Raw genomic sequence first — 57,671 nt, 5'->3', positions numbered from 1 at the left:
TGTATATGACGAGATATCGACAGGGTTGAGATTACTTACCCATGCGATCGCGCCCCAACCGTTAGTCGCCGTGACTTCGAGCACAGGATCATACGTTCCACCTGTGATGTTTTCGATGCCAGACTCATTCCAAGATTGCACATCGTCAAAGACGATATTGGTCTGTTGGCCAGTGTAGACAACATATCCAGTTTCTGGAGCTGTTGTATTGCCGCCATTGTTTACAAATGCAACATCTGCAATTTGCAGTGATCCATTTTGAGTAAGCACAACAGCGAACGTCGTCATATCTGTATAGGCAGGCAAAGGTACTGTCATCTGTACCCAACCATTGCCTAGGTCAGTACCCGTAGAGAGAGCATAATCACTCACACTCTCGCCTTCAGTCTGGCTTAGGATTGACAGACGAATTTGGTCCAGACTTGTCTGTACTTTGAACTCCGCATGTGTGTATGGAGTAATGTCTAATGGGTTGATGTTGCTCACCCATGCCAGTGCTCCCCAACCATTGGTAGCAGTGAGTTCAAGCGCAGGGTCGTAAGTACCACCCGTCATGCTTTGAATACCTGCATCGTTCCATGATTGAACATCATCAAACAGAATATTAGTTTGCTGACCGGTGTACATGATGTACGCGGTTTCAGGAGGGGTAGTATTACCGCCACCATTATTCACAAACGCAACATCAGCGATTTGCAGTGTACCGTTTTCTCCCAGTACAACGGCAAATGTTGTCATGTCTGTATAGTCTGGCAGAGGGACAGTCATCTGAACCCAGCCGCCAGATAAAGCGGTGCCTGTAGAGAGCGCATAATCATTTGCGCTCTCACCTTCACTTTCACTGATGATTGATACACGAACTTGTTCGGAATCAGTCAGTACTTTGAATACAGCATGAGTATAAGGAGTAAGATCAATAGGTGATGAGGTGTTTACCCACGCCAATGCTCCCCACCCGTCTGTAACAGTCAGGCTAAGCGCTGGATCATAAGTACCACCTGTAACGCTATCAATGGTTGCACCGTTCCACGCTTGCACATCTTCAAAGGTCACAGTAGCGTCTTGGCCGGTGTACAGGATGTAACCAGTTTCGGTAGAGCCGGAACCTCCGTCAGTACCGCCATCAGTGCCACCGTCTGTTCCACCATCGGTACCGCCGTCAGTGTTACCATCAGAGCCACTTTCAGAAACCAGTACGACATCAGCAAAGTTTACTGAGCCTGCACCATTGAAGATTAAGCCAATCCACGTCATGTCAGAGAATGCAGGGAAAGGCACTTCCATTTGGATCCAACCGTTACCGAGGTCTTCGCCGCTTGAGAAGTTATAGGTATTTTTAACTTCGCTTTGGGTAGCGCTCTGAATCGACACATCAACCGCTGTGAACGCGTCAGATTGCACTTTGAAACGCAGGAATGAGTAACCAGAAGCATCTACTGCATTTGCGTCGTCATTACCCCATGCTACAGCTGCAGCATCTACGCCCCAGCCATTACCACTTGCTAAAGTGAAAGCCTTAGAATAAGGAGCACCCGTCATTGCAGACAAAGTTGCGCCACTACCCCAGTTATCACCCCAGAATTCCATTGCAAAGGTATCGTCTTGATCGCTGTAAGCAATGTAGCCAGGGCCAGAAGTTGATGTTGCAGTACCACGTTCAATGAACTCAATATCAGCAATCAGTGCTGTACCTTCTCCTGCGAACAGAATGGCAAACCAGGTCATGTCAGTGAAATCCGGAAGTGCAACTTCCATTTCCACCCAACCGTTTGGCAGTGCTGTACCATCAGTCAATTGATGAGTCGTTTTCACTTCACTTTGTGTAGCACTTTGTACTGACACATCAACGCTGGTGAAATCCGTGGTCTTGACTTTGAAACGTGCATGAGTGTAGCTGCTGATATCAATCACGTTGGCATCTTGATTACCCCACGCAATAGCGATATTTGGCGCGCCCCAGTCAGAGCCACTGGTCAGTTCAAATGTCTTGGCATAGTCTTCGCCGGTAATTTGCTGATAAGTAGTGCCACTGCCCCAGGTATCACCCCAGAATTCCATCGCAAAGGTGTCTTCTTGACCACTGTATGCAATGTACGCTTGGTCAATAACCTCACCAGTTGCACCGCCGTCAGTACCACCGCCTGTGTTACCACCATTATCTTCCCCAGTTTTGCTGAAACGAACATTGCGCAGTTCCAGCACGCCGCCGTCGTCAGAAGTACCTTGGAAGAAAATTGGTGATGTCACATCAGTGAAGTCTGGAGATGAACCGCTTGCCAGCTCAGTAACAGGAATCGCGTAAGACTGCCAATCTGTTGTGACTGAGTAACCACCTGGGCCAAAGACAACGCTGTTGCTGGTTTGCGGACGTGTATTGTCTCCAAATACACCAGTCTGGAAACCAACGTTGATAGCAGTCGTCGTTGTGCCTTTGATGTCGAACATCAAGTAACCAGTTTCAAAACCAGTCAGATTTTGACCAGAGCTGCCGGATACTGCAGTACTTGCACCCCAACCCCAATCTTTTGCCACACCAGCCGTTGGAGGTGTTGTCAATTCAAGCACTTGGCTGTTTGAGTTATCTGCAAGCCAAGAGGTGTTTTCCCATGCAACAGCAGTCAGGTTTGAATTCAATGATCCGTTGTGAATCGTGTATTCATCGCCTTCAATTTCGCCACCCGCATTGAATGCGTAAGGGATAGGCAGGATGCCGTCAATAACAGTTTGTGCGTTGCCGCCATTAGATTTAACGATTGGGTTGCCACCACGGGTAATACCGTCGAAGACACCTTCATCAACCAAATCCCAGATAGCGTATTTCGCATTACCGTTAATATCGACCAGACCAAAGTGCTGCTCTGAGTGGCTCGGGTTGCTTGAATCACCTTTCCAAGGCTCATCAAATGCTTGGAAGAAGAACACAGACGCGCCATATTCAGCTGCCCAAGCAGTCATTGCATCATAGTACTCTTTCTGTTTGTACTCATCTGCAGCACCAGTACCACCAGCACCATATGCTTCGCTGGAAAGTGTTGACCAACCTGTTTCACCGATATGAACCTGTTTTGTGCCATCAACTGCCAAAACACTGTCCTGCGCGGCCTTGAACTGAGTCAACGCCATGGAGAATGAACGCTCCATTGCTTTATCAGCTTGCTCTTGTCGAGACAGCGACTGCTGGTCTGCTGGAACACGCCAGAACTCAGGATCAAATTGCGTATCATGGAACGGATAAACGTGAACAGACACATAGTCAACGGCTTGCATCAAGGCTTTGATGTCTGCCTCATGACCACGGTAGTAGTCATTATTGATTGCCCAAACCGCCCAGTTCTCAGAACTTGTAATCCAGATATTTTCGCTGATCGTTCCATCAGCTTTCATTTCTTGGAATTCATTAACACGGTTCAGGATAATGCGAGGTTCAACACGATAGCTGCTCGCCCATTCGACCATCGCCTCATTACCAACAGCAATCACTTTGATAATGTTTGGATAAGCCTGAGCAAACTCAACAGCTTTGTCCATTTCAGCCTGGTTTTCAGGGCTTTCTTGAGAGTGATCAATTGGTTGATCAGAGAATGCATTCAGCGCTGAAATCCAAACGCCAAGCATCACATTCATTTCGAAGCTTGGATCATCTTCTTGCAGCTGGCTGATTGCCATCAGCAGATTTTCTGTATCAGAGAAGCCTTGCGTGTTGTAGGTACGAAGCATACGTACACCCGTAGCGTGCATGATCTTCAAGTCTTCTTTCAGATCTTCAACGCTTGGAACGTTTGCCTCTGTACGGGTTGTCGTACGGAATGCACCGTAAGAGATAGCTGGAAGTTCAGCAGTACCAAGCACAGGCTTACCTGGTGCATCACCACTAGTCACGCTTGAAACTGGATAGTTGCCAGTTGGCGCTGGCTGAGCTGCCAGATCAACCCCACCATATGTACCACCATCGGTTCCGCCGTCTGTACCACCATCGGTGCCGCCGTCAGTACCACCATCGGTGCTGCCGTCTGTACCACCATCGGTGCCGCCGTCAGTGCCACCATCGGTGTTACCATCAGAGCCGCTCTGAGAAACCAGAACAACATCTGCAAAGTTTACCGAACCTGCTCCGTTGTAGATCATGCCAATCCACGTCATGTCAGAGAATGCAGGGAAAGGCACTTCCATTTGCGTCCAGCCATTACCTAAATCTTGGCCACTGGACATGCTATAGGTGTTTTTAACTTCAGTTTTTGAGTCGCTTTGGAAAGAAACATCCACTAAGGAGTAATCGCTTGACTGCACCTTGAAGCGTAGAAATGAAAACGCCGATGCATCAACGGCGTTTTCTGGCTCATTGCCCCAAGCAACAGCAGCGGCATCAACGCCCCAGCCACTTCCGCTTGTTAAAGTGAAAGCTTTAGAATAAGGAGAATTATTGAGTTCAGTTAAGGTTGCGCCGCTTCCCCAATTATCCCCCCAATATTCCATTGTGAATGAATCTTCTTGGCCGCTATATGCAATGTATCCTTGTGTATTCGCAGAACTTTTAGACCTAGTAATTAGTTCAATATCAGCTAATTTCGCCGTTCCACTATTACCTTCAAGAAGCAAAGCAAACCAAGTCATGTCTGAAAACGAAGGAAGAGGTACCTCCATCTCAACCCAGCCATTATCTAATGGCTGCCCGTCGGACAAAGGATAGGTCACTTCACTAGCGTCTTCCGTGGCACTTTGAACGGACACCTTGATGTTAGAATAGTCACTTGTTTGAACTTTAAAACGAGCAAAGTTGTATGACGAAATATCAATCGCATTTTCAGGCTCATTACCCCATGCGATAGCTATTGCGTCAGCTCCCCAGTCCGAACCGCTTGTTAGGGAAAATGTTTTTTCATACTGGTCTTCGGTAAGCAACTCGTAGGTTGTACCACTACCCCAATTATCTCCCCAATACTGCATTGCATAGGTATCATCTTGACCGCTATGAGCGATAAATGCCTGAGCAGTAACCTCGCCTTCACCGGGAGCAATAGTTTGACCTCCAGAGCCCCCATTATCTCCAGCACCTCCAGAGCCTGAACCCTCTAAATCAGAACCGATTGTTCCAGAGCTCGATTTGGTGTAGTAGATATTCCGAACTTCAATTACCCCACCGTCATCAACAGGATTGACACTGCTAAAGAAGAAAGGAGATGTAACGTCACCCAAATTAGGTGCAGGGGTTTTAGTACCAATAAGTTCACTCATTGGAACAGAAACACTTTGCCAATCGCTGCTAATTGACCTGCCACTTGGACCAAAAATCACACCGTTGTTGGTTTGAGGGCGTTCAGCATTGTCGAAAATACCAGTTTGAAAGCCGATATTTATATCGGTAGTCGTCGTACCTTTAATTTCAAAGTGCAGGAACCCTTCTTCATAACCTGTAAGGTTAGTTGAGCCTTGATCTGGGTAACTAACACCAGCGCCCCAACCCCACTCTTTACTCGTCCCACCTGTGGGGGGAGTAGTTAATTCCAAAGTTTGCTTGTCAGGATTGGCCGCAAGAAATGATGTTTCTTCCCAACCATTGGCCTCGGAGCTATATTGTAGAGCTCCATTATAATAAACCGTATATACAGCTCCCTCAGTCTCAGGAGCTGACGGCGGCACATAAGGTTTTACCGTCTCATCACCACAACCACTTATAATAAGTGAAGCGGCAACGAGCATTTTCGCTAAGTAGTTTTTCATCGTTTTAATCCATTACTGCTGTTACGTCAGCAAACGCTCACAACTTGATAAAGTCGCAGCTCGCTAATTTCCAACCACCAGAATGTTGATGGATATTACTCATAGCGTTCCGCCCAAAAGAAAGCGCTTTCTTATTTGAGCAAAGTAAAACCCGAGAACAGGACACCACCCCAATACTCAAGGAACACCATCGGTACTTGTAACAATATTGTTACCAAAAAAGCTTGTACAGACTTATTAGTGAGACAACCCCAATTTCACTTAAACTCTCATAAATACAATGAAATTCAGTGCAATTTTCCCAAATGTGAAACATCCGTATACTAAAAACCTCTGTAAAACCCTCTTTCATCAAAGCCAATTGGAACCACCTAGAAATGTTGTCAATTTGTGAAGTTTATGTGATCAATGACATAGTTTCGCCAAGCCACATTTGCGATTAACATCTCATTTACTTAATGTTCGGCAAGATATCGCTTTCTTTATTGTGTCTTAGAGATCTCCTCAAAAAGCCATAAATCATGAAAGCAATACTGTAACCAACCGATTTTAAAGATCTTATTCTTGCTACCACCACCCAGCTGAAGCCTGATCAAGTCGGTTTAAGACAACGAAGCAAGAAAGCGCTTTCTTGCTTGGACAGAGATTTGATGGAGCAAGGAATGAAGAAGTCCATTTTATCCACACTGGTTTTGGGAGCGCTGGGAGGGTTATCTTTGCTACCTTCTGCCGCCTCAGCAGTGGAAACAGAGTTTGAGTTTCATGGTTATTTTCGCGCTGGTTTTTTTGCTAGTGCTGAAAACGACTTTAAGAAAGCTCCTATCGCTGGCCAAAAAGAGTTACTCGGTAGGCTGGGGATAGAGTCTGATAACGATGGAAGCTTAGACTTTCTCACGAGATTTATCTTTGATGAAGAGCGTGTCCTAAATATTCACATTGGTATCGGTGATACAGAATTTGACGACCTTATAGGTTTCGTCGAAATGCAGGGTATTATGCCTAGAGGCGCAAACCTTTGGGCTGGTAAACGTAAACTAGGCAGCGAAAACTACATTTTTATGACTGACTTCTCTTACACCGACCTAGATGGTTTAGGTGCAGGTATCAGTAAACTAGAAGTTGGTAATGGCTTTTTAGACTTTGCTTACATTTCAAGCTCGAGAAGTTCTGCCTATAACAATAGCGATTACGATGACTTCGTCAATAACGCTCTGACTAATTCAAATCAAATTAGCGTAGGCGCTGATAAGCAACCTGAGTACGAATATCAAAACAAGCCATTCGTCGATTACTACAACTCTCTTTCTCAAAGCGATCAAGAAAGGTTAATTTCAAACCAAAACAACACCATGCACACTCTGCATGCAGCCTATAACCTTGGTCGAATGACTGTCCATGGTAACTACAAATTTATGCCTAATAATTGGGATTTATTGGGTAATGAATGGGCAGACACAGGCTATGATGTAACAGCCATTTACCATATGCCTCATTTCTTCGGAGCTAAAGGTAATGCCTTTTCTTACGCAATACTCCAAGCTGGGGAGGGTTTAGGATCTGGTAACTTGCTAGGCGGCACTATAACCGACTACTCAGCAACTAGACCTGGCTCAGCCGCTCAAGGTTTCAAAGCGAATCGCTGGAAACCGGAAGATACAAGAGGCTGGGGCCCTACCGCAGGCGACCCTTATTATCTCATTTCTCATAGAGCAGAAGACGCCACATCGGCTAGATTGCTGCTTTGGGGGGGGTACACTCTTCACAATGGGATCGCATTCCTTCCTTCTTTCCAAGCTCAATATAATGACGAAGGCACGCATCCAGCTGGTGTAGACAGCGACCAAGGATACAACTACTGGTATTCAGGGATGGTTCGAAACGTATTCCCAGTTAATGAAAACTTCTTTGTTCAATCTGATGTGGGCTATTACAAATACAACTGGAATGGTACTACTTGGGATCAATCAAAATTTACCGTAGCACCTACTTTCATTATGTCTGATGGGGAATCAAGTGCAGAGATTCGTTTCTCAGTCTCTTATTTGCCTGATTCATGGACAAACGAAGGCGCTACTCCTCCAGGTGAAACTTCACCAAGTGGTGCAAGTGACGTCATATTCGGCATTCAGGCGGATGCATACTGGTAAGAGTGAACCATAACTCTACAAATCATCATTCAGAATTTTTGGTGCCAAGCCACCATTAAGTAAGGACACGAATAATGCGTAACTTCCCTTTAAAGCTAACTGTAGTATCAGTAGCAGTGCTAGGAGCATTAGTCGGCTGTGAAAGTAAAATCTATCATCCAATCCAGCCAACATCTTTGGATACTAGCGCTCCAGAAATAAAAGCTAATGAGTCATGGACTCTCATCTGGAATGACGAATTTAACGGCGACAAAATTGACAAGTCCAAATGGAGTCATGAAGAAAACTGTTACGGTGGTGGTAACAACGAACGCCAATGCTACACAGACCGCAGTGTCAACTCCCATGTAAAGGACGGTAAGCTATATATAGTCGCTCAAGACTATCAGTTTACTGGCGCTGCTGACCCCGAAGGCAAGAGCCGCCGCAAAGCAACTCTTCCATACACTTCAGCACGCTTGCGTACGCTGAACAAAGGTGACTGGAAATACGGCCGCTTTGAAGTCCGTGCAAAACTGCCATTTGGTCAAGGTACCTGGCCTGCGATCTGGATGCTGCCAACTGACTATGTATTTGGTGGATGGGCAGCTTCTGGTGAAATTGACATCGTTGAAGCAGTTAACCTTAAAACCCCTACTGACCAATTAGGTGCTGAGCCTGGCACGGAAGAAGCACGTATTCACGGTACGCTTCACTATGGCCGCGAGTGGCCAGATAACGTGAGCACGGCTGCGGAATACCACCTTCCAAACCATGTTAACCCTGCAGACGGTTTCCACACCTACTCTCTGGAGTGGGAAAAGGACGAAATGCGTTGGTATATCGATGATATCCACTACGCAACGCAGCGCTCTGACGGCTGGTACAGCCAGTACAAAGAAGGCGGTCGTTGGGTAACAGGTGAATCGGATGCCCCATTTAACCAGCGTTTCCATATGATCCTGAACCTGGCTTTGGGTGGCTCTTGGGCATCGAACGCTAACGAGGGTGGCATCGATCCATCTATCTTCCCTCAAACCATGGAAGTCGATTACGTACGCGTCTACGAATGTTCGAAAGATGTTGAAACCGGCAAAGGTTGTGCGACCGTTCAGGACACCGCGCAGTTCATCGCAGGTACACCTGCACCTGAGATCATCATCCCAGGTCCGGATTACGCGACGGGCCCAGAGTTTGTGCTGTTCGGCGACAAGCCAGACAAACACCTGCGTTCGAAAGAGTACGATCCACAGTTCAAGATCTACACAGAAACCAAGCCTGTTGAAGGCCGTGGTGATGTACTGGCAATGAAGAAAACGGGTGAGATCGGTAACTTCTACTTCGAGTCTCCAGAAGTCAATATGGGCGAATGGATGCAAGGTGGCGAGCTGGTCTTTGATCTGCTGGTTGAAGAAAAAGCACCTGAAACCAAGATCATGGTGAAAGTCGATAGTGGCTGGCCAGCAGCAAGTGATATCGATGTTGAAGTACCGCCTATCGGTCAATGGACTGAGGTTCGCATCAACTTTGCTGAGCTAATTGGAAATGGCAACCGCTTTGCTTCCGGCGCGAAAGCGAATGTCGAAGGCCTACGCAATATCTTTGTTATGGAGCCAACAGGACCAATGGTTCTGCAACTCGATAACATTCGATACGAGAAGAAATAGTCCCTCTTCTTGAAACCCAAAAGGGAGGCGAAAGCCTCCCTTTTCTTTTGCATCAAGTCATTTAACTCGGACAACACTTGATCAAACTCAGCAAAACCGAGCCTTATCGCGCTTTTAGTGCTGGAAAAAGCCTGCGGGTGATTGATAAAATCCCTGCCACTTCAATAAACGCATATCAAAGAGAGTGACTCCCCATGGGACGCAGTTTCGAAGTTCGTAAAGCTTCAATGGCGAAAACACAAGGCGCCAAAGTTAAGCTGTACTCAAAGTACGGTAAAGAAATCTACGTTATCGCGAAAAACGGCGGTGGCGACCCAGATTCAAACCTGTCGCTTAAGCGCATGATCGAGAAAGCGAAAAAAGATCAGGTGCCAGGGCACGTTATCGAAAAAGCTATCGAAAAAGCAGCTGGCGGTGGCGGTGAAAACTATGAAGTTGCGCGCTACGAAGGTTTTGGCCCAGGCGGTTGCTCAGTGATCGTTGACTGTCTGACTGACAACAACAACCGTACCTACATGGAAGTGCGTCAGTGCTTCGTGAAAACCAACTCAAAAATTGGTGGCCCAGGTACCGTTGCTCACATGTTCGATCACCAAGCTGTTTTCCAGTTTGCCGGTGACGATGAAGAAGCTGTGCTTGAAGCACTGATGATGGCAGACGCAGATGTGACTGACATCGAATGTGAAGACGGCGTGATCACTGTGTTCGCCCCTCACACCGAGTTCTTTAAAGTGAAAAACGCACTGACTGAGTCAATGCCAGAAGTGACAATCGACGTTGAAGAAATCACCTTCGTTCCACAGACCATGACTGCTGTAAGCGGCGACGATGTTGCTACGTTTGAGAAGTTCATGGACATGCTGAACGACTGTGACGACGTACAGAACGTTTACCACAACGCAGAGGTCGAGGCCTAATTCCTCAACGTTTGCGTTCTAAATGCCCGGTTCGACCGGGCATTTTACTTTTTGACTACATTAAGGCTCCACCATGGAACATAAAGATTTTGAAGCGCTGGTAAAAGCCCTTTGCGAAAAAGCCAGCCTTCCTGAAGCGCTCGACATGCTAAAAGCAAGCGAAGATGAAGCGGTTGCAGAAGCCGCGAACGCGTTGACTGGACAATTCGCACTTGCAGAAGTGGAAGGTCAAAACCGCGTTTACCACGTATTCACTGAAGAGAACGATGACGGTGAAGAGCAGGAGTTTGTTGAGCACATCATGAATGTGGGTGACGATGTTATCCTGTTCGTCGCGTGGTTCTTCTATACCCAGTTCGACATCAAAAACCGTGATACTTATGCCGCAGCAGGTCGCACTTACAAGCAACCTAAACGCAGCTAAGTAAAAAGCCAGAGCGTTGCTCTGGCTTATCTCGTTTTATTGCTATTCCTGTCAGCAAGCATTGAGCTCTACTTTTTCCCATACCCATTCATACCACACCCACTCGGCGCTAATTTGCGATTCCCATACTTGGTTGTTAGAAAGATGAATAGCATTGCATTCCCACCTTCCCCAATCATTTCCATTTTTCATACAAGCTTTGACAAAAACACGTTCGGCACATTCGCTAGTCAAGCTAATAACTAACTTATCAGGCATCCAGTAGGAATCATCCGTCACGACGCATTTAGCGCTGACATCAGACATTTTGGTTGGTTTTGTGCAGATATTTTCTGATGCACCAGCGAGATTTATTACGGTAGATAAAGGGAGTAACAGCGACGCAAGCGTTCTTTGAAATTTGATTTTCATGATCTTTGTATATATTTATTTTTTCAATAAACACCTGTATACAAACCCACACAATCAAATACTATGCATTGCACTATTATCTTTTTTGTCTGTGAATTTAGGCAAACTTAACGCTCAATTAATAGTGGCCTTATCAGTTACACTTCCAGAATCTAAATTTCCAACAGCAAAGTTATCTAGCAAATGGTTGTTAGAAACTGTTTACGGTACTAGTTTATCTGAGGCTCTTGCTGAGTTGCACAGTGAATACTGCCATCTACGTTTAATGCCTCCACAGTGCGTTCTGGGAATAGCCTCTCCATCGTTGCTTTGGCTTTCGCATCCGCAGCTTTGTCACCAAACTCCTGCATGATCACTGCATGGTTACAAACATAAAAACCGACATAGCCAGCAGCGAACTCTTTGCTGTCAAACTCTTCACGAATCGTATCTGGCGTTTCTAGTGCATGAAGGCTCAGCCTGTTTCCTTGTGCATCGGTCGCTGCTGACAAAATCTCCCAATGCTCTCGGGTAAGCTCATATTCGTACGACTCTGGGTAGGTATCAATACCAACGACCACATTGCCTGGGCTGGTAAATCGAGCGTAAAAATCTGTATGGCCATCAGTGATGTCGCGACCTCGTATTCCAGGGATCCAAATGATTTTATCCAACCCTAAAAGCGGTATCAGAAGATCTTCAAATTGGACTTTAGAAATATCAGGGTTACGGTTTGCATTCAGAGTACAGCTTTCAGCAATAATAGCGGTACCCTGCCCGTCTACCTCTATGCAGCCACCTTCCATTACAATTCCCGCTTGAATACGTTGAGTATGGCTAAGGCGAGCAATCTGCTTTGCCACAGCAGCATCCAATCTATGTTGTTGCTTGTTTCCCCACCCATTGAAATTGAAGTCGACAGCAGCTTTGTCTCCTTGCTCGTTCAATACGAACAATGGTGCAGTATCTCTCGCCCACAAATCGTCGAGTTGACCTTCGATTAGATCAACGTTGTCTCCCATCAAGGCCCGAGCGATTTCTATATCCTCTTTTCGTACCAACATGGAAACGGGTTCGTATTTGGCAATCGTCAGCGCAATGTCCGCGAGGTTTTTTTGAACCGCAGGAAGCAATCTCTCTCCCCAGATTTGCGCTGATGCCCCAAATGCCATCCATGTGCGCTCATGAGGCGCCGCTTCATCAGGCATTATCCAAGCCTCACGATTCGGGCGCGTTATTTCTGTTGCATGAAGTCCAGGAACAAAAGGCAACGTAAGTGCCGCTGCACCAGCCTGTTGAATGAATCGTCGGCGAGAAATCATAGAAGGTACGCAATCAGTTTTATACCTTTCAAATACAGAGGGTTAATTAAATATTGCGTAAAGAAGCCTAACTTTCATCTTTGATGTTTAAATTGCTTCCGCTAACCACTCTGAAAACTGCTTAACTTTCGGCAACACAGTCACACTTAATACAAATGCACATGGCCAAGCAACCACAAAACTCTGTCCCCATACTTGGGGCCAATCAGCGGAAAACCCCATTTTGTAACCGGAAATCAATCCAGACATAGCAACAGCCATCACCAATGTGCTGAGTGCTGTTGTTATCCAAAAACGTTTTCTTTCCATATTTCACCTCAAACTTGCTGCGCTTTTGTCTTTGGACTTAAGATAAAAAAATCCATAAACGAGATATACAGGCACAATTTGAACCATGAATTCCATTTTTGGAAACATTGACGATCTCTATCTCTTTTGCCAAATCATCCGTGATGGCTCGCTGCTTTCGGCATGTAAGTCATTAGGGTTACCCGCTTCTACGGTGTCTCGCCGGATCAGCGCGATGGAAAAAAGGCTCAATGTTCGATTACTGGAAAAGCGAGGGCGAGAGCTCGTTGCGACAGAGTCAGGAGAGCGAGCTTATGAACAACTCATTAGCAGCATGGAGCAACTTGAATCCGGGATTGAGCAAATTCTACAAGATAGCAACGAGGTGTTTGGCAACCTCAAGCTGACCATGCCAAATAACTTCTATCATGGGTTTGTTGGGGATGTGATTAGTCGATTCCTTGAGGATTATCCCAAGGTAAAACTTGAGATTATTTTAAGCCAAGAACAGCAGATCCCGACAACAGATAGGGATCTCTTAATGACCTTCGATTTAACCGGTCTTGAAAGCTTCATTGCCAGGCCACTTTTTACAGCCAGGCATGGCTTCTTTGCCAGCGAGGGTTACCTGAGAAAGTATGGAGAGATCAAAACAGTCGATGCACTAAAGCAAGCAGACTGGATCGCAGTGGATAAAGTCTGGAACATAAACCTATACCGCGAACAGGTTCTTGAGCACACTATTGCCATCCGTCCTAAATTAGTGGTCAATGATATCACTGCGGTGATTACCGCCGTTGAACAAGGCATTGGCGTATCATCCCTTCCATTTCGCCATACCTCTGGCAATGAAAAACTCAAAGAGATTTTGCCGGAGTATACACGAACCGACAGAACAGCCTATTTGGTATACCGTGAACGGCAGCATCAGCCCCGCGCACTGACCTTACTGGTGGATGCGTTACTGTCAGCCACAAAAGCGATTAACTATGAGCAGACGCCAATCGAGGCACAGTAAATAGGAAGCTCGCTGGTGAATCAGGATTTAAGCAAGAAAAGCACCCATTAACGGCTAGACTCGGGGAAACAACGCGCTAAAGAAAGGACGCATTGAAATGAGCGATCAAAGAAAGCAATGGATTTACGATCTCCTCAAGAAAGGCATTGAGCATGGCGATCCTGAAGCCGTCAAAGTTGTCGATGAAACTCAGTACAAACAGCACAACCCTATGACAAAAGAAGGCGATGTCGGGCTAGCTGAGCTGTTTGCAAAACTGGCAAAGACTAACCCTCATGTTGAAATTCTGCGCATTTTCTCAGATGGCGATTATGTGTTTGCCCATACCGAGTATGACTTTTCCAGCGTAAAAATCTGTTTTGAAGTATTCCGGTTCGAAGGGGATAAGACCGTCGAGCATTGGGACAATTTAGAGCTCAAGCAGCCCAACAATGCTTCTGGCCGAAGCATGATTGATGGCGAAACAAAAGTCGCCGACTTGGAGAAAACAGAACCCAATCGCGAAACCGTGGTCAATCTTGTTAATCAAGTATTGATAGGTCAAAACCCCGATGTAATTCCTCTCTTTTTCAATATCACTGACTATACAGAACACAGCCCTGAGCTCAGCAATGACCTGGATTCGTTGAAACAAACCCTATGCAAAACACTGCCAGATGGCTCGCCATATGTTCATTACCAAACACTACACCGCACTTTTGCAGAAGGTAACTTTGTCCTGACCGCTTGCGAAGGTCTGCGTGCCGGTGTTCACACGGCCTTTTATGATCTGTTCAGATTAGAAAGCGGAAAAGTGGTCGAGCATTGGGATACCGTGGAAGAAATCCCCCCGCGCGAGATTTGGAACAACCGGAACGGGAAGTTCTGATTTAAACACTTGACGAGATTGAGATTCCAAATGATACTGTATATATAAACAGTATCATTTGGAGGTGCTCATGAATACGAAAGAGTTTGACCAGTTGCTTGAACGGGTTAACCAAAGCCGTAAAGCAGCCTTGAAAGATAATACGTTTATTGAACAGGCTGAACTCCATGCAAAAGAGTTGGCTCGCCTAGAAAGCATGAACATGCGCCCGGTAAAAAAGCGGGTGAAGAAAAAGAAAGTCAGTGCGCCAAAGCGTTTCTCAAACGTTTACGAGGGATTCGCAGAAAGCCGCGACGATATTTTCCATTATTGAGTCAGAGAGAATCCAGACTGAGCTTATCCCAACGCATCATGGCTTCTTTACCTGACTCATACCCTAGGTAATAAGCCTTCTTAAGAGGCGCCTTTTCCCTGCTAAGGCGCTTCAATTTGAAGTCTTCTGGCGGGCAAACCTGAATAATCTCCACGCCTTCCGGCGGATGCTCAATCAGTTCAAGTGTTTCGTTGTAGCGAATATGACGGGTCAGCATCGGCTCTATCAACGCAGGATGATCTTTGAGTAGCCGTTTAGTCAGCGCATCAAACTTGGAGGCGGATTTTCGATAGCATGCCGGACGGCTTCGGAGCACCATGATTCGGGTGGCACCGCGTCGAATAGCTTCAGCAACAGGAATCGCATCTGTCACGCCGCCATCTACATATCTCACGCCATTCAGTTCCACGCCGTGTCGATACATCACTGGCAGTGCGCTGCTGGCTTTCATGGTTTCGGCCAACATTTCAACATCCGGTGTATGGTACTCAGGTTCGCCATTATCCTGTCTTGTGACACCTAAAAAGAACGGCCTTGGGTCTGCTTTCAGAACGTCTTTGTCGATACCAAGTTCTTCCAACGTGACTTCCCACATCCAGTCGAGATCCATTAAGTCACCGCCCATGGCGAACTGGCCCGGTCTCAGGAATTCTTTGCGAAGGCTGTAATCGAGGTAGATTTTCAGGTTCCGTCCAGGCATGTCAGCCAAGTACGCTGCCAGATTGCTGGCCCCTGCAGATACACCCCAGAAGCTATCGAACGGCGAGAAGTTTTTCTCCATGAAGTAGTCAAGAATGCCGCACGAAAACACGCCGCGCATTGCACCACCTTCTACAATGAGTGCAGATTTCCCAACCTTCTCCATTTATTTTTCTCCTACAAACTCCGTCACCGAGCCTCGCTCCACCACGGCTGGCTCCAACTCTACGACCTGAGGTTCGCTACCACTGTTACTGATGCGTTGAATCAAAGCACCGACCGCGGCTTTTCCGAGACGATACTTAGGCTGATGCACGGTAGTGAGCGATGGTGTCATGTATTTCGCCAAGTGAATGTCATCGTATCCCATCACGGACAAATCTGCTGGAACGGAAATCCCCTGTTCGTTTGCAGCGTTGATAAGGCCCATCGCCATCATGTCGTTACCAGCGAAAATTGCGGAGGGCAACTTACCGCTGTTCTGGAATTTTGCAAGCGCCTGATAACCGCCTTCACATTCAAAGTCGCCTTCCACCACCCATTTGGGGTTGATGTTGAGGGCCGCCTCTTTCATTGCGCGTTTAAAGCCCTGATAGCGCATTTGCGCCTGATGTTTAAGCAACGGCCCGGTGATGCAACCAATTTCTCTATGCCCTTGCTGGATAAGGTGCTTGGTCGCCAGATAACCCCCACGCAGGGAGTTATCCTGAATCTTGTCGCAAGGCAGGGAAATCGGCCCCCAATCCATCACCACCACAGGTACGGATTGAAGCTTTTCAAGGATCTCTGAATACTCCCCTTCCAGCGTTGAACACATCAGGATGAAACCATCAACACGCTTTTGCATCAGGGTATCAATAGACGCTTTCATCCGTTGTGCATCACCTTCAGTGTTACAGAGGATAAGGTTGTAACCCGCGTGATAGCAGCTTCGCTCCACGCCCTTTACCACCTCACCAAAGAATGGGTTGGTTGATGTGGTCACAATCATGCCAAGGGTGTTAGTGCGGTTGGTTTTGAAACTGCGCGCCAAAGCAGACGGCGCAGTGTAATGGAGTTCTTTAGCAGCGTTATTCACGCGCTCTGCAATTTCATCACTGACAAAGCGCGTTTTGTTGATGACATGGCTAACGGTCGAGGTTGAAACACCGGCTAACTTCGCGATGTCTTTCATTGTCGCCATGTCTTCTCCTTAATCAGGCGTGTGCTTTTAGGAATTCGTCCACTTCATCACGTGTGGGAATCGATGTCTGGGCACCAAAGCGTGTCACAGAAATCGCCGCTGCTGCGTGAGCAAACTTAATCGCTGATTCTAAAGGCATTGATTCCATTAGACCAGTCACGAATGCACCATTGAAAGTGTCGCCTGCTGCAGTGGTGTCCGTTGCTTCTACACGGAATCCAGGCACGATTTGACCTTCGCCATTCTGGCTGACATACACACCTTTCGCGCCCAGCGTGATCATCACGGTTTCAATGCCTTTCCCATGCAGTATGTCTGCTGCCGCTTTTGCTGATGCATCATCTTCCACCTTCACGCCCGTCAGCACTTCTGCTTCTGTTTCGTTTGGCGTGATGATGTCGATGCAAGCCAACAAACTTTCAGGCAATTCGCGGGCAGGAGCAGGGTTCAGAATCACTTTGGTGTCATGGCGCTTGCCAATTTGAGCTGCCAACTCGATACCATCCAGCGGTGTTTCCAATTGCATCAGCAAGTATTCAGCATGACGAATACGTTCAAGCTCAGGTTCAATGGCTTCTGCCGTCAATTTGGCGTTGGCTTCCGCAGAGATACAAATGCTGTTTTCGCCGCTATCAGAGACTTGAATCAGGGCGATACCCGTTGGGCAATCTGCCTGCATTTTCACGCCACTGATATTGATGCCATCGCACTTGAAGCTTTCGCGAATATTCACGCCGAATGGGTCGTCGCCCACACAGGCAATAAAGCCGATGTCAGCTTTCAAACGCGCTGCAGCCACAGCCTGGTTTGCGCCTTTACCACCGGGGATCACCTGATAATTGCGACCATGCAGGGTTTCACCCGGACGGGGAAAAGAAGGCACCTGTAATACATGGTCTGCGTTAACGCTCCCTAAAACCACTAACTTATTCATCGCGCTATCCTCTGCCTCCTTCAGGGAGACCTTATTGTTGTACTAAAAAACTGAGTGATTTAGGCTCTTTATCAAGAACCTAAAGCAATCGGTTCTGCACTCTCCCTCAAAGCCGGAGGACTCACAGACCCTCCCATTTACAAGGGGAGGGTCTGGCTGAGGTTTTCCCTGTTAGACTTACTGAGTGACCACTTTTAGCGGAACAGGAATCGATTTTTGAACCGGCTCGCCTTTCAGCATTTTATCTGCTACTTCAACACCAATAGCACCAATTAATTCAGGCTGTTGAGCGATGGTTGCCGCCAGTTTGCCACGTTTTACCGCTGCAATGCCGTCATCGGTGCCATCAAAGCCAACAATCATCACGTCTTTGCCCGACGCTTGCACCGCACGTAATGCGCCCAATGCCATTTCATCATTCTGCGCGAATACCGCCTGAACATCCGGGTTAGCTGCCAGCATATTCTCCATAACGTTCAGACCTTTAGTGCGGTCAAAGTCAGCAGGCTGACTCGAAAGCAATTCCATTGATCCGCCATCCACCACTTTCATGAAGCCTTCGCCACGTTCACGCGCTGCTGATGTACCAGCAATACCTTCCAGCTGAATGACCTTAGCCTGCTCACCGACTTTCTCCATGATGAACTTGCCCGCCATTTCGCCGCCTGCCACATTGTCAGACGCAATATGGCTCACCACTTCGCCGCGCTGCGCACCACGGTCTAATGTCAGAACTGGGATTTCGCTGCGGTTCGCAATGCGGATAGCGTTAGAAACTGCTGCGGAATCCGTCGGGTTGATCAGAATCGCTTTAACGCCACGAATGGTCAGATCTTCCACATTCGAAAGCTCTTTGCTCGGGTCGTTTTGGGAATCCAGAACAATCAGCTCATAGCCCAGCTCTTTTGCTTTGTTCTCTGCACCTTCCTTCATGGTGACAAAGAAAGGGTTGTTCAGTGTAGACACAACAATCGCCATGGTGTCTTGCGCTTGTGCAGCCACGGAAACTGTTGAGGAAAGCAGAGCGGCTGAGATAAGCATGGATAGTTTTTTCATTGTCTTCATCCTTTTGTTTTTGATGCGCCAGTGAGGGGGACACCGGCGCGTTCTACACGTAATTCGTTGGTTTAATATTGGATTCGTAGGGTTACTTGTTTTTGTTGTCGACCATGACCGCGGCGAGAATCACTGTCGCTTTGGCAATCATTTGGTAGTAGGAGGAAACGTCCAGCAGGTTCAGGGCGTTATTGAGGAAGCCGATGATCAGCGCGCCAATGAGGGTACCCATGATGCGGCCTTTACCGCCCATCAGACTGGTGCCACCCAGTACCACTGCAGCAATGGCATCCAGTTCGTAGCCCATACCTGCGGTTGGTTGTGCTGAAGAAAGACGTGACGTTACGATGATGCCTGCAAGAGCTGCCAACAGGCCACAAATTGCGTAAGCACCGATCTTCACTTTGTCGACGTCGATACCGGACAGGCGGGTAGCAGATTCGTTACCACCAAGCGCATAGATGTAGCGACCAAAACGGGTGTGGTTCAGCAGGTACCAGACCGCTGCAAACACAATCACCATCAACCAGACTGGAACCGGAATACCCAGTGCGTAGCCAGTACCGAACCAGGCAAACGCATCAGCGGTATCAGTAAAACCGGTAGAAATTGGACGGCCTTCGGTGTAAACCATGGTCACACCGCGCAGCAGTGTCATAGTGACCAGCGTGGCAATAAACGCCTGCACTTTGCCTTTGGCGATAATGATGCCGGAAATCGCTCCCAGTACCGCACCAGCAAAGAGCGCGGTTGGCACTGCCACCAGCACAGGCACTTCCATCGCAATCAGTGTTGCGGCAAATGCACCACACAGCGCGAGAACTGAACCCACACTCAGGTCGATCCCTGCGGTCAGGATCACCAGTGTCATACCTACCGCAATAATCGCGTTAATCGACGTCTGGCGAAGAATGTTCAGAATGTTGTCGACGGTAAAGAAGTTCGGGTTTAAAAACGACACCACGACAATCAGAAAAAGAAGCGCAACAAGAGATTTCTGTTCTATCAACCACTCTTTGCTGAACAGCTTTTTACCTTCAGCTTTTGATTGGGTTACGGCGTTACTATTCATGCTGCATCCTTCTTAACGTATTTACCTACAGCGCAGGCCAGTAATGTTTCTTGATCGGCATCTTTGGCATCGAACTCCCCGGTGATACGGCCTTCGTGCATCACCATAATTCGGTCACTCATTCCAAGCACTTCCGGCATATCGGAAGAAACCAGAATGATGCTCATACCTTCTGCTTTGAATCGGTTGATTAGCTGATAGATCTCTTTCTTTGCACCCACATCGACGCCACGGGTTGGCTCGTCGAGAATAAGCACGCGCGGCTTGGTCATCAGGCCTTTGGCAATCGCGACTTTCTGCTGGTTACCACCAGATAAGTTGCCGATAAGCTGCTCGCGGGTTGGGGTTTTGATGTTGAAGAGTTGGATGAAATCGTCGACAGCCATGACTTCGTCGTTGTGGCGGATTTGCATACCTTTGCTCAGCTTGTCCAGAGAGCAAATCGACATGTTTTCCTTCACTGACAGTCCCAGAATCAGACCATCGCCTTTTCGATCTTCAGAGATGTAAGCAATACCGTTGATCAATCCATCACGTGGGCTGATTGGGTTAACGGTTTTGCCATTGAGTATGATGTCGCCGCCGTCGCGTGAAAGCGCGCCGTATATCACCTTCATCAGTTCAGTGCGACCTGCACCCATCAGGCCGGACACACCGAGAATCTCTCCGCGCTTCAGGGTGAAGCTGACGTCTTTTACACCCACACCGGAAACGTTTTTCACTTCCAAACAAGTGTCGCCATGGGTCACTGCAATACGCGGATATTGCTCTTCCAGCTTGCGGCCCACCATCATTTCAATCAGGCGGTCTTCATCGATATCTTTCACCTGACATTCGCCGATAAATTTGCCATCACGCAGCACAGTAATATCATCGCAAATAGTGAAGATTTCTTTCAGACGGTGAGAGATATAAACGATGCCGCAGCCTTCGTCCCGGAGCTCACGGATGACCTTGAACAGCGATTCTGTTTCGGTGTCAGTCAATGCATCTGTTGGTTCATCCATGATGATGACCTTAGATTCAAACGACAGTGCTTTGGCAATCTCCACCATTTGCTGTTCGCCCAAACTCAGCGCACCCAACAAGGTTTTTGAGCTGTGTTTCACGTTCAGTCGTGCCAGCAATTTATCGGCTTCGGCGTACATCTTCTCCCAAAGCACGCGGCCGAATGGGCCAGTGAATTCACGGCCGAGGTAAATGTTCTCAGCAATCGTCAGTTCAGGGATCAGGTTCAACTCCTGATGGATAATGCTGATACCTGCCTGCTGCGAATCACGTGGCCCTTTGAATGCTGCTTCTTTGCCTTCGTAATGAATCGAGCCACCATCCAACGCGTGAATGCCAGTCAGCACTTTCATCAGCGTCGATTTGCCTGCACCGTTCTCTCCCATCAGCGCCATCACACGGCCTGGATAAACGTTGAGGCTGGCTTTATCCAACGCTTTCACCCCGGGAAAAGCTTTCTCAATCTCGCTGAGTTGCAATATTGCCTGAGTCATAGGAATGTCCTCGTCTCACTCAAATTCAAAGCGTTTAGAAAACCACGCCAGCTTGGAAAATCACGTTCGCATAAGGTGTGCATTCACCAGTGCGAATCACCGCATGGCTGTCATTGGTGCGTTCTTTGAATTCCTCATGCGAAAGGTATTGGATGGAAATCGATTTACCGCTGCGTGTTTCTTCGTTACGGATTTCCTGAATCAGTGCTTCATGGCAATCAGGACTTACTGTCACGAACTCTTCTGCCAGGATGATCCCTTCGATCTGAGACTCCGTCAGCACAACACGCACCGTCTCCAGAAAGCCCGGAACACCGTGAGTCAATGCCAGATCAATGCGCGCGACATGTTGAGGAATGGGTAAACCGGCATCACAAATGGTGTATTCGTCGGTATGACCCAGCGTAGAGACTAGGTGTGCAATATCAGAGTTCAGTAAGATGCTTTTTTTCATTCTTAACCTTCTTACAGCAGTCATTAATCGATGAACCACCAACCTGACTTGGGAAATTTGGCTGGAAAACCGATCTCATCGAAACGTTTCGCTGACGGTAATCGAAACGTTTCGATTCGTCTTTATAAGAAATTTTCAGGCGTGATTTTGATCGCTTATCTTTAGATATTTGGGCAGGGAAATTTGAGCTGACTCACTGTCAGCAAGAAAGCGGAATAGCGTTTCTAAATCTCAAACAGAGCCATTATTAGACGCACATTGAAAGATGATTACTCTAATTGAGATCGATTACACCAGTACAAAAAAAAGCGAAAGATACCGATTTCAACAGAAAACGAATACATACCAAGGAAAAAATCAAACATTTTATTAACGCATCTCATTTATAGAACTCCGAAGCCGCTGGCTGCGCCTTACGATGAACCTTGAGGCAGTAAGGCTTTACCCATAAAAGGTCAATGCGCAGCACAACGTTTCACAGTGAGCAACAGGACGAAACCCATGCCCACTGAAGTCGGATACGATCACCCGCCGAAACCGCTACTCACTCGTCCCAGATAAGTAACGCAACACTACTGACCCTCATACTTTGCGGTGAATTCCAATAAGAACCCACCGCACCCTCAGTCTATATATGTAAACATCTGGAGGTAACATGAAGACTGATATTCCAGAGGGTGCCCGTGCGCCCATGTTCTGGGAGGCGATCATCTCGCTTCTTTCCCTTGTTGTCGGCATCAGCGTTTCCATCGTCATTTACGGGCTCGACCCACAGGTTCCCATGTTGTTGGGTGTCGTCGTGGCCAGTGTCGTTGCTCTTCGCTGTGGCTTTTCATGGAAAGATATTCAATCCGGCATGGTGAACGGTATCTACAACGCCCTGCCTGCAATGATCATATTGATGATTGTTGGCGCCCTGATCGGTGTTTGGATACTCGCTGGTGTCGTTCCAACACTGATTTACTATGGCCTGCAAATTCTGGCACCGGAAATCTTCCTGCCCGCATGTGTGATTATCTGTGCAGTCACCTCACTCGCGACCGGCACAAGCTGGGGTACCACAGGGACTATCGGTGTTGCGCTGATGGGCGTGGGTGGCGGTCTTGGCTTCCCACTTCCGCTAGTTGCAGGTGCGGTACTTTCCGGCGCGTACTTTGGCGACAAAATGTCTCCCCTGTCTGACACCACCAACCTGGCGCCAGCCATGGCGGGCACGGATCTGTTCACCCACATCAAACACATGTCGTACACCACAGGTGTGAGCATTTCGATCACTCTGGTTATCGAAGCGGTGTTGGGACTCAAATACAGCGCATCAGGCGGCGACATTGAACGTATCAATAGCATTCTGACGACACTAGACAGTACCTTCTTCATTAATCCCGTTTTATTCCTTCCCCTCTTTCTTGTGCTGTTCGTGTCTTATAAGAAGATGCCTGCCATTCCAGGAATTGCGCTGGGTGTAATTGCTGGTGCGATATGTGCTGCTGGTCTTCAAGGGGCTGATTACAACGCTATTGCCAGCGTAGCCTTTGGTGGATATACCTCTGAAACTGGTATCGGCGATGTGGACTCACTGCTGTCACGCGGTGGCCTGGATTCCATGATGTACACCATCAGTCTGATCATCGTTGCCATGATGTTTGGTGGTGTGATGGAGCGGACTAACCAACTTCGCGTGATTGCAGACAAGATCCTCGCTGCTGCAAAATCCACGGGTTCACTGGTGGTTTCTACTGTGCTCACCGGTATTGGCGCCAACCTGATTCTGTGTGACCAATACATGGCGATCGTGATGAGTGCGCGAAGTTATGCGGAAGCTTACAAAGAACGTGGGCTTGCACCGGAAAACCTCTCCCGCGCGGTGGAAGATTCGGCCACCGTCACGGCTAACCTTGTTCCTTGGAACTCTGGTGGTGCTTATCAGGCAGCCACATTGGGCGTTGCCACGCTGGCCTACTTGCCATTCAATTTCTTCTGCTGGATCTCCCCACTCGTGACCATTCTGTTTGGTGTGATGGGTTGGACCATGTGGAAAATTGACGATCAGCAAGAAGCGCCAGAAGCTTCAGTTGAACGAAACATATGATGTGGTTTCAATATACCTTTAAGGCTGCCATTGGCAGCCTTTTTATTATGATAAATACAAAAAATGTCTTTCCTTTCAACACCAATGCCTGCCTTCTTCATCAAAAATTTCGAACGAAGAATGAATTGTGATTTCTTTGTGAGAAATTTGAGAGATTTGTTCATTAACGTTTCCTAAAGCAACACACATCAGCGCTGAAGGTATTCAGCTAAGCAAGCTCTAGGGAGTGTTTATCCATGACAGTTCTTGTTAACTCGGTATTTTGTCCGCCTACACCTGGCGGCAATACCAATGAGCCAGGACAGTTCTTCAACCTATCACCACTTGCAAAGCTCAGTCAGCAAGAGCGTCTGCAGTTTGTCTCTTTTGGCCGAGGTCCTTCAGTTAAACCTTCGTTTCCCACTTTGAGCATGGCAATCGAACACCATGCGAGGGAAACGCCTTTTGCAATTGCCGCGATTGATGGCAGACAAACGATTTCCTATCGTGAGCTGGACGCCGAGGCCGAAAAGCTCGCCACCTTATTGCAACGATTGAAAGTGAAATCCGGCGACTCAGTCGGCATTTTTCTTTCACGCTCAATTCCCATGCTGGTAGGTATGCTGGCTTGTTTGAAGATTGGTGCCAATTATGTGCCCCAAGACGCCGGTGTCGCACCGAAATCCCAACTCTCCCATATCATTGATGTCGCCCGCATCCAGGTCGTATTTACCCTTTCCAAACATAAGCACGACCTGCCCGATTCAGACGGCACTATCCGCTTAGAGCTGGATACATTGCTCAAATCACCTGAATTTAAGTCTATGGAAGCGGGTGGAAAGCGGATTACCAAACCCAATGACGTCTGTTTTGTCTTGTTCACCTCTGGCACGACCGGAAGACCCAATGGCGTGCAGGTCACCCACAAAAATGTCGCCAACATCGTCATGACATCACCGGGGAACCTCGGCGTGAAACCGGGCATGCGGGTCGGGCAGATCCTGAGCATTGCTTTTGATATGTCAGCATGGGAAATCTATGTTGCATTGTGTCATGGCGCGACTCTACTTATCCGCGACAGTTCCATTCAGCAAGCCGCCAGCAACGCTGACGTGATTATTGCGACCCCTTCGATTCTGGGACAGATAGACCCGGAGGCATGCCCCGACGTAAGAACGGTCGCGGTAGCTGGCGAACCTTGCCCAGTGCCACTGGCAGAAACCTGGGGGGCGAAATGCGATTTCTACAACTCCTGCGGCCCAACCGAAACAACCATTATTAACACCGCAAAACTGTTCAAACCCGGTGACCGACTCACCATTGGAAAACCAACACCGAACAATACTGTGTATGTGCTTAACGATAACCTCGAGCCCTGCAGCATTGGTGAAGTGGGCGAGATGTGGGCGGGTGGTATTTGTGTCACCAAAGGTTATCTCGCAAATGTCGAACTGAGCCAGGCCCGTTATCGCCCTGACCCCTTCCTGGGTGATGGCCACGTCATGTTCCGCACCCGCGATTTAGGGCGCTGGAACCACGAGGGAGAGCTGGAACACTTTGGGCGCACCGACGATCAGGTCAAAGTCAGAGGTTTCCGTGTCGAGTTGGATTCGGTCTCCTCCCATCTGGAAAACCTGCCGGAATGCCGACTGGCCGTCACTCTACAAATCGACGACAGGCACTTAGCGTCTTTCGTGGTGCCATCGAGTGTGGATGAGCAAACTGCAATCGACCATGTGGCTGCTCATCTTCCCTATTACGCCATTCCTATCCGCGTAATTGCATGTGATGAATTGCCCCTCACAGACCGGGGCAAAATCGACAAACGCAAACTGCTCTCCCTTTTTGACACTGCCATGGAATCTGCCAAGGAAGGTAACGCATGATGGCTCCCTACTCAGAAACCGAATTACCGGCAAAGCAGGGGTTACTCCAACGCATGTGGAAAAATCCTGCACTGGAACATTATTTTCGTCTGGTGATTGTTATATCGCTGGTGAACTTTGGTTGGCTGGCTTATGGGATAACGGAAGGAAATTGGTTTGACCGAAACCATCTCGACCTTACCAGTCTGAGCAACATGGTGATCGGCAATTTCTTTGTTGCGGTGTTGGTTCGCCAGCAATATACGATCAACTTTTTGTTCTGGCTGGCCACCCGCGCTCCTGTGACCTGGCCGCTTTCTATTAGATGGCATCTGGGTAAGATCTATCACCACGGTGGTCTGCATTCTGGCTGTGCTATCAACGGTAGCCTTTGGTTTGCGCTATTTACCGGTGCCATCATCTACCAAAAAATGCACGCCCTCAGCCCAGTGTCAGATCTCAGCCTTTGGTCGACGCTCGGTATCATTGGCTTGTTAGTGGTGATGATTGCGATGGCAATGCCAAACATTCGCAAGAAATATCACAATGCCTTTGAAGCCTCTCACCGCTTTGCGGGGTGGTCCGTGCTTATCCTGTTCTGGGTGCAAACTTTGTCGATTGCCAGCGACCAGAATCCAGTTCAACCACTGTGGGACTTTGCCCAGCAAACCCCTTCAGTCTGGTTGCTCAGTATCATGACCTTCAGCATTCTCCTGCCCTGGCTTCGCCTTCGTAGGGTGCCCGTTGAGATCACCACGCCGTCTAACCATGTTGCGCTGTTGAAGTTCAATTATGGAGTCACGCCATTTGCTGGCTCTTCCATGGCAATAAGCCGTTCACCTCTGATGGAATGGCACCACTTTGCTAACGTCCCTTCACCAGATGAACCAGGCTATCGTCTGACCGTGTCACGCGCCGGAGATTGGACGGGGAAGCTCATTGACGACAAACCTTCCCACGTTTGGGTGAAAGGCATTCCGACTGCGGGTGTGGCGAATATTGAAGTGCTGTTCAAGCGCGTGGTGTACGTGGCAACAGGCAGTGGCATTGGGCCATGTCTCCCTCACCTGTTAGCCCAAAAGCTTCCGATGCAGTTGGTGTGGTCAACGCGTAATCCGAGAAAAACCTACGGCGACGCCCTCGTCGATGAAATTCTCGCTGCACAGCCAGACGCCCTGATATGGGATACCGATGAGCTTGGCAAACCGGACATGGTGCAACTCGCTTATGCCGCCTATCAGGCATTTGATGCGGAAGCAGTGATTTGTATCTCTAACCAGAAACTGACCAGACAAGTGGTGTATGGCATGGAAAGCCGCGGCATTCCTGCTTACGGCGCCATTTGGGATTCTTAATAAGAGGCTTTGACGATGAACATCAAAACAGAAGTCGATGGCAATGTAGTCATCATCCAACTGCACCGTCCAGAGAAACGCAACGCACTCTGTACGCCACTTCTCGAAGAACTGATGGAAACATTAACACGCTATGACGCAGACCCGAATGTCGGATGCTTCGTGGTGACGGGCTCTGAGCAAGTCTTCGCGGCGGGCGCTGACATCAGTGAAATGGCAGATATGAGCTATCAGGAAATGACAGCGACGGATTACTTCGGAGGCTGGGAGGCGTTTACCCGTATCCGCACGCCAATCATTGCTGCTGTGTCTGGGTATGCACTTGGAGGAGGCTGTGAACTCGCCATGATGTGCGACACCATATTCGCTGCAGAATCTGCGCTGTTTGGTCAGCCTGAACTGACCATCGGTGTCATTCCCGGCATGGGCGGTTCCCAGCGCCTCACCAAGCTGGTCGGAAAGTCCAAAGCTACAGACATGATCCTGACGGGCAGGATGATGGATGCCGTTGAAGCAGAGCGCGCAGGACTGGTTTCCCGTGTAGTGCCAGATGGACAATTAATGCAAGAAACGCTCGAAGCCGCTAAAACCATCGCACGATTTAGCAAGCCCGCGGTTCTACTGGCAAAAGAGTGCGTGCTAAACGCAGAAAAACTGTCTGTGGAAGATGGGGTTCGAATGGAACGCCGCGCGTTTCATGGGCTGTTTGCTACGGAAGATCAAAAAGAAGGCATGCAAGCTTTCATCGAAAAACGACAACCGCAATTCATTGGAAACTGACATCTCGTTTCTGTTTTTAGCGCCTGTCCTGGGCGCTTTTTTTATCGCGTGATTCTACTTCTGGCTAGTATCTAACTTTAGACAACTTCCTGTTTCACCGCTCGATACACTCTCCTATGCAACTTTTTGTTATTAGGGGCTGTTGAGTATCCTCAGCAGCCCTTTCTGATCTGTATTCGAGGCGTTTTCAATGAATGAAAGCAACCCGCCGCAGGAGGCGAAAAACACACCCGCTGCCGCTAACGAGCCAAAAGCCGCCAGTAGCGCCCGCCGTTTCACTTACTACCTGATCGCGGCTGCGCTGGTTATTTGGTTCTATACGCTGTGGGCAGATCGCATCACGCCCATGACAGATCATGGCCGCGTTAATGGGCAACTGATACGCATAAGCCCGCAAATCTCAGGACCAATCTCTGCCATTTCAATCCTCAATAATTCAGAGGTTAAGCGTGGCCAACTTCTGATGTCCATCGACAAACAACCCTTCGAATTGAGTGTCAACGCAGCAAGACTGGCGCTTCAACAATCCACACAATCCGTGAATGCCGATTCCGCCGCCATTGACGCTGCGAAAGCCAATGAAGTTGCCGCCCGCGTAAAAGTCAGCAATGCCAAACAACATGCAGAGAGAAACATGGCACTGGCAAGACGTGGCGTCGTCAGTCAGGCAACGCTGGATGACAGTTTAGCGTCTCTTGATGCCGCTAAAGCGAGTCTGGCTCAGGCCACGGCTGATCTAGCGAAAGCGCAACAGGAACTGGGCCCCAAAGGAGAAAGCAACCCACAAGTAAAAACCGCCTTGAACAATTTAGACCAAGCACTGCTCAACCTTTCCTACACAGATATCCGAGCGCCCGCTGCAGGGGTGATCACCAACATGAACCTGTCTGCGGGAGATTTCGCGGCGACAGGTAAACCGCTCCTGACGTTTATCAATAATCGTCATTTTTGGCTCACTGCCATGGTCACGGAGAACTCTTTGGCTTACGTGAAGAAAGGTACCGTGGTTAAGATTGTGTTTGATGCTTACCCCGGCGAGATTTTCCATGGAGAAGTCACTTCCGTTGGCTGGGGAAGCAGCGGTAATGGCAGCCTGCAAGTCGATGGCAACAGTGGTTTGTTTGATTCACCAACTGGCATACAGCATTCGCAGCGGTTTCCCGTCAATATCCGCTACTTTGATTTGCCGGCAGATATCCAGCTTCGCTACGGCGGTCGTGCGACAGTCAGCTTCTATCCTGGGCAGTCCACCATTGGTGAGTTGCTACTGGATACCTGGACCTGGCTTTGGAGCTACCTGAGCTATGTCTCTTAACTATGCCTCATCAAGCCATGTTTAGAAGCAGTGGTAACGGAATCATCCGTGTTGCGGTTTTTCCTGTGCTGCTTCTGTTCTGGCAACATGTTTTTGGCACAGACATTCCGCTTCTTGCACCCGCGATTTGTGCGGTATTCCTGACGACATCATCCAAGCCTCCGCCTCTTATCATGGTGTTTTTGATGGCAGTCATCTTGTTTGCCACCGCTTGGTTTCAGGGAGCCTTGAGTAACCTTCTGATCGACCAGCCCTTGGTCTATTACTGTGTACTGTTTGTAGTGTTTTACTGGTGCATGCAGCGCGCACGTGAAAACCCGCAGGATTTACTGGCAACGCTCTTGATCGTATCAACCGCGATGATTGCCGTGTTTTCCCGTCAGAAAGGTCTCGATGTCAGCCAGATCCCGCTGGCTTTAATGAAGAACATACTGATTGCGGGTTTTACTGCCTACCTCGGCTATTTTCTGGTGCCGGGCGGTGACCCTATTGCCCCCGATCCTGTTCCTGCTCCCCACCAGCCCATTCATACGGAAATCTGGCATATCGCTTTCAAAGCTGCCGTAGTACTCATTGTGCTGGTGAATGCGATCAGCTTTGATTTAGTTCAGAGCACCATTGTCACCATTACTGTTGCGCTAATCATCAAAGACCCCGATCCCTCCGCTGGCCACAATTATGGAGTTCGCAGGCTATTGGCAACGTATGCTGGCTTTCTCTATGCCCTTCCCGTGCTTTTAATGAATCTGCTTCAAACCAACTTTATCGGACACGTCAGTGTGACCATCATCTGTGCTTTGTTGATGGGAATCCATGCCGCCACCAAGCGCGCCAGCTTCAACACCATTCAGCTTTTATATTCTGGCTTCGTCGTCCTGATTTACTATGGTATTACCCAAAACGCCGGAAGTGCTTTTGTCGAAGACGGCAAAAGGTTGCTGTCCATCATGGCTGCCGTGCTACTGGGAACCTGCGTTTTAATTTTGCTTCAACCTACCCAAAGGCGGCTTGGGTAAAAGATTTGTCGACGTCTTCTCAATTTGATTTTTTTATTGATGACAGTTATAACTTTCTAAACGATAGTATTATCGTTAGCTTGAATTAGTGAGTTTCAGGTTGGTCAAAATGATGAATGTGAATAAATTAAATCGCTGGTGTACACAGGACTACAAAATCGCTTTTTTCTTCCCTGCATAAGCATTCCCCTTGCGCAGCCCCTGCGCGCACTTATCGAAAAGCCGTATAAATAATCCGATTCACTTAATTGTGTTTTCGTATTGTCACGCTTACTGTTTCGGTAATTAAAACCCAAATCAAAAATTCGAAATCAGATTAATTTTCTGATGGAATCCTAGTGCCTAAATAAAATGAATAATTGGCAAGTTTTCCGTCAGGTAAAAGTAAAAGGTAGAAAAAATGGAAAACTTCAAACACCTCCCAGAGCCATTCCGTATCCGTGTGATTGAACCAGTAAAACGCACCACCCGCGCGTATCGCGAAGAAGCTATTTTAAAAGCGGGCATGAACCCCTTCCTGTTGGACAGTGAAGACGTGTTTATCGACCTACTGACAGACAGTGGTACAGGCGCTATTACTCAGGAAATGCAGGCAGCCATGCTGCGCGGTGATGAAGCCTACAGCGGCAGTCGTAGCTACTATGCGCTGTCTAACGCGGTAAAAGACATCTTCGGCTATGACCTCACCATTCCAACCCACCAAGGGCGTGGTGCAGAGCAAATCTACATTCCTGTGTTGATCAAAAAGCGCGAGCTAGAGAAAGGTTTGGATCGCAGCAAAATGGTGGCACTGTCGAACTACTTCTTCGACACCACACAAGGCCATACCCAGGTAAACTGCTGCGTTGCCAAAAACGTCTATACCAAAGATGCGTTTGATACCTCTGTCACCGCTGACTTCAAAGGCAACTTTGATCTGCAAAAGCTGGAAGCAGCTATCCTCGACGCTGGCGCAGCCAACGTGCCATACATTGTGAGCACCATTACCTGTAACTCCGCGGGCGGTCAGCCGGTTTCTATCGCCAACCTGAAAGCGGTGTACGAGATTGCCAAACGCTACGACATTCCGGTGATCATGGACTCTGCGCGCTTTGCGGAAAACGCCTATTTCGTCCAGCAGCGCGAACCCGGATTCAAAGATTGGACGATTGCTGAAATCACCCGCGAAGCTTACAAATATGCGGATGGCCTGGCGATGTCAGCGAAGAAAGATGCCATGGTTCAAATGGGTGGACTGCTGTGCTTCAAAGGCGACGCTTTCATTGACGTTTATCAGGAATGCCGCACTCTTTGCGTGGTGCAGGAAGGCTTCCCAACTTATGGCGGTCTGGAAGGTGGCGCGATGGAGCGCTTGGCTGTGGGCCTTTATGACGGTATGCGTCAGGAATGGCTGGAATACCGCATCAAGCAGGTTCAATATCTGGTTGATGGCCTGGAAGCGATTGGCATTGTTTGCCAACAAGCTGGCGGTCATGCGGCGTTTGTAGATGCTGGCAAGTTGCTGCCACATATTCCTTCTGACCAATTCCCGGCACATGCGTTGGCGTGTGAGCTTTACAAAGTTGCCGGCATCCGGGCAGTGGAAATCGGTTCTCTGCTTCTGGGTCGCGACCCTGCCACTGGCAAACAACACCCTTGTCCGGCTGAGTTGCTCCGTCTGACCATCCCACGTGCGACTTATACCCAATCACACATGGACTTCATCATTGAAGCATTCGGTGAAGTGAAGAAAAATGCGCACAATGTGAAAGGACTCGACTTTACGTATGAGCCATCCGTCCTCCGTCACTTTACGGCAAGACTCAAAGAAGTGGAGCCAGCGGAAGTAAAAAAGCACAACGCTGCTGAGCTGGAAACCACAGTGTAGAAACTTATTAGAGCGCAATGAAAATTGCGCTCTTTTTTATATTAGAAAAATTATAAATCGCTAAATCCAATAACGTGAGAGAAATAAACAATGGAAAAGAGCCCATCGTTAGTCGGTGGCTCCTGCATTATCGCCAGTGTTTGTGTTGGCGCAGGAATGTTGGGGCTACCCAGTTCGGGAGCAGGCGCATGGACAGTTTGGTCAATCCTCGCTATTTCAGTGACTATGATCGTGATGACTATTTCAGGCTGGATGCTTCTTGAGTCATTTAAACACTACGATTTAAAAGTGTCTTTTAATTCCGTCACCAAAGATCTTCTAGGCAATAAGGTTAATTTCTTTAACAATCTAACAGTTTATTTTGTGGGTGGCATTTTACTTTATGCCTATATCACTTCTTCTGGGTTAATTCTGCAAGAATTAACGGGAATGAGCAGCCAACTCGCTTCCATTCTGTTCGTTGCTGTGTTTTCTCTGTTCGTCTGGCATTCCACCCGGGCAGTCGACCGAATTTCTGTCGTTCTTATTGCCTTTATGGTATTGAGCTTCGTCTTCGGCGTATCAGGCATGGCAATCAATGTGGATGTCACAGTGCTGCTCGATGTCGCCAACCCAGAGCGCCAATATGCCCCTTATGCGATGGCGATGCTGCCAGTCGCCCTGACCTCCTTTGGCTATCATCATTCGGTCTCGTCAATGCGCGCTTACTATGGCGAGGAGAGAAAGGCGAAATACGCTATTCTGGGTGGCACCATTATCGCGCTGGCGCTTTATTGTTTTTGGCTCATCAGTATCTTCGGCAACCTGCCACGCCATGAGTTTGGCCCGGTCATCGAGCAAGGCGGCAATGTCGACGTGCTTCTGAAACAGCTTGATGGAGTGATAGCATCAGAGAGCATTTCAAAGGCGATTAATGCCTTTTCAATGGCTGCGATCTTGTCTTCTTTTATCGGAGTGGGTTTAGGCGTTTTCGACTTCTTGGCCGACTTCTTCAAGTTCGATGACACCAAAGCTGGCCGAACCAAATGCTGGTTAGTGACTTTTCTGCCACCGCTGGTGATGTCACTGCTGTTCCCGTTTGGATTTATTGTGGCAATTGGTTATGCCGGCGCTGCCGCGACGGTTTGGGCCTGTATCATACCAGCCCTGCTGGCAATGAAATCCCGCACCTTGTCAGGCGGAAACCAAGGGTTTATGGCCCCCGGTGGCAATGCCATGATTGGCGCAGTGATCCTCTTTGGTGTCCTCACCGCACTGTTCCACTTCCTCGCCATGGCAGGCAAGTTACCTTCGTTCATCGGTTGAATCACCGATAACACAATAAGGCCGATTACTCGGCCTTATTGTTTCCTGACGTCGTCCCTTCATCCTCATCTTTAGAAACCGCACTGAATGAAGGTAATGTCACCGGGTGCCCGTTTCTTTCTTTGGCAGAGAGATGCATGTCTTCACCTTTCGTGCCTTCCTCCGCGTCAGAGGTTTCCGCTTTGACTGTAGGATAATCCGACTTTAGGGGTGGAGAATCATCTTCAAAGTCCATTGCCGTTGGCACCGCTCTGATCTGGGCACTCGGTTTCGCCATGACGGAGGACAATACAAAACAAACGCGGTAATGCGGTATTTCGGTGACTTGTGGTGGTGACACTTGGAGCTGACTTTGATGCAGGCTGAGAATGGCATCCACAATCTTGCTTCCCATACCCAAAGAGCCAGTGTCACTGGTTTCATCGATGGTGTTTTCAATGCAAAAGCTAACGTTCGCTCCTTTGCCCCTGGTGGCGTCCATCAGAATGGAAGCGCGTGCAGGGCTATGTCGAATGGCATTTTCCATTAAGTTATCGAACACCCGATTTATCAGCACTTCATCTGCGAACACATTTAAGGGTTCGGAAACCGTTATCACCAAATCGACCTGTTTATTTTTCAGTTGAAGTTCGAAACGGTGGCGAACATCCTCAAATAGCTCGCGCACATCAAGCTCTCGGTAAGAAAGCACAATCTTTGCGGATGGTGACCTCGCGGCTTCAAGCTGACTTTTTAAATGTCCCTGCAGGCGTTGGGCATTGTGGTAAGCCGTATCGATCATACCCCGACCTTCATCATGCTGAATTCGCCAGGTTTCGAGATACCCGAGAATATTGGCCAAAGGCGTTTTCAGGTCGTGGCTCAATTGCACCAAATGCTCGCGACGTTGTGCCTCTTGCACCCTTAGCTGAATAAATTGCTGTTGGATAACCGCCATCATTCTGCGGTATTGATTCGCCAGACCCTGAAGTTCCGGTGACCGTAAATACAGCGGGGGAGAAACTCGAAATTCGGTTTTCGCTGATTCTTCTATCTGCTTCACCATCAGCCTTCCCGGCGTGATGATTCCACGATAAACCATGCGATAAACCACTAAAGCGAAGAGCAAAATCGCGACCAACGCAGCTGCAACAACCGGTGCGTACTGAAGCAAATTTTCGGTGTCGGCAAAGGCGTTATAACCCTGACTGCCAATAAGAACATAGAGGTAACCCGCCACCTGTCCGTCAGCATCAATTTGCGCCGCAGAGAACACCTTCTCACCTTGTTGAGATAAGGGATCTTCTCCTAAAACAGGGAACGGCTCTCCGCGAAGAAACTGTTTAATCGGTTCAACATCGACCTGCAAACGGACGACATCTTCTATAGGAGGACCAGAGGTAGTGATATTGCCCTGAGGGTCAAGAAAGTAGATTTCAAAGTCAGGGCCCAGCAACATCAGAGTATGGAAGATAGAAGACAGCGCCTCCGGACTATAGTCATCACCAACCATCAAGGGGTTATCATCCCGCATGTGCATTGCAAGATCTTTATGCAGCAGTTGCCGCGAGCGCTGCTCATTTTGCTGCCACACAGACACACTTAGCAGGGTCAAAAGTGCTGCGCTGCACAAGAACCAAATCAAGGTGAATAACAGCAGACGGTTTTTAAACGCCAATATTTACCTCCCATCCCTCATCAGTTAAAGGCTCGCTCTTTGGAGTAAGGACGGATCGGAAGCTTCACGGAACTTGTAGCCGACTCCCCAAACCGTGTGAATGTATTTAGGTGCCGCCGGGTTACTTTCCAATTTGCTACGCAGCCTGTTGATAGCACAACACACGGTGTGACGATATCCGTCGTAATCGGTATTCCATACCCGACTAAGCAGTTCATCTTTACTAAAGACGCGATCAGGGCGCTTTGCCAGGCAGCATAGCAAGGAGAATTCTGTCGGTGTCAGGTCGATTTCTCTACCTTCTAACTTGACGCTATGGGTTTCAGGGCAGATTTCAAGATGCTGGAAAAGTAGAGCCGTAGAATGCTCGCTGCTCATCTCGCAACTCTCAGACTTCAATTCTTTTACTGGTCCAGCCTGCCACTGGCTATGAAGGGAAACGCGGCGCATCAGTGCCCTTACCCTTGCCTGAAACTCAATCACACTGAAAGGTTTGGCGAGATAATCATCAGCACCGGCTTCAAAGCCTTCCACCATGTCAGATTCAGAATCTAACGCGGTTAACATCAATACGGGAATACCGTTTTCTTGCTGGCGGAGAAATTCACAGAACGTTTTACCGTCTCCATCATCCAGACCTCTATCCAAAACAACAGCGGCGATGTTTTCGTTAGCTAACGCGCGATATCCTTCCTCTAGTGAAGAGCCTTTAATGACTTCAAAGCCCATCACTTTGAGGTGCAGGGCAATAAGGCCTGCGATATCAGCATCATCTTCCAGAACCAAAACTGATTGTTGCATAGGGAGCTCCCATTCTTTGGCAATCATCACCCCCTATGAACCGAGATTAGGTAGATAAATTTCACGATTTTCGTCAAAAATCGGCTAACGATCATACAAATCTTCGATTTGAACACTGATTCTTACATTTCATACACCAGCCTCTTCTTGGCCTGACATTTCGCCTCTCAAATCATCAAGTTATGTCACCTTAACTTTCGGCGTCTCGCCCGAAAATTACTTACAGCTCGAATAAATTGGCACCAAGCAAGTAACAGCACTAAAGAATTTTTGATACGAACTTGTTATGATTACTTTCATTGCGCGCATATTTTTCAGTTATTTAAACCAAGAAAGGGTCAATAACGTAGTGCAATATCACTCTGATAAATGATTAGAGCTATATTCATTTATCATGTCATTTAAAATGAGAGGGAACTTCCATGAAAAAACTTCTAGCCTCGTCCTGCCTGCTGCTTTCAGCTATGCCAATGAGCAGCTTTGCGGCAGAGTGCGGCAAAGTCACCATCGCAGATATGAACTGGAACTCCGCAAGCCTCATCGCCAATGTTGACCGCATTATCCTCGCAGAAGGTTATGACTGTGATGCGGAACTGGTTCCTGGCGACACCATGCCTACCGGTACATCAATGATTGAAAAAGGCGAACCGGATATCGCACCTGAATTTTGGAGTAACTCCCTGAAAGCCGCGTTGGACCGCGGTGTTGAGGAAGGCCGACTCCGCTTTGCGGGTGCCGTATTGTCTGACGGTGGTGAAGAAGGTTTTTGGATACCTAAGTATCTGGTAGAAAAAGATCCGAGTCTGGCCACCATTGAAGGTGTTATCGCAAACCGCGAACTGTTCAAACACCCTGAAGATCCATCAAAGTCAGCATTTTTCGGTTGTCCTGCAGGCTGGAACTGTCAGATTTCCTCAGGCCACCTGTTCAATGCCATGGGCTTGGGTGACAAGGGCTTCGAACTGATCGATCCAGGTTCAGGTGCAGGTCTGTCTGGCTCAATCGCGAAAGCGTACGAGCGTGGTGAAGGTTGGTTTGGTTACTACTGGGCGCCAACAGCGGTTCTTGGTAAGTACGAAATGGTGAAAGTTGACTTCGGTTCAGGCATTGATGAAGAGCACTTCAAAACCTGTACCACGAATGCAGACTGTCTGGATCCGAAAGTGACCATGTACCCGCCATCAGCAGTGGACACCGTGATCACCGAGAGCTTTGCACAGAATTCTCCTGAAGCAGTTAGCTACCTGTCTAACCGCTCATTCACGAATGCTCAGTTGAATAGCCTGCTTGCTTGGATGGAAGACAATCAGGCTGACGGTGAAATCGCTGCAATGCACTTCCTGGAAAACCACGAAGACATTTGGGGCGCATGGGTAACACCTGAAGTGGCGAAGAAAATCAAATCGTCACTGTAATCGCTATAAACGCTTTGCGGGCTGGCTTTTCAGCCCGCAATTTTTTGCGACAAGCAAATCTCAAAACGCGACGTATCTTTTGGCTCTCTACGTACGTCCGCATTTACCCACTGACGATGGGTATATAGTTTCTAATATTCTAAAGACGCAGAGGACGCTGTACTGTTATGGCAGACAATTCTTGGCTGACAGAATTTCCGGAGATGTCACGCTCCGATCTTCTGACGATTCGTAAAACACTTGATGGCGCCTATCGCGAGTTTTCGCGAAACTACGGTGAAACCATCGAATCTTTCTTCGACCCGCTGCTCCAATTTCTCATCTGGTTTGAAAAGCTGCTTCTCGGCACCCCTTGGTGGCTGATGATCGCCATTCTCGCGGGTGTTTCTTACATGGCCAGCCGTTCATGGAAACTCTCTGTAGCCGTTATTTTTTCTTTCCTCGCTATCGGATACTTCGGTATGTGGGAAAACACCATGCGCACCATGAGCATCATATTGGTGTGTACCATGCTCGCCATCTTCCTTGGCATTCCTATTGGCATCGCAATGGCACGCTCAAACCGCGTGCAGTCAATGGTCACACCGCTGCTCGACGTGATGCAGACCATGCCCGCTTTTGTATATCTGATACCTGTGGTCATGCTGCTGGGTATCGGTAAAATCCCAGGCGTGATTGCGGTAGTTATCTACGCTATCCCACCTGTTATCCGTTTGACTAACCTTGGTATCCGGCTCGTGGATAAAGAAGTGCTTGAGGCCGCCACAGCATACGGTGCAAGCCCAATGCAGCGCCTGTTCGGTGTTCAGTTACCGCTTGCGATGCCAACCATCATGGCAGGTATCAACCAGACCATCATGATGGCACTAGCAATGGTGGTTATCGCTTCGATGATCGGCGTTAAGGGCTTGGGCCAACCTGTACTGAAGTCAATCACTAACCAATACTTCACCTTGGGTCTCATCAACGGCCTCGCGATTGTCGCACTGGCAATCATCTTCGACCGCGTATCCCAAAGCTACGCAAAACGTTCACAGCAGCACCTGAGCGGAGGCCACAATGAGTAACACTGAAAACAGCACACCGCTGATCCAGATTAAAGGCCTCTACAAGATCTTTGGCAACAATCCTCAAAAGGTGTTGCCGGACGTAAAAGCCGGTAAATCCAAAGATGATATTCTGGCAGAAACCGGCCATACGGTGGGCCTTCAGGACATCAACCTTGATATCGCGCGCGGCGAAATCTTCGTGATTATGGGGCTTTCCGGCTCAGGTAAGTCCACCATGATCCGACACTTCAATCGTTTGATTGAACCAACTGAAGGCCAGATCATCGTTGAAGGCGAAGACGTCATGAAGCTTGATGAAAAAGGCCTTCAGAATTTCCGCCGCCATAAAATGTCGATGGTTTTCCAGCGCTTTGGTCTGATGCCGCACCGCACAGTGCTGCAAAACGTCGCTTACGGCCTGCAGGTGCAAGGCGTCGATAAATCCGAGCGCGAAAAGAAAGCCACTGATTGGCTGGATACTGTTGGTCTGGGTGGATACGAGCAACAGTACCCGTCACAGCTTTCCGGTGGTCAGCAACAACGTGTGGGTCTGGCCCGCGCACTTTGTACCGATGCTGAAATCCTGCTGATGGATGAAGCTTTCTCGGCACTGGATCCCCTGATTCGAAGTGAAATGCAGGACCAGTTGATTGGCCTACAGGAAAAGCTCCACAAGACCATCATCTTCATCACCCATGATTTGGATGAAGCACTTCGCTTGGGCGACCGCATTGCCATCCTGCGTGATGGTAAACTTGTTCAACAAGGACGTCCGGTTGATATCCTACTCAACCCTGCTGACGACTACGTGGAAGCATTCGTTAAAGACGTCAACCGTGCACGTGCATTGACGGTAGATACAGTGATGAAGCCGCAAAGCCTTCGCATCAGTTCAGAAACTATTGGTGAAGCGCTAGCAGAAATGCGTAAAGCGAAAGCAGAGCATGGTTATTACGTGAATGATGATGGTTATCAAGGCGCTTTGAGCATTGGTAAGCTGGAATCTGTCGATTCAGCCCGTCATGGTGATGCCATTGATGATGCAGTTCTCGAAGAGGTACCAGGCATCCAGAGTGATGCACTGATTGAAGCAGTGATTCCGGACACGCTGGAACATGAGCTTCCATTGCCAGTACTGGATCAGGATGGCGAAATTCAGGGCGAGCTATCGAGAGCGAGTTTGGTCGAAGTACTTTCCGATCAATCTGCAAGCAACGCGGAGGATCGCGACGCGGAAGCAAAAAAGCCTGAAGCGGCTTCCGCCTAACTCCTTATTTTTAAAGCTTGAAAAGCGCTTCGTTATGAAGCGCTTTTTTTATTCCAGCCCGTGTCTACTATTCAACATATCAACCACTGCCCCGCAGCAGACTTCGCTATACTAGAGGAATATTTATCATTCCTGAGACGGTATCGTGTTCGCAACCAATAGCAAAAGCTCATACGCACACAGCGCCTTCGGCCTAAAGCTAGCGACGATAAACCTGTTCAACTTTATCGAGCCGCCGGGTGCATTTTACGAATTCAGCAATATTTACAGCGAAGAGCAATGGCGTCAAAAACGTGCTTGGCTGAATCGTTATATCGGCAGTTACCAACCTGACATCATTGCGTTTCAGGAAGTATTCAGTGCGTCTGCGCTCAAAGCGCTGCTAGAGCCACTTGGCTATCGCTTCTTCTCAGTGGTTGACGAGCCAGAACCGCTTGAAGATTACATCTACAAAAGCCCCGTTGTGTGCCTGGCATCCCGTTACCCGATCCTGAGTGCCCTTCCCCTTCAAGCAGACCCAGAAGTATCTCAACGTATGGGCATCCAGCAGGATTTCGAATACAGCCGTTTGCCCCTGTTTGCAACCCTGGAGCTGCCATCTCTGGGTCAGACAGATATTTACGTCGTTCACCTGAAGTCTAAACGCCCAATCATGGAGGAAACGACAGATGAGGGTGAATCGAAAAAGCTCGCTCAATCCATGCAGGAGGAAATGACAGGCTCGTGGGCATCAGCCATACAGCGTGGTTCTGAAGCCTGTCACTTGATGAACAGCATTATCGAACGCCGCTCTCACACCAACAATCCCGCCATTGTCATGGGGGATTTCAACGATGACCTGCGTTCAGAAGTGCTGCGCGCTTTCCACGTTTCCGGTTTGCGTTCCATCACGGATGACATGGCCGACATGCCTCTCTCACACTACCAACTTCACGACAGCTGGGACTTGTACGTAAAAAGTACCGGAGAGACAGGCTTAGAGCGTCCTCCAACCCATTACTTCCACGCCAAAGGATCCGTACTGGACTACATTTTGCTTTCCAGTGAATTCAACAGTGGTGATCCCGCAAGCATCGCAGAAGTCGGTGACTTTCATTGCGAAGACACCCATCTGGTTAATCCCAAGTTCGATCAGGATACATACAGCACTGACCACGCTATTGTCAGCGTCACCATTTCACTCCGCCAATAACATCCACAAGTAATGAGGGTCGGCTGACCTCGTTGGCGAACGCAATACCCGCAATGGTTGCTCACTAATTACGTCGTCATTTCTCGCGAAAATCATCATCTTGGTTAAGCTTAAAGGGATGTCTCATTCTCGATACTTTGTTTTTAGGAGCCTGTGATGATCGGTTTATCCGCCAAGAAAGTGGTTTGCCTTTTTGCCTTCATTCTCTCTGCGTGTGTCTCGTTGCCAACGCTCGCCGAGAAGCACAGCAAGAAAGAAATCATACTGGTCAGTGAAGCTTGGGAAGATGCGACAGAGAAAGATGGAAGCGGCCTCTATTTCGAAATTATGCGCCGCGTTTTTGAACCGCTTGGTTATCGCATTAAAACCATCACCACCACCTACTCCCGAAGTGTCTATCTTGTCCAAACTAAAAAAATGGACGCCTTTTTGGGCTCTTACATTGATGAGCAAGAAAAGGTTTTGTACCCCTATTGGCACTTTGATGCCGAACAGGTCTCTGCGGTCTACAAAGCATCTGTGATACCCGCTTGGGAGGGAGAGACGACGTTAAAAGGCCGCACTGTAGGCTGGGTAAAAGGCTACGACTACAACGATTACATAGAGACTAAGTTCAATATTCATGAAGTGAAATCACGCAGACAAGGCCTTTCCATGGTTTATTCTGACCGACTCGATGTCTTGCTAGATGCACGAGCTGAACTCGAAGAAGAGTTCGCGTTGGGCTATTTGAAACGTGACGAGTTTGAAATGGCGAACATTATGGATCTCAAACTCTATCCTGGCTTTGCCGACACAGAGAAAGGTCAGGAATTACGCCGGATATATGATGAGCGTTTTGAGGAGTTACTGAACAAGGGCGAGATAAAAAGGCTCTACGATGAATATGAATGGGAGTACTTTCCGTTTTCCGTCAATCCATCGCCTTAGGGGCTGCTGACCCTAACTAGACATCAAAAAAACGCCGCCCATTGGGCGGCGTTTTAGTGTTCATTGGTGTCTATCGGTTATTGGTGATGTCTTGGTAATCACCATCAATCGTCTGGCCTTGGTGGCGTTGTTTAGGACCGAACGGCGTTTCACGTGTTTCGCTATATGCTTGCTCAAACTGAGCAGCTTGTTGCTCTTGCGCTTTGCGCAGTTTCTTCATGACGAATGGTTTTGCAATTAATGCGCTCACTGAGATCAGGAGGCCAAATACTGCTGCAAACACCAAAGTAAAGAAGCCAAGAATAAGGGTAACCACACCGGTCAGGATTTGTCTCATAGTAATTTCCCGTGGATTAAAATCGTGTTGGCTTCGTATCACTTCCCCATAACATGCGGCTTGGGCGGCAAAATATCAAGGGGCCTTTACATTTATTTACTGACTAGGCTGTTTATCTGGTCCACCAACAGCGGCACATTTTCCCACAAAATGAAGTGTCCTTCATCTGGCATCATTTTTAATTCAGCCTCTGGCAGCTTTGTCTTTGCAAATAGCGAATTGCCGGGATCTGCCAAATCATCTTCTGCCCCATGCACCAAAACAACCGGCATCTTAAGTGGCGACCAGTCTTTCGCTGCTAACTTTTCCAACTCTTTGTCCAACACCATCATTTCACGGTTCGACTTGAGCAAATCGTCCGGCAGTATCCAGTTCGCCACCAGGGTGTTTGTTAAGTGATTATACCATTTAGGGGATTCCAATTGCGGATCAAACGCCGATGCGATCAACAACAAGCCATTCACACTGTCTGGTGATAACAAGGCCAGTTGCAACGCTATAGGCCCGCCTAACGAATGGCCCACCACCCAGTTTTCTTTCCCGTCCTTTAGCAATCCCATCAGCGATTCAGCTTGTTTCTCAATGGAAGTTTCTACCGGACGACCAGACTCACCAAAACCGGGGCGATCAACCGAAACAAGTTCCAGATGCTGCAATGCAGGGTGTGACAAGTAGTCGTCATACGCTTCTTTACTTCCTGGTGAACCATGAATAAACACCACTCGACTTTCAGCGCCGAGACTACCCGACACTTTTATCGAAGCGTCAGCGATGTTTGACGCACCAACTTCAATTTTCTCTGCCGTTGCAACGTCTGGGGAAATCACAAACATTAGAATAAGAAAGACATTGAGTAACGGCTTTTTCACCATGGTAGAAATACTCCTTGTTACACGATAGCGGGATTCGACTATCACCCGGTATAGACCGCTTCTATCCGCTTTTTGCTCCAACCTCGACCTTCTTTGCGTCCAGTTTTCGGTATTAAAAACAAGACTTCACTGACCTTTTTGCCACCTCATGTGCAGATAGTTACTTATGAGACAGATTGAGAATGCCACGCGAAGGTAATCTGCTTGGGTACCTCATGTCAGTAAGAGGAAGTATGACATGCAAACTCACAAGAAAATCATGATGGCTCTCAAGGCCACATTGCTCATCGTCGCTGCAACAAGTTTAATCGGCTGCTCAACATCACGTCATGAACAGCTTGCTGATCTCGGCTTTAGCACGCCATACATGGAAGGCTATGACGACGGGTGCCACAGCAAAGTCACAGCGGCACGAACCAACAAAGACGGCTACCGCCAGGACCCAGAGCGTATGTTCAAAGAGCCACGTTATGCCAACGGCTGGAATGATGGTTATGAGCAGTGCTTCGTTGCCAATAAAGAGTTTTACTAAGCTTTGTTGACCTTTGCTCGCTGCTTTATAGGCATAAAAAAATCCTGCTATTAAGCAGGATTTTTGTTTTCTGTCTGACCCGTATTATTAATCGTGATCACGTGGGAGCAACACACGCTTCTGCACTTCTTCGCCCTTTGAAAGTTTGGCGGTAAAGACAACGCTGCGGCTATATGGCTCATCAGAAATAACAAAGACGAGGCCGTTTTCAGGCGTTACATACTCACCCGAAGCGCCTTTCAATGTCACCGTCGCCCCTTCAACAGGTTCGCCGTTTTGCAGCACTTTCACCCATGCACCTTGTCCCGCAGCGACCACTCTCATACTGACATCATCGTTCATCATCCCTGCGCTCGCAGCAGATGAAACAGCAAACAGACTTAACGCAATCATTGTTTTTTTCATGATGACCTCTCCGTCATTTCTTTTCACACGTCACTCAACCTAAAGATAGAACTGCATCCCACATTAAGCCAGATGACAGATTCGAAAAACTCCAACAAAAATTTCGATATTTAAGGCACATACGTCATACACGAAACTTCATCTCACCCCGAATTTTTCCTCATTCACCACCCGATAGTCGTGAATAGAATCGCAGCGAAAATGTGATGTGTAATATTTTTGCAACATTTTCCGTGAAGTTAGCCAGAGCTGTCCTATATTTAAGACATCTTGTATAGGCCATTTCACCCATATCGAGCTGGCGCGAGAAAAAAGACAGGAGAAATCATGCGATTGGCACTACCACAAACTATCAAAGCACAACTCTCGAGTGTCGTTTTACTCATACTCTTTTCTGTTGCCGTATTCGCCATTTCCTTCCAGCGATCATTCAGTGAGCTGGAGACATTGGATGGCGCATCCGTAGAAATTCTGAAAAGCCAAACCTCCGTATTAATGCTTCGACGCCATGAGAAAGACTTCATGGCCCGCAAAGAAGCCAAGTATAAAGACAGGTTTGAAAACGAATACGGCGCGTTGACCCAGAAGTTGCTCACTGCGAAAGCGAAACTCAACGCTCTCGATATGGAAGGCCATGAAGCCATTGATGCCATGCTGTACAAACTGGAGAAATACCACAGAGACTTTGAAGCCTTGGTTGACCAGCGTATGGAGATTGGTGCCTCTTTCGACTCTGGGTTGAAAGGGACGGCTCGTGAGGCCTCACATCGCGTGGAAAGGGAGATACAGAAAGTCGAGAATGACATGCTGTACAACAAGCTTCTGATGCTACGACGTCATGAAAAAGACTTTCTACTGCGCTCTGATACCCAGTATGTCGATAAATTCAACGCCCTGATGGATGAACTATCTCCTGCCATCGCGACGAGTGATATGCCCGCCAGTAACCGTCTTATTATGGAAACCGCACTGCGCGAATATCACAAAACCTTCAATGCATTGGCAGCTGGCATGGAAGACGTAGGCTTAACACCGCAGAGTGGTTTGCATGGAAGTTTGCGTGCCTCGGTTCAAGAAGCTGAGAGACAAATGAAAGCGCTCAGTGAAGACTTGGTTACAGCCATCGATATCCGTGAGAAAAGTGTTACCAAGCGACTGACGCTGATCGGCGGCGCGTTGGCGATTGTTGTCTGTCTGACACTTGGGCTGATTACCCGTTTGGTAACAAACAAAGTTTCCGTTGCGAATGCCTTGATGAAAAAGATCGCCGAAGGCGAAAGCTCGCTGCGGGTTCGAATGAACCTTAGTGGTAAAGATGAGTTGTCTGAAATGGCATCTTACTTCAATCAATTTATCGGTAATCTCCAGCACACGATGGAGAAGATTGCAGGTATCTCTTCAGAACTTTCAAGAAACGCAAGACGCAGCCTGACCATGGCGAGTGATACCGCCATCAATGCAGAAAAGCAACGTTCAGAATCGGATTCAGTGTCGACAGCCATGACAGAAATGACGGCTACCAGCCGAGAGATTGCGGAAAGCGTATCGACAGCGGCAAACGTAGCAAAAGAACTTCAGGATTCAGCACAAACAGGACGGGCGGTGAACAGCGAAACCTCTGCCAAAGCCAATCAGCTTTCAGAGAGTATGCGAAGTGCCAGTGACAACATGCAAAGGCTTAATGCCGACAGCGAAGAAATTGGCTCTGTGATTGATGTTATCCGCTCTATCACGGAACAAACCAATCTTCTGGCATTGAACGCTGCTATCGAAGCGGCACGCGCCGGCGATCAGGGTCGAGGCTTTGCTGTCGTCGCTGACCAAGTTCGTGAGCTGGCGATGAAAACCCATCAATCCACGGACGAAATCACCAAAATCATTGAGCAACTCCAGGGCGGCATTCGTCATAGCGTGGATTTGATGAATGAGAGCAGTGAAATGGCATCAATCAGCGTTGAACAAGCACGTGAGGGTGCATCAGTCATGGCTGCCATGGTTTCGCAAATCGAGGATATTGCTGGTCAGAACCTACAAATCGCCACGGCTTCCGAAGAACAAACTGTGGTCACGGAAAGCGTAGACAGAAACATCATCGCCATTGTTGAGCTGGCAGAACACACCGCCAATGCTGCGAAGAAATCAAACGTCTCAGCGTCGGCGATTGAACAACTCGCCAACGAGCTGGATAAGCTGGTCGGAACCTTTACTGGGCAATCCCAACCTCAACCGCGTCAGCAAACAGAAAACGGCGAACAAGTCGATTTGGAACTGGCGCGCACATAACATTGGGGACTGTTGACCTTAGCAGGGGCGCTTGGGCGCCCCTACTTCTTTGTATCAAGCCTCCCCTCTGCCATCAACAAACTACTGCTATATTAATGAAAACACTCAAACATCGGGTTCACTATGAAAAAGCCAGAATTGCCAGTCGATGAAATGTACCGCCTGCAGGTGCTGCATCACCTCAATATTCTTGATACCGGTAATGAAGAGCGCTTTGACAGACTTACCCGACTCGCCAAACAGATGTTCGGTACAAAAATCGCCGCCATCAGCTTTATTGACACCAATCGCCAATGGGTAAAATCGGGGATTGGCCTTGCAAGAGAATACCCTCGGGATATCACATTCTGTGCTCACACCATTCTGGATAACGATCCCATGGTGATTAACGATACCCATGCAGACTCGCGGTTTTCAGATAATCCACTGGTGCTTGGCGACCCAAAAATCCGCTTCTACGCAGGCTACCCTATTCGACATGTGAGTGGCTCATTACTTGGCACTTTGAGCATTGCTGATGACGAGCCAAGAGGATTTGACGACGACGATTTACGCTGTATGAAAGATATCGTCGATCTGGTTGAGAATGAATTGGCCGCGATGCAACTAACCACGCAGGACCAACTGACTGGCCTGCTCAATGAGCACGGTTTTGAAGTCCTATGCCAAAACAGCCTCAACATGTGCGAACGCCTGAATGCGCCAGCGTCACTCGTGTTTTTCGATTTACGTGGTTTGAAAACAATTAACCTGCTTCAGGGCAATGTAGAAGGTGACCGGGCGTTGGTATTTTTTGCCGAGTTGCTGAGATTTGGCTTTCGCGATTCAGACGTCTTGGCAAGGCTGGAAAGCGACAAGTTTGCAGTGCTGATGAGCAACACCCCTATCGCCAACACTCAGGACATCCTGCACAGGTTCAAAGAACGTGTAGATCGATATTCTGTAGAGAACGCTCTCCCCTACACGCTGGATTACTGCATCGGGGTGTCGTGGGCTGAGCCTGAAGGCGATTATGATTTCGGACAACTGTTGGATATAGCCCGCAATCTGGCGCTCAAGGCCAAAGGTTAGCTGTGCCTACAGCCGAAAACGCTCACATTTGGTTTCTCGACGTTGATCAGTGCATCACGGTCGAAAACAGGTTGATGATAACCACACCTGCAACGATGAGTGACATTCCCAATATTGCAGCCAAATCCAGTTGCTGCCCATAAAACATCCACGCCACCAGCGAAACCAAGAGAATGCCCGCTGCACTCCAGATAGCGTAGGCCACGCCCAGCGGCATTGTCTTTACAGTAATCGACAACATATAGAATGAAATCGTGTAGCAAAGCAGCACGGTAGTCGTTGTAATGGGTTGAGTGAAAGACTGGGTTTTCGGCATCATCGAGGTTGCAACAATCTCAAACAGAATGGCAACGGATAAAGTGACGAGCGGCGGTAATGTGGTGAGGAGTTTCAGCATAATGTCTCAAGCAGGTTGCGATAGTTTTGGCTTCCTGCCCCACAAATAACGGAGCCCCGACGATGCGGGGCCCGTTACACCCATACTGTGTTAGCAGCATGGGTAACGATAAGCTTGCGATTATACGCGGTTCGCAGCGTATTCGTTAAGCTCTTCTACAGAAACTGTAGTGATGAATTCGTCGTTCAAGAAGAAGTTCACCATCTCGCCTTCTTTCTCGCCACGCAGAACTTGCGTCGAGCCATCAGCGTATGCAACAGACATTTCCAGAGACTTGTCGTTGATTTGCTTAACGTCAGCAGCAGAAATCTTGATTGGTGCGGTGGTCAGATCTTTGTCCAGCTTCTGGTTGATCTTGATAACAGCGCTCATTGGCGTATCAGCAACCGCTGGTGATTTGCCAGAGATTGGGTTGGTGCCTGTCCAGAACTCGATTGAGTTGAAGATGAACAGGTCAGCTGCTGCCGCTACGCCGTAAACTGGGCTCATCAGTACGTACAGACCTGCACGAGCATAGCGGTTGTCTACTGCAGACAGGTTCAGTTTCATCACTGCACCTGACGTTGCCATTTGACCGATACAACCTGTCAGAGACACTGTCAGAACTGCTGCCGCAACAGCTTTGATTGCAAATTTTTTCATCGTTTTACACACTGCGAGTTTAAAAAGTCGGCGAAGTATACAGTGTATTTTTACGAAGAAAAGAGGCGAAAATGAACACCTCCACTTGTCTGGCAACAACTGATTTACAGACGTTTGTAAGGGCAATGTCAGCGCGGTTAATTCATCGTTAATGACTGAACGTATCCGTCTGTTTTCATTAACGGAGTGAATTTCACTTATTCACACGACAAATATTAACAAAAGGAAATCCCGACCTGTTCGTTTGCTTATATTTTAACCAGGAAATTTCCCTCACAGCCTTCAAGTCAAGTGCAAGCCCTCATGCTTTCTTATACAATCCTCCACCTTCGATCTCTGAGATGCCGTCATGAACCGTAAAAAGAAAATCATCCAAACGCTGAAAAAGAAAGATAAGAAACAAAAAGCCAAGCTGAACAAAAGTAATAAGCCGCGCTACATTTCCAAAGCAGAGCGTGAAAAGCTGGCGGCAGAGGAAGTGCAAGCCGAGTCAACCGAGAATCAAGAGCAAGCACAAACCTCTGAGTAAGTGATACCACGCGCGTTTTTCTTCCCCCATGCAATGGAATGCAACCTGATCCCTGCCCTCTCCTGTTCATGACATAGAATATTGCGATAGAGTGATCGCGCCAAAATGAAAAGGAGAAAGGCATGTCAGCACCAAGTTGGGACTTTTCGTTCGTCTACCAAAGCCTTCAAGACACTGCGATACAAAACGATCTCGCGCGCTGCAGCGATAACATTGCAGCACTGAAGAACCTCTCACCGGATACCATTGAAAACTGTCAGCGTGCGCTGACTTTGTTGGATGAAGCCTCTACCCTGCTTCAATCTGTCTCAAGCTATTCGGGATGTCTCTCAACCGTGGATGCCACTAATGCAGAAGCCAAGGCTGTCGTGGTGAAAACCGATGTGATGGATTCCAGCCTCAATCAAGCGTTCAGCCCATTTGAAGACAAGCTATCCTCCTGCGACGATGCGTTCTTTGAGGATGTATTGGCGGGCTCCGATGCCACAGGTAGCTATCAGCGCCATGCGTTTCGTCTTTCCCGACTGCGCGCGCAGCAAGCTTTCCGTCTTTCCGTTCCCGAAGAGCAATTGCTTTCAGCCATGCAGGTCGACGGGAAAAACGCTTGGGGTCGCCTCTACGACGACATCACAGGCACACTGAAAGTCAGCCTGAAATTCCCAGATGGCAGCGAAGAAGAGATGGGGTTGTCACAGGCAGCAAGCCTGCTTTACGGCGGAGATACATATCGACGCGAGCCAGCCTGGCATGCCATTCGCGAAGCGATGGGAAAACAGGAAGTGACCTTTGCGGCTATCCTGAATGCCCTCGCAGGCAATCGACTCACTGAGTACGAGAAACGCAGCCACACCAAGCCACTGCATTTCCTCGCCCCTGCGCTTGAAGAAGCCCGTATAGAGCAACCTACACTAGACGCCATGCTGGATGTCACCAAAGCCAGCCAGGACCTTTCCCGTCGCGCAGCAAAAGCGATGGCAAAAGTGTTCGGTACAGAGCAGCTCAAACCTTGGGATGAAATGGCAGCAATGCCATCATTCGGTGCATCCAAGCCAGCTAACTACTCTTTCGATGACGCGATTGCGATCATCCGCAAAGCATTCGACAGTGTCGACCCTGAAATGGCGGAATTTGTTGACATGATGGTTAAACAAAACCTGATTGATGCAGCACCTCAATCTAACAAGAGCATGGGTGCCTACTGCACTAAGATTGCCAAAACCCGCACCCCACTGGTGTTTATGAGTTTTGGCGGCAGCATGTCTGATGTATTGACGCTTGCGCATGAACTGGGGCACGCATTCCACAACTGGGTGATGCGCGACATGCCATTTGTCGAAACCGAATACCCAATGACACTGGCAGAAACCGCCTCCATTTTTGCAGAAAACGTGGTGCGTGATGCATTGCTCGAACAGGCAGAAAGCGACCACGACAAGCTGTTGATGCTGTGGGAAGAAGCCCAAACCGCCGTTGCGCTCATGCTCAATATTCCGGTGCGCTATGGGTTTGAAAAAGCCTTCTATGAGCAACGACAACAAGGCGAATGCTCACCAGCACAGCTTCGCTCGCTGATGGCTGATACCTGGACTGAATGGTACGGCGACGCTATGTCTCAGCCTAACGATCTGTTCTGGGCGACTAAGCTGCATTTCAGCATCGCAGAAATCAGTTTCTACAACTATCCGTATCTGTTCGGTTATCTGTTCAGTACCGGTGTGTACGCAAGACGCTCAGAGAAAGGTGCTGCTTTCTACGGTGATTACAAAGCCTTGCTAAGAGACACGGGCAGAATGAGCGCAGAAGACGTGGCAAAAGCCCACCTGGGTGTAGATTTAACGAAGCCAGAGTTCTGGCAGCAAAGCATCCAGATTGCTGAGAAACGTATCGAAGCGTTTGAAGCGCTGGTTAAAAAGCTTTAACGAACTATCAACAGAAACAAAAACACCCGCCGAGGCGGGTGTTTTTGTTTGCGTGGTTGAAGGCGAAATTAACCTTCAATACCACGTGATTTCAGGAACTCAGCGTAAGTGCCTTTGAAGTCAGTGATCTTGCCATCACGGATTTCGATAATGCGGGTTGCCAGTGAGTCAACGAATACACGGTCATGCGATACGAAGAACAATGTACCTTTGAATTGTTCCAAAGCTGTGTTCAGCGATTCGATAGATTCCATGTCCATGTGGTTGGTCGGTTCATCCATCAGCAGCATGTTTGGCTTGTGCATCATGATCTTGCCAAGCAGCATACGGCCTTGCTCACCACCAGACAGCACTTTGACAGACTTCTTGATGTCATCTTGAGAGAACAGCATACGGCCAAGGAAGCCACGAACGGTTTGCTCGTCATCACCTTCTTGCTGCCACTGGCTCATCCACTCCATCAGGTTCATGTCTTGCTCAAAGTCATGAGCATGATCCTGCGCGTAGTAACCGATGTTTGAATTCTCAGACCACTTGTATTCACCGGTACGTGGCTCTAGCACACCTGCCAGCGTATTCAGAAGAGTGGTTTTACCCACGCCGTTCTCACCAATGATCGCAACGCGCTCGCCCACTTCAAAAATGCCGCCGAAGTTCGCGAACAAATCAGCTTCAAAACCTTGGCTCAGGTTTTCGACTTCCAGTGCGTTACGGAACAGCTCTTTTGACTGCTCGAAACGAATGAATGGGTTCTGACGGCTTGATGCCTTCACTTCACTCAGTTGGATCTTGTCGATTTGCTTCGCACGTGAAGTCGCTTGTTTTGCTTTAGAGGCGTTTGCAGAGAAACGCGCAACGAAGGTTTGCAGCTCAGCAATCTGTGCTTTCTTCTTCGCATTGTCTGCCAGCAGACGCTCACGCGCTTGTGTCGCTGCTGTCATATATTCGTCGTAGTTACCTGGATAAACGCGCAATTCACCGTAGTCCAGGTCAGCCATGTGAGTACACACTGAGTTCAGGAAGTGACGGTCGTGCGAGATGATGATCATGGTGCAGTTACGCTCGTTCAGCGTGTCTTCCAGCCAACGAATGGTGTCGATGTCCAGGTTGTTCGTTGGTTCGTCAAGCAGCATGATGTCTGGGTCTGCAAACAGTACCTGCGCCAGAAGCACACGCAGTTTCCAGCCCGGTGCTACCGCACTCATTAGGCCGTAATGTTGCTCAACAGGAATACCTACCGCCAGCAGCAATTCACCCGCTTTGGACTCTGCCATGTAGCCGTCCATCTCAGCGAATTCCACTTCCAGATCAGCCACACGCATGCCGTCTTCTTCGCTCATTTCTGGCAGAGAATAGATACGGTCACGTTCTTGTTTCACAGCCCACAGCTCTTTATGGCCCATGATAACCGTGTCGATAACTGTGAAGTTCTCGTAGGCAAACTGATCCTGGTTCAGCTTGGCAACACGCTCATTAGGATCAACGCTTACATTACCGCTGGTTGGTTCCAATTCACGGCTCAGGATCTTCATGAACGTTGATTTACCACAGCCGTTCGCCCCGATAAGGCCGTAACGGTTACCTTCACCGAACTTTACGGAAATGTTTTCGAAAAGTGGCTTGGCGCCGAATTGCTGGGTGATATTAGCTGTACTAAGCAAGGCAATAATCCTGAACTGAGAATGGAAAACGCCGCAAGGGTACAGAGTTCGCTCCAGTACTTCAAGCAAACAGCGAAACAAGTCACATTTCTGTCATTCACAGCCCGGTTTAACAACAAAAGTTTGCGCCAAGTCCCAAGCTCCCACATTCGGCCTGCAAGGCCCCAAATTCAGAGAATTAGTAACTACACTTAGTGGATTACTCTGTCTCAAATTAAATACAACCATTGACAGTCTTGAACACTTTTGAGAGCGCTATGGATACAAAGATCATCTCGACATTCTTCCGCTTGAATACCCTGCCCGTGCTTGGTGTGGTTTTGGGGGCTTTTCTCTCCACTTTGTTGGTTGCCGTTGCTTCTTCCAATGCCTCCGCAGACGCTGGTGCTAAGCAGGTGCTGTATATCAACGCCTTTCACCGCGGTTATGGTTGGAGTGACGAAATCGAAAGTGGCATTCGCGACACTTTCGATGCAACGGGGACAGAGATCGATCTTTCCGTGGTCTATCTCGACACACTGAGATATCAAGGGGAAACCGTCAGTGAAAAAGTCGCCGAGCTGCTGGCAATCAAACAAGTTGCCGATGCCACCGACTTGGTCATCACTTCTGACAATGCCGCATTAGATTTTGCGCTTCTCCATCAAAAGGAGCTGTTCCCTAAACAACCCATCCTCTATACCGCTCTGAAAGATTACCCGATCGACGGGTTAAGTACGGCTATCAATACAACCGGCATTTCCGAGTACAGTGATTATAAAAATGCCGTGGACCTCGCCTTGTCCCAGCACACTGACGCCCGTTCTATTGTGTTTGTGGGAACCACAAAAGAAGGCCATAACAAACGTGTTGTCGACATCGTGAGGGAAAGCGTGCTTCCAGCCTACGTCGATATCCTTGATACTGAAATTATCGTCGATAAGTCTATAGAAGCGTTGGATGCCGAGTTAAGCCAGTTCCCAGCACACTCACTGATTTTCCTTTTGAGTAATACCCTGCCTAAATCCGATGGCTCCGAATACAGCCCAGCGGAAACGGCAAGACTCCTTTCGTCTGTCGCTCCGTTCCCTGTCTATACCTATTGGCATTCCCATATCGGTCACGGCGCGATAGGTGGTCAGATAGTCACAGGCTACAGCCAGGGTAAAGCCGCAGCTCAGCTGGCGCTCGAAGTGCTTTCAAGGGATGTTGCAACGCCCCTGCCTCCCGCCATGTCAGCGCCTGCCTCACTGTTTTTTGACCTTGAATCCATGGAGAAGCACAAGGTATCTCGCGATGACCTACCCGAGGGCACCCGCTTCATTAACTATCAACCGCCGATCTGGCAGGAATACAAAACCGAAGCCTTGACCACTTTGGTGATTATCTTCGGTTTAGCCTCACTGGTGCTTGCCTTCTCGTTACTGACCAAAAGACAAAGTGAAACCATTCACCAGATCAGTGATGAGAATGTAGAGCTGACACACGCACTGGATTTGAATCAGGAGGCGTTGGACGATGTCACGCACCAACTGGAAGAAGTGAATCCGATTGATGAACTGACAGGATTGAGCAATTTCCGCCACTTCAACGACATGCTCGACAAAGAGCTTCGCAGAGCCAGTCGCTACAAAACCCCTCTCAGCTTGCTGATGATTTCCGTCGATAAATTTGAGGAATACAAATCAGCCCAAGGAGAAGAAGCCGCGAATAATGTACTGACAGACATCAGCAAAGTGATCTCCGAAACCTGCCAGCGTTCATCCGACGTGCTTGCCCATTTGGTGGACGAAAAATTCGCCATCATTCTTCCTCATACGACTCGAGAAAACTCGCACATAGTCTGTCAAAAGCTACATGATCAACTGAAGGTTAAAAATCTGCCTTTCGTCCTGTCCAAAACAGGTGCTGTCACCCTTAGCATCGGCTTGTCATCTCTCGAAGCCAGCGGTGAGCGTATAAACCCACAGCACATGTTCAATACCAGCGAAATGATGAGAATAGATGCGGAGAGGCAAGGTGGAAACGGCACCCGCTCGGACATTATTGCCATTCATCCGGAATCAGGTTCTTCGAGCGCCAGCTAGCCCTCACCGTTCACCTTCCCTTCACTCCCAAATAACACCGATCATCTTCATATCGGTGCTTTCATCGCATTGGCCTAACAGTCTTCACAAAATGGGTTAGTGTGAGCGGGTTGGTTGTTTTTCCTTAATTATTTTACGGAAAAGCTACTGTGCATCCGAAATACCTTATCGAAAGGCGCGCATGAATTATGCTGCGCCTCTTTTTTAGCCCAACAACTAGAACATCTCTACCCAGAACAATGATTCGAGAATCAAAATTCTCGAGCATCTTCACCAATATAAGGACAGATAGGTATTTCACGGTAAAACAATAATAACTAACATCGCATTTGTTAGAAAAGATAGAGCACAATGAACCCTACAATCGCATACCTAGAGCGCACGCGCGTTCTCGTCGTCATCGGAATTTGTTCTGTAATTGCATACATTACAGGATTTCTTTTCGGCGGGGCTTTTTACTACCACCTAGCCATTTCGCTCGGCTACGGTGTCACTCTCAATTTTCTGCACGTATTTCTGGCGAGAAACTTCCCCAAATGGTCTAACCCTAAGCGAACGGCTATTGCCGTTAGCGTAGGCTCGATCATTGGCACCATGAATATGCAGTTGTGGATTTATCAGTACCGTGGTTTCTGGCGGACAGAAGTACTTCTTCCCACGCTAATATTCACGGTTTCTGTCGCGATCTTTACAGCCTGCTTTTTCATCATGCGTGACAGAGCAAGAGAAGCAGAAAATGACCTCAAAGATTCGCAACTCCGGCAAGCCGAGCAAGAAAAAGCCCTGATAAACAGCCAACTGAAAAGCCTCCAGGGGCAGATGGAACCGCATTTTCTTTTTAATACGCTGGCTAACATCCAGGTGTTAATTGACATTGATGCGCCCAAAGCAAAATTACTGCTCGAGAAAATCACGGACTTACTCAGGGCAAGTTTGAAACAGCAGCGCAAAGACACTGTCTCCCTGAATGACGAACTTAAGTTGTTGGATAGCTACCTCTCTATTCAACAGATCCGCTTATGTGATCGCATGGGGTTTGAAATTAAAGTCGACCCCTCGATCTCCAAACAACTCCGCATCCCTCCATTCCTGATTCAACCGGCTGTCGAGAACGCCGTGGTGCATGGCATAGAGCCTTCAGTGAAAGGGGGATACATCCAAATCAATTTCTTGAAAGAAGACGACATGCTTACCGTGGAAATTTCCGATAACGGCATTGGCTTTAATGATGGATCTAAAGGCAATGGTGTAAGCATGAAGAACGTGAAGGAACGCCTTTCAACCCTCTATGGTGAAAAAGGCAGACTGAAACTCATTCCCCATCATGGAGGGGGATTCACGACAAGGATTTCATTTCAATGCGAGCAATAATTGCGGACGACGAGCCGATTCTCCGTCATCACTTAAGTCGGCTTCTCGGGGCGGTATCTTCTGAGATTGACGTTGTAGCTAGCGCGAAAGACGGTATTGAGGCACTAGATCTCATCAAGAAACTTCAACCCGACGTGGTATTTCTTGATATCAGGATGCCGGGGCTGGATGGACTGGAAGTGGCGAACCTTATTAGCGATATGAAAAAGCCACCTCGCATCGTTTTCGTCACGGCATATGATCACTATGCCATCGAGGCCTTTGAGCAAGGTGCCATTGATTACCTTATCAAGCCCATCGATGAGAAACGCCTAACCAAAACATGCTCTCGCTTAAAAACGCGCACCAAACCCACTCTAAATGCTGACGAGCTGACCCAAATACTTTCTCAAACAAAGGAGAAAGCAGAACAACCACTCACTTGGTTAAAAGCGGCAAAAGGTGAAGATATCCACCTTATTCATGTTGATGATGTCGAGTACTTTCGGGCAGAAGACAAATACGTCACCGTCGTGACCAACGACGCTGAATACATCATCCGCACCCCGCTCCGCAACCTTTCTCAGATGCTGTGTGAAGAAACCTTCTGGCAAATTCACCGCTCTGTCATCGTGAAAGTGTCCGCGATAAATCGTGTATTTAAGGACATGACCGGCAAGATGGTGGTTGAAGTGGCTTCCAATCAGAGCCAACTTCCCGTGAGCCGAAATGCGCACGCTTTGTTCAAGCAAATGTAACCGATACCCAAACACTCTGAAGACGCTCGCATTCAGCATCTTCAGAGTGTTTGGGTGTCTATCACCTCGTTTTCGGTTCAAATCATCCAAATGCGGTTTATCGGCGAAAAATGCATTTGGTCTCATCGCACTTTTCTTTTCTCTAACCTGATGTAGCTTGGCATCGTGAAAAGACAAGGAAACACTCAAGGAGAAGGACAATGTACATCAAGGACAATTGGCTGAGTCGCATAGCGCTGTTAGCTATTGTCGGATTCGTTGTCGTTTCCGTGTTGTGGTTTAAGCAAGTTAACGCCGGCCCGATGCAAAAGACGCTTCAAGACGCCTTTGTAGATGCCAGCACGGGAGACCGTAGCGCAGGGGATCACGTACTGAGCGCCGTCGAAAACCTGCTTATTCAGTATCCCGAAGATGCCCTGTTGACCGCCTATTACGGCAGTACTATGTCGATGAAAGGACGTGATGCGTGGCTACCTTGGAACCGCCAGAAGTATTCAGAAATTGGTGTCGACTCACTCAATAAATCTCTAAACCAATTATCAGATGAGTCGTTTGATAAACCCTATTACGGGCTCAATGAAGGGCTTTACATACAGTCGCTTGCTGCCATCACCTTCATTAGTCTGCCTGAATCTTTCGAACAACGAGATCGTGGTTTTGAAATGCTGAAAACCATGATGGCGTCTGAAGAACTCGGTTACTACCCTTTCGGGCCACGTGCTTGGATACACATTGAAGCGGTAAAAGCCGCTATTGATATGGAAGAAACAAGCACAGCGACCCAATGGGCAAATGAAATGCAGCGCCTTGCACCTACCCATCCTTATACCCAACAAGCGCTGGAATTGGTGACAAACTAACCAAGCACATCTTGCTTACGCAACTTTCTGCCCATCAATGATGTCTATACCCAAACAACTTGAAGATGCAGGATTCAGCGAGTTTGACTGGCGTTGTGATCGCGGCGTTCCTTTGCAGGTGTAGTCACCTCCATCAAAAAGGAACAACAAAGAGCA

Annotated in this window: 48 protein-coding genes (1 of these 48 running past the window's edge); 29 read left to right on the top strand and 19 right to left on the bottom strand. The window is 48.3% G+C overall.

The features are described 5' to 3' along the window. Window positions 1–5,718: the 5' portion of a glycoside hydrolase family 17 protein gene (locus D515_RS25770; RefSeq protein WP_152442406.1), read on the bottom strand. It extends 1,509 nt beyond the left edge of the window; 5,718 of the gene's 7,227 nt are visible here — the first part of the coding sequence; it begins with the start codon at window positions 5,716–5,718; its stop codon lies beyond the left edge, outside the window. Window positions 5,719–6,380: 662 nt separating this feature from the next. Between D515_RS25770 and D515_RS20265 the strand changes: the two genes are divergently transcribed. From D515_RS20265 to D515_RS20250, 4 genes are all read left to right on the top strand, one after another. After that, complete coding sequence (locus D515_RS20265) at window positions 6,381–7,865, top strand: carbohydrate porin (RefSeq protein ID WP_002541188.1); 1,485 nt, start codon at window positions 6,381–6,383, stop codon at window positions 7,863–7,865. A 74-nt stretch (window positions 7,866–7,939) separates the two neighbouring features. Then, window positions 7,940–9,511 (top strand): glycoside hydrolase family 16 protein, encoded by a 1,572-nt coding sequence (locus tag D515_RS20260; protein ID WP_002541187.1) that lies wholly within the window; start codon window positions 7,940–7,942, stop codon window positions 9,509–9,511. 194 nt (window positions 9,512–9,705) lie between these two features. After that, window positions 9,706–10,428: a YebC/PmpR family DNA-binding transcriptional regulator gene (locus tag D515_RS20255; protein ID WP_002541185.1), complete on the top strand. Its 723-nt coding sequence runs from the start codon at window positions 9,706–9,708 to the stop codon at window positions 10,426–10,428. Window positions 10,429–10,501: 73 nt separating this feature from the next. Further along, window positions 10,502–10,852, top strand: a complete 351-nt coding sequence (locus D515_RS20250; RefSeq protein WP_002541184.1) for a hypothetical protein — start codon at window positions 10,502–10,504, stop codon at window positions 10,850–10,852. Window positions 10,853–10,903: 51 nt separating this feature from the next. Here D515_RS20250 and D515_RS20245 read toward each other — a convergent pair whose 3' ends face one another. The 3 genes from D515_RS20245 to D515_RS20235 all read right to left on the bottom strand — a co-directional run bounded on the left by D515_RS20245 (window position 10,904) and on the right by D515_RS20235 (window position 12,873). After that, complete coding sequence (locus D515_RS20245; RefSeq protein WP_039850393.1) at window positions 10,904–11,263, bottom strand: hypothetical protein; 360 nt, start codon at window positions 11,261–11,263, stop codon at window positions 10,904–10,906. Between the two features lie 209 nt (window positions 11,264–11,472). Continuing rightward, on the bottom strand, window positions 11,473–12,450 hold the full coding sequence (locus tag D515_RS20240) for an agmatine deiminase family protein (protein ID WP_002541183.1): 978 nt from the start codon (window positions 12,448–12,450) through the stop codon (window positions 11,473–11,475). 201 nt (window positions 12,451–12,651) lie between these two features. Continuing rightward, window positions 12,652–12,873 carry a DUF2798 domain-containing protein gene (locus D515_RS20235; protein ID WP_002541182.1) on the bottom strand — a complete coding sequence of 74 codons (222 nt, stop codon included), beginning with the start codon at window positions 12,871–12,873 and terminating at the stop codon, window positions 12,652–12,654. Window positions 12,874–12,958: 85 nt separating this feature from the next. Here D515_RS20235 and D515_RS20230 point away from each other — a divergent pair, with 85 nt between their 5' ends. The 3 genes from D515_RS20230 (at window position 12,959) to D515_RS20220 (ending at window position 15,051) form a co-directional block, all read left to right on the top strand. Then, window positions 12,959–13,870 (top strand): LysR family transcriptional regulator, encoded by a 912-nt coding sequence (locus D515_RS20230; protein WP_002541180.1) that lies wholly within the window; start codon window positions 12,959–12,961, stop codon window positions 13,868–13,870. Between the two features lie 97 nt (window positions 13,871–13,967). Beyond that, window positions 13,968–14,738 (top strand): nuclear transport factor 2 family protein, encoded by a 771-nt coding sequence (locus D515_RS20225; protein ID WP_039850391.1) that lies wholly within the window; start codon window positions 13,968–13,970, stop codon window positions 14,736–14,738. Between the two features lie 70 nt (window positions 14,739–14,808). Beyond that, window positions 14,809–15,051 (top strand): hypothetical protein, encoded by a 243-nt coding sequence (locus D515_RS20220; protein WP_002541179.1) that lies wholly within the window; start codon window positions 14,809–14,811, stop codon window positions 15,049–15,051. A gap of 1 nt (window position 15,052) precedes the next feature. On the opposite strand, the gene D515_RS20215 is transcribed toward D515_RS20220, so the two are convergent. The 7 genes from D515_RS20215 to rbsD all read right to left on the bottom strand — a co-directional run bounded on the left by D515_RS20215 (window position 15,053) and on the right by rbsD (window position 21,951). Next, window positions 15,053–15,916, bottom strand: coding sequence for a patatin-like phospholipase family protein (locus D515_RS20215; RefSeq protein WP_002541178.1), 864 nt, complete (start codon window positions 15,914–15,916; stop codon window positions 15,053–15,055). After that, window positions 15,917–16,933 (bottom strand): substrate-binding domain-containing protein, encoded by a 1,017-nt coding sequence (locus D515_RS20210; RefSeq protein WP_002541177.1) that lies wholly within the window; start codon window positions 16,931–16,933, stop codon window positions 15,917–15,919. A 13-nt stretch (window positions 16,934–16,946) separates the two neighbouring features. Next, the gene (gene rbsK, locus D515_RS20205; RefSeq protein ID WP_002541176.1) at window positions 16,947–17,867 is read right to left on the bottom strand and encodes a ribokinase; all 921 of its coding nucleotides are present in this window, start codon (window positions 17,865–17,867) and stop codon (window positions 16,947–16,949) included. A 177-nt stretch (window positions 17,868–18,044) separates the two neighbouring features. Beyond that, window positions 18,045–18,923 carry a ribose ABC transporter substrate-binding protein RbsB gene (rbsB, locus tag D515_RS20200; RefSeq protein ID WP_002541175.1) on the bottom strand — a complete coding sequence of 293 codons (879 nt, stop codon included), beginning with the start codon at window positions 18,921–18,923 and terminating at the stop codon, window positions 18,045–18,047. A gap of 91 nt (window positions 18,924–19,014) precedes the next feature. After that, window positions 19,015–19,995 (bottom strand): ribose ABC transporter permease, encoded by a 981-nt coding sequence (rbsC, locus tag D515_RS20195; RefSeq protein WP_002541174.1) that lies wholly within the window; start codon window positions 19,993–19,995, stop codon window positions 19,015–19,017. Next, the gene (gene rbsA / locus D515_RS20190; protein WP_002541172.1) at window positions 19,992–21,497 is read right to left on the bottom strand and encodes a ribose ABC transporter ATP-binding protein RbsA; all 1,506 of its coding nucleotides are present in this window, start codon (window positions 21,495–21,497) and stop codon (window positions 19,992–19,994) included. Before rbsA ends, rbsC begins: the two co-directional genes overlap by 4 nt. A 34-nt stretch (window positions 21,498–21,531) precedes the next feature. Continuing rightward, the gene (rbsD, locus tag D515_RS20185) at window positions 21,532–21,951 is read right to left on the bottom strand and encodes a D-ribose pyranase (RefSeq protein ID WP_002541171.1); all 420 of its coding nucleotides are present in this window, start codon (window positions 21,949–21,951) and stop codon (window positions 21,532–21,534) included. Window positions 21,952–22,606: 655 nt separating this feature from the next. Here rbsD and nhaC point away from each other — a divergent pair. The 8 genes from nhaC to D515_RS20140 all read left to right on the top strand — a co-directional run bounded on the left by nhaC (window position 22,607) and on the right by D515_RS20140 (window position 33,522). Next, on the top strand, window positions 22,607–24,040 hold the full coding sequence (gene nhaC / locus D515_RS20180) for a Na+/H+ antiporter NhaC (protein WP_002541169.1): 1,434 nt from the start codon (window positions 22,607–22,609) through the stop codon (window positions 24,038–24,040). A 236-nt stretch (window positions 24,041–24,276) separates the two neighbouring features. Beyond that, window positions 24,277–25,905, top strand: a complete 1,629-nt coding sequence (locus D515_RS20170) for an amino acid adenylation domain-containing protein (RefSeq protein WP_002541167.1) — start codon at window positions 24,277–24,279, stop codon at window positions 25,903–25,905. Then, window positions 25,902–27,239, top strand: a complete 1,338-nt coding sequence (locus tag D515_RS20165; protein ID WP_002541165.1) for a ferredoxin reductase domain-containing protein — start codon at window positions 25,902–25,904, stop codon at window positions 27,237–27,239. Before D515_RS20170 ends, D515_RS20165 begins: the two co-directional genes overlap by 4 nt. 15 nt (window positions 27,240–27,254) lie before the next feature. Continuing rightward, the gene (locus D515_RS20160) at window positions 27,255–28,019 is read left to right on the top strand and encodes an enoyl-CoA hydratase-related protein (protein WP_002541164.1); all 765 of its coding nucleotides are present in this window, start codon (window positions 27,255–27,257) and stop codon (window positions 28,017–28,019) included. 190 nt (window positions 28,020–28,209) lie between these two features. Beyond that, window positions 28,210–29,334 carry an HlyD family secretion protein gene (locus tag D515_RS20155; RefSeq protein WP_002541163.1) on the top strand — a complete coding sequence of 375 codons (1,125 nt, stop codon included), beginning with the start codon at window positions 28,210–28,212 and terminating at the stop codon, window positions 29,332–29,334. 17 nt (window positions 29,335–29,351) lie between these two features. Continuing rightward, window positions 29,352–30,350, top strand: coding sequence for a DUF2955 domain-containing protein (locus D515_RS20150; protein WP_039850402.1), 999 nt, complete (start codon window positions 29,352–29,354; stop codon window positions 30,348–30,350). Window positions 30,351–30,750: 400 nt separating this feature from the next. After that, complete coding sequence (tnaA, locus tag D515_RS20145; RefSeq protein WP_002541160.1) at window positions 30,751–32,217, top strand: tryptophanase; 1,467 nt, start codon at window positions 30,751–30,753, stop codon at window positions 32,215–32,217. A gap of 90 nt (window positions 32,218–32,307) precedes the next feature. After that, entirely contained in the window at window positions 32,308–33,522 is a 1,215-nt protein-coding gene (locus tag D515_RS20140; RefSeq protein ID WP_002541159.1) for an aromatic amino acid transporter, read from the top strand. A gap of 25 nt (window positions 33,523–33,547) precedes the next feature. Here D515_RS20140 and D515_RS20135 read toward each other — a convergent pair whose 3' ends face one another. Together D515_RS20135 and D515_RS20130 are read right to left on the bottom strand one after the other, a co-directional pair. Further along, complete coding sequence (locus tag D515_RS20135) at window positions 33,548–35,179, bottom strand: sensor histidine kinase (protein ID WP_002541158.1); 1,632 nt, start codon at window positions 35,177–35,179, stop codon at window positions 33,548–33,550. Between the two features lie 24 nt (window positions 35,180–35,203). Beyond that, window positions 35,204–35,980 (bottom strand): response regulator transcription factor, encoded by a 777-nt coding sequence (locus D515_RS20130; RefSeq protein ID WP_002541157.1) that lies wholly within the window; start codon window positions 35,978–35,980, stop codon window positions 35,204–35,206. Between the two features lie 422 nt (window positions 35,981–36,402). On the opposite strand from D515_RS20130, the gene D515_RS20125 reads away from it, so the two are divergent. The 5 genes from D515_RS20125 (at window position 36,403) to D515_RS20105 (ending at window position 41,833) form a co-directional block, all read left to right on the top strand. Continuing rightward, window positions 36,403–37,395 (top strand): ABC transporter substrate-binding protein, encoded by a 993-nt coding sequence (locus D515_RS20125; protein WP_002541156.1) that lies wholly within the window; start codon window positions 36,403–36,405, stop codon window positions 37,393–37,395. A gap of 167 nt (window positions 37,396–37,562) precedes the next feature. Further along, window positions 37,563–38,462: an ABC transporter permease gene (locus D515_RS20120; RefSeq protein WP_002541155.1), complete on the top strand. Its 900-nt coding sequence runs from the start codon at window positions 37,563–37,565 to the stop codon at window positions 38,460–38,462. Continuing rightward, window positions 38,455–39,711, top strand: coding sequence for a quaternary amine ABC transporter ATP-binding protein (locus D515_RS20115; protein ID WP_002541154.1), 1,257 nt, complete (start codon window positions 38,455–38,457; stop codon window positions 39,709–39,711). Before D515_RS20120 ends, D515_RS20115 begins: the two co-directional genes overlap by 8 nt. 145 nt (window positions 39,712–39,856) lie before the next feature. Further along, a complete protein-coding gene (locus D515_RS20110) occupies window positions 39,857–40,903 on the top strand; it encodes an endonuclease/exonuclease/phosphatase family protein (RefSeq protein WP_002541153.1) in 1,047 nt (348 codons plus the stop codon). Window positions 40,904–41,059: 156 nt separating this feature from the next. Next, window positions 41,060–41,833 carry a substrate-binding periplasmic protein gene (locus D515_RS20105; RefSeq protein WP_002541152.1) on the top strand — a complete coding sequence of 258 codons (774 nt, stop codon included), beginning with the start codon at window positions 41,060–41,062 and terminating at the stop codon, window positions 41,831–41,833. Window positions 41,834–41,903: 70 nt separating this feature from the next. On the opposite strand, the gene D515_RS20100 is transcribed toward D515_RS20105, so the two are convergent. Then, the gene (locus tag D515_RS20100; RefSeq protein WP_002541151.1) at window positions 41,904–42,170 is read right to left on the bottom strand and encodes a hypothetical protein; all 267 of its coding nucleotides are present in this window, start codon (window positions 42,168–42,170) and stop codon (window positions 41,904–41,906) included. A 92-nt stretch (window positions 42,171–42,262) separates the two neighbouring features. Continuing rightward, the gene (locus D515_RS20095; protein WP_002541150.1) at window positions 42,263–43,042 is read right to left on the bottom strand and encodes an alpha/beta fold hydrolase; all 780 of its coding nucleotides are present in this window, start codon (window positions 43,040–43,042) and stop codon (window positions 42,263–42,265) included. Window positions 43,043–43,280: 238 nt separating this feature from the next. On the opposite strand from D515_RS20095, the gene D515_RS20090 reads away from it, so the two are divergent. Further along, window positions 43,281–43,574 (top strand): hypothetical protein, encoded by a 294-nt coding sequence (locus D515_RS20090; protein WP_002541148.1) that lies wholly within the window; start codon window positions 43,281–43,283, stop codon window positions 43,572–43,574. Between the two features lie 87 nt (window positions 43,575–43,661). On the opposite strand, the gene D515_RS20085 is transcribed toward D515_RS20090, so the two are convergent. Next, window positions 43,662–43,979: a hypothetical protein gene (locus D515_RS20085; RefSeq protein WP_002541147.1), complete on the bottom strand. Its 318-nt coding sequence runs from the start codon at window positions 43,977–43,979 to the stop codon at window positions 43,662–43,664. A 327-nt stretch (window positions 43,980–44,306) separates the two neighbouring features. Here D515_RS20085 and D515_RS20080 point away from each other — a divergent pair, with 327 nt between their 5' ends. After that, window positions 44,307–46,262 carry a methyl-accepting chemotaxis protein gene (locus D515_RS20080; RefSeq protein ID WP_002541146.1) on the top strand — a complete coding sequence of 652 codons (1,956 nt, stop codon included), beginning with the start codon at window positions 44,307–44,309 and terminating at the stop codon, window positions 46,260–46,262. Between the two features lie 123 nt (window positions 46,263–46,385). Beyond that, window positions 46,386–47,333: a GGDEF domain-containing protein gene (locus tag D515_RS20075; protein ID WP_002541144.1), complete on the top strand. Its 948-nt coding sequence runs from the start codon at window positions 46,386–46,388 to the stop codon at window positions 47,331–47,333. A 46-nt stretch (window positions 47,334–47,379) separates the two neighbouring features. Here D515_RS20075 and D515_RS20070 read toward each other — a convergent pair whose 3' ends face one another. Continuing rightward, window positions 47,380–47,730: a DMT family transporter gene (locus tag D515_RS20070; RefSeq protein WP_002541143.1), complete on the bottom strand. Its 351-nt coding sequence runs from the start codon at window positions 47,728–47,730 to the stop codon at window positions 47,380–47,382. A 120-nt stretch (window positions 47,731–47,850) separates the two neighbouring features. Further along, complete coding sequence (locus D515_RS20065; protein ID WP_002541142.1) at window positions 47,851–48,372, bottom strand: DUF3332 domain-containing protein; 522 nt, start codon at window positions 48,370–48,372, stop codon at window positions 47,851–47,853. 349 nt (window positions 48,373–48,721) lie between these two features. Between D515_RS20065 and D515_RS20060 the strand changes: the two genes are divergently transcribed. Both D515_RS20060 and D515_RS20055 read left to right on the top strand, forming a co-directional pair. Then, a complete protein-coding gene (locus D515_RS20060) occupies window positions 48,722–48,901 on the top strand; it encodes a DUF2986 domain-containing protein (protein ID WP_002541141.1) in 180 nt (59 codons plus the stop codon). A gap of 122 nt (window positions 48,902–49,023) precedes the next feature. Continuing rightward, window positions 49,024–50,820, top strand: coding sequence for a M3 family oligoendopeptidase (locus D515_RS20055; RefSeq protein WP_002541140.1), 1,797 nt, complete (start codon window positions 49,024–49,026; stop codon window positions 50,818–50,820). A gap of 68 nt (window positions 50,821–50,888) precedes the next feature. Here the strand turns inward: D515_RS20055 and D515_RS20050 are convergent, their stop codons facing one another. Continuing rightward, window positions 50,889–52,481: an ABC-F family ATPase gene (locus tag D515_RS20050; RefSeq protein ID WP_002541139.1), complete on the bottom strand. Its 1,593-nt coding sequence runs from the start codon at window positions 52,479–52,481 to the stop codon at window positions 50,889–50,891. A gap of 257 nt (window positions 52,482–52,738) precedes the next feature. Here D515_RS20050 and D515_RS20045 point away from each other — a divergent pair, with 257 nt between their 5' ends. The 4 genes from D515_RS20045 to D515_RS20030 all read left to right on the top strand — a co-directional run bounded on the left by D515_RS20045 (window position 52,739) and on the right by D515_RS20030 (window position 57,515). Next, window positions 52,739–54,547, top strand: coding sequence for a GGDEF domain-containing protein (locus D515_RS20045; RefSeq protein ID WP_002541138.1), 1,809 nt, complete (start codon window positions 52,739–52,741; stop codon window positions 54,545–54,547). Window positions 54,548–54,898: 351 nt separating this feature from the next. Continuing rightward, entirely contained in the window at window positions 54,899–55,918 is a 1,020-nt protein-coding gene (locus D515_RS20040; protein WP_002541136.1) for a sensor histidine kinase, read from the top strand. Then, window positions 55,906–56,655 (top strand): LytR/AlgR family response regulator transcription factor, encoded by a 750-nt coding sequence (locus tag D515_RS20035; protein ID WP_002541135.1) that lies wholly within the window; start codon window positions 55,906–55,908, stop codon window positions 56,653–56,655. The genes D515_RS20040 and D515_RS20035 overlap by 13 nt, the downstream gene beginning before the upstream one ends. Window positions 56,656–56,855: 200 nt before the next feature. Further along, window positions 56,856–57,515, top strand: a complete 660-nt coding sequence (locus D515_RS20030) for a hypothetical protein (RefSeq protein ID WP_002541134.1) — start codon at window positions 56,856–56,858, stop codon at window positions 57,513–57,515. Window positions 57,516–57,671: the final 156 nt, after the last annotated feature.

The sequence above is a fragment of the Grimontia indica genome (genome assembly GCF_000333895.2).
Lineage (GTDB): Bacteria > Pseudomonadota > Gammaproteobacteria > Enterobacterales > Vibrionaceae > Enterovibrio > Enterovibrio indicus.
Note: the sequence above shows the minus strand (reverse complement) of the source record. Positions and strands in the feature narration are given on the sequence as shown.

Bases quoted from the DNA above. Each gene is read 5' to 3' on its own strand.
- tnaA (WP_002541160.1), top strand. From the start codon at position 30,751: ATGGAAAACTTCAAACACCTCCCAGAGCCATTCCGTATCCGTGTGATT.
- D515_RS20075 (WP_002541144.1), top strand. From the start codon at position 46,386: ATGAAAAAGCCAGAATTGCCAGTCGATGAAATGTACCGCCTGCAGGTG.
- D515_RS20040 (WP_002541136.1), top strand. From the start codon at position 54,899: ATGAACCCTACAATCGCATACCTAGAGCGCACGCGCGTTCTCGTCGTC.
- D515_RS20085 (WP_002541147.1), bottom strand. From the start codon at position 43,979: ATGAAAAAAACAATGATTGCGTTAAGTCTGTTTGCTGTTTCATCTGCT.
- D515_RS20215 (WP_002541178.1), bottom strand. From the start codon at position 15,916: ATGGAGAAGGTTGGGAAATCTGCACTCATTGTAGAAGGTGGTGCAATG.
- D515_RS20210 (WP_002541177.1), bottom strand. From the start codon at position 16,933: ATGGCGACAATGAAAGACATCGCGAAGTTAGCCGGTGTTTCAACCTCG.
- D515_RS20245 (WP_039850393.1), bottom strand. From the start codon at position 11,263: ATGAAAATCAAATTTCAAAGAACGCTTGCGTCGCTGTTACTCCCTTTA.
- D515_RS20055 (WP_002541140.1), top strand. From the start codon at position 49,024: ATGTCAGCACCAAGTTGGGACTTTTCGTTCGTCTACCAAAGCCTTCAA.
- D515_RS20250 (WP_002541184.1), top strand. From the start codon at position 10,502: ATGGAACATAAAGATTTTGAAGCGCTGGTAAAAGCCCTTTGCGAAAAA.
- D515_RS20240 (WP_002541183.1), bottom strand. From the start codon at position 12,450: ATGCCTGATGAAGCGGCGCCTCATGAGCGCACATGGATGGCATTTGGG.
- rbsA (WP_002541172.1), bottom strand. From the start codon at position 21,497: ATGACTCAGGCAATATTGCAACTCAGCGAGATTGAGAAAGCTTTTCCC.
- D515_RS20035 (WP_002541135.1), top strand. From the start codon at position 55,906: ATGCGAGCAATAATTGCGGACGACGAGCCGATTCTCCGTCATCACTTA.
- rbsK (WP_002541176.1), bottom strand. From the start codon at position 17,867: ATGAATAAGTTAGTGGTTTTAGGGAGCGTTAACGCAGACCATGTATTA.
- D515_RS20115 (WP_002541154.1), top strand. From the start codon at position 38,455: ATGAGTAACACTGAAAACAGCACACCGCTGATCCAGATTAAAGGCCTC.
- D515_RS20060 (WP_002541141.1), top strand. From the start codon at position 48,722: ATGAACCGTAAAAAGAAAATCATCCAAACGCTGAAAAAGAAAGATAAG.
- D515_RS20045 (WP_002541138.1), top strand. From the start codon at position 52,739: ATGGATACAAAGATCATCTCGACATTCTTCCGCTTGAATACCCTGCCC.
- D515_RS20225 (WP_039850391.1), top strand. From the start codon at position 13,968: ATGAGCGATCAAAGAAAGCAATGGATTTACGATCTCCTCAAGAAAGGC.
- nhaC (WP_002541169.1), top strand. From the start codon at position 22,607: ATGAAGACTGATATTCCAGAGGGTGCCCGTGCGCCCATGTTCTGGGAG.
- D515_RS20125 (WP_002541156.1), top strand. From the start codon at position 36,403: ATGAAAAAACTTCTAGCCTCGTCCTGCCTGCTGCTTTCAGCTATGCCA.
- D515_RS20160 (WP_002541164.1), top strand. From the start codon at position 27,255: ATGAACATCAAAACAGAAGTCGATGGCAATGTAGTCATCATCCAACTG.
- rbsD (WP_002541171.1), bottom strand. From the start codon at position 21,951: ATGAAAAAAAGCATCTTACTGAACTCTGATATTGCACACCTAGTCTCT.
- D515_RS20120 (WP_002541155.1), top strand. From the start codon at position 37,563: ATGGCAGACAATTCTTGGCTGACAGAATTTCCGGAGATGTCACGCTCC.
- D515_RS20080 (WP_002541146.1), top strand. From the start codon at position 44,307: ATGCGATTGGCACTACCACAAACTATCAAAGCACAACTCTCGAGTGTC.
- D515_RS20030 (WP_002541134.1), top strand. From the start codon at position 56,856: ATGTACATCAAGGACAATTGGCTGAGTCGCATAGCGCTGTTAGCTATT.
- D515_RS20230 (WP_002541180.1), top strand. From the start codon at position 12,959: ATGAATTCCATTTTTGGAAACATTGACGATCTCTATCTCTTTTGCCAA.
- D515_RS20140 (WP_002541159.1), top strand. From the start codon at position 32,308: ATGGAAAAGAGCCCATCGTTAGTCGGTGGCTCCTGCATTATCGCCAGT.
- D515_RS20090 (WP_002541148.1), top strand. From the start codon at position 43,281: ATGCAAACTCACAAGAAAATCATGATGGCTCTCAAGGCCACATTGCTC.
- D515_RS20265 (WP_002541188.1), top strand. From the start codon at position 6,381: ATGAAGAAGTCCATTTTATCCACACTGGTTTTGGGAGCGCTGGGAGGG.
- D515_RS20095 (WP_002541150.1), bottom strand. From the start codon at position 43,042: ATGGTGAAAAAGCCGTTACTCAATGTCTTTCTTATTCTAATGTTTGTG.
- D515_RS20165 (WP_002541165.1), top strand. From the start codon at position 25,902: ATGATGGCTCCCTACTCAGAAACCGAATTACCGGCAAAGCAGGGGTTA.
- D515_RS20170 (WP_002541167.1), top strand. From the start codon at position 24,277: ATGACAGTTCTTGTTAACTCGGTATTTTGTCCGCCTACACCTGGCGGC.
- D515_RS20220 (WP_002541179.1), top strand. From the start codon at position 14,809: ATGAATACGAAAGAGTTTGACCAGTTGCTTGAACGGGTTAACCAAAGC.
- D515_RS20255 (WP_002541185.1), top strand. From the start codon at position 9,706: ATGGGACGCAGTTTCGAAGTTCGTAAAGCTTCAATGGCGAAAACACAA.
- D515_RS20100 (WP_002541151.1), bottom strand. From the start codon at position 42,170: ATGAGACAAATCCTGACCGGTGTGGTTACCCTTATTCTTGGCTTCTTT.
- D515_RS20105 (WP_002541152.1), top strand. From the start codon at position 41,060: ATGATCGGTTTATCCGCCAAGAAAGTGGTTTGCCTTTTTGCCTTCATT.
- D515_RS20150 (WP_039850402.1), top strand. From the start codon at position 29,352: ATGTTTAGAAGCAGTGGTAACGGAATCATCCGTGTTGCGGTTTTTCCT.
- D515_RS20070 (WP_002541143.1), bottom strand. From the start codon at position 47,730: ATGCTGAAACTCCTCACCACATTACCGCCGCTCGTCACTTTATCCGTT.
- D515_RS20130 (WP_002541157.1), bottom strand. From the start codon at position 35,980: ATGCAACAATCAGTTTTGGTTCTGGAAGATGATGCTGATATCGCAGGC.
- D515_RS20065 (WP_002541142.1), bottom strand. From the start codon at position 48,372: ATGAAAAAATTTGCAATCAAAGCTGTTGCGGCAGCAGTTCTGACAGTG.
- D515_RS20155 (WP_002541163.1), top strand. From the start codon at position 28,210: ATGAATGAAAGCAACCCGCCGCAGGAGGCGAAAAACACACCCGCTGCC.
- rbsB (WP_002541175.1), bottom strand. From the start codon at position 18,923: ATGAAAAAACTATCCATGCTTATCTCAGCCGCTCTGCTTTCCTCAACA.
- D515_RS20260 (WP_002541187.1), top strand. From the start codon at position 7,940: ATGCGTAACTTCCCTTTAAAGCTAACTGTAGTATCAGTAGCAGTGCTA.
- D515_RS20235 (WP_002541182.1), bottom strand. From the start codon at position 12,873: ATGGAAAGAAAACGTTTTTGGATAACAACAGCACTCAGCACATTGGTG.
- rbsC (WP_002541174.1), bottom strand. From the start codon at position 19,995: ATGAATAGTAACGCCGTAACCCAATCAAAAGCTGAAGGTAAAAAGCTG.